Source organism: Yoonia vestfoldensis SKA53 (assembly GCF_000152785.1).
In the GTDB taxonomy this organism is placed as follows: Bacteria; Pseudomonadota; Alphaproteobacteria; order Rhodobacterales; family Rhodobacteraceae; genus Yoonia; species Yoonia vestfoldensis_A.
Window position 1 is genome coordinate 215,615 of record NZ_CH672414.1, and the last position, 53,567, is coordinate 269,181.

63 protein-coding genes and 1 riboswitch (1 of these 64 cut by a window edge) are annotated in these 53,567 nt (G+C 60.6%); of the genes, 40 read left to right on the top strand and 23 right to left on the bottom strand.

Annotated features, from left to right (window positions below; translation table 11 throughout):
• Positions 1-237 (top strand): CBS domain-containing protein (locus tag SKA53_RS01080; RefSeq protein ID WP_007204179.1); only part of this gene is annotated, 237 nt, incomplete at its 5' end.
• 177 nt (positions 238-414) lie between these two features.
• Here SKA53_RS01080 and SKA53_RS01085 read toward each other — a convergent pair.
• The 5 genes from SKA53_RS01085 to fabA all read right to left on the bottom strand — a co-directional run bounded on the left by SKA53_RS01085 (position 415) and on the right by fabA (position 4,647).
• Positions 415-1,206 carry an enoyl-ACP reductase FabI gene (locus SKA53_RS01085; protein WP_007204180.1) on the bottom strand — a complete coding sequence of 264 codons (792 nt, stop codon included), beginning with the start codon at positions 1,204-1,206 and terminating at the stop codon, positions 415-417.
• A gap of 4 nt (positions 1,207-1,210) precedes the next feature.
• Positions 1,211-2,440, bottom strand: coding sequence for a beta-ketoacyl synthase N-terminal-like domain-containing protein (locus SKA53_RS01090; RefSeq protein ID WP_007204181.1), 1,230 nt, complete (start codon positions 2,438-2,440; stop codon positions 1,211-1,213).
• 164 nt (positions 2,441-2,604) lie between these two features.
• Entirely contained in the window at positions 2,605-3,366 is a 762-nt protein-coding gene (locus SKA53_RS15630; protein WP_007204182.1) for a hypothetical protein, read from the bottom strand.
• The gene (locus SKA53_RS01100; protein WP_007204183.1) at positions 3,363-3,944 is read right to left on the bottom strand and encodes a hypothetical protein; all 582 of its coding nucleotides are present in this window, start codon (positions 3,942-3,944) and stop codon (positions 3,363-3,365) included. The genes SKA53_RS15630 and SKA53_RS01100 overlap by 4 nt, the downstream gene beginning before the upstream one ends.
• Positions 3,945-4,137: 193 nt before the next feature.
• Positions 4,138-4,647 carry a bifunctional 3-hydroxydecanoyl-ACP dehydratase/trans-2-decenoyl-ACP isomerase gene (gene fabA, locus SKA53_RS01105; protein WP_007204184.1) on the bottom strand — a complete coding sequence of 170 codons (510 nt, stop codon included), beginning with the start codon at positions 4,645-4,647 and terminating at the stop codon, positions 4,138-4,140.
• Between the two features lie 147 nt (positions 4,648-4,794).
• On the opposite strand from fabA, the gene irrA reads away from it, so the two are divergent.
• On the top strand, positions 4,795-5,211 hold the full coding sequence (gene irrA / locus SKA53_RS01110) for an iron response transcriptional regulator IrrA (RefSeq protein ID WP_007204185.1): 417 nt from the start codon (positions 4,795-4,797) through the stop codon (positions 5,209-5,211).
• Positions 5,212-5,324: 113 nt separating this feature from the next.
• Positions 5,325-5,483 carry a hypothetical protein gene (locus SKA53_RS15685; protein ID WP_007204186.1) on the top strand — a complete coding sequence of 53 codons (159 nt, stop codon included), beginning with the start codon at positions 5,325-5,327 and terminating at the stop codon, positions 5,481-5,483.
• Positions 5,484-5,680: 197 nt separating this feature from the next.
• Here the strand turns inward: SKA53_RS15685 and SKA53_RS01120 are convergent, their stop codons facing one another.
• Complete coding sequence (locus tag SKA53_RS01120; protein ID WP_040483047.1) at positions 5,681-6,538, bottom strand: glycosyltransferase family 2 protein; 858 nt, start codon at positions 6,536-6,538, stop codon at positions 5,681-5,683.
• Between the two features lie 111 nt (positions 6,539-6,649).
• On the opposite strand from SKA53_RS01120, the gene miaB reads away from it, so the two are divergent.
• The 17 genes from miaB to SKA53_RS01205 all read left to right on the top strand — a co-directional run bounded on the left by miaB (position 6,650) and on the right by SKA53_RS01205 (position 22,478).
• Complete coding sequence (gene miaB, locus SKA53_RS01125) at positions 6,650-7,960, top strand: tRNA (N6-isopentenyl adenosine(37)-C2)-methylthiotransferase MiaB (RefSeq protein ID WP_007204189.1); 1,311 nt, start codon at positions 6,650-6,652, stop codon at positions 7,958-7,960.
• 123 nt (positions 7,961-8,083) lie between these two features.
• Positions 8,084-9,088 carry a PhoH family protein gene (locus SKA53_RS01130; RefSeq protein ID WP_007204190.1) on the top strand — a complete coding sequence of 335 codons (1,005 nt, stop codon included), beginning with the start codon at positions 8,084-8,086 and terminating at the stop codon, positions 9,086-9,088.
• Complete coding sequence (gene ybeY / locus SKA53_RS01135; protein ID WP_007204191.1) at positions 9,085-9,579, top strand: rRNA maturation RNase YbeY; 495 nt, start codon at positions 9,085-9,087, stop codon at positions 9,577-9,579. The genes SKA53_RS01130 and ybeY overlap by 4 nt, the downstream gene beginning before the upstream one ends.
• A 32-nt stretch (positions 9,580-9,611) precedes the next feature.
• A complete protein-coding gene (locus SKA53_RS01140) occupies positions 9,612-10,499 on the top strand; it encodes a hemolysin family protein (RefSeq protein WP_040483048.1) in 888 nt (295 codons plus the stop codon).
• Positions 10,492-11,973: an apolipoprotein N-acyltransferase gene (lnt, locus tag SKA53_RS01145; protein ID WP_007204193.1), complete on the top strand. Its 1,482-nt coding sequence runs from the start codon at positions 10,492-10,494 to the stop codon at positions 11,971-11,973. The genes SKA53_RS01140 and lnt overlap by 8 nt, the downstream gene beginning before the upstream one ends.
• Before the next feature lie 33 nt (positions 11,974-12,006).
• Positions 12,007-12,055, top strand: a riboswitch (SAM-SAH riboswitch).
• Positions 12,056-12,062: 7 nt separating this feature from the next.
• Entirely contained in the window at positions 12,063-13,244 is a 1,182-nt protein-coding gene (metK, locus tag SKA53_RS01150; protein WP_007204194.1) for a methionine adenosyltransferase, read from the top strand.
• A 69-nt stretch (positions 13,245-13,313) separates the two neighbouring features.
• The gene (gene trmB / locus SKA53_RS01155; RefSeq protein WP_007204195.1) at positions 13,314-14,027 is read left to right on the top strand and encodes a tRNA (guanosine(46)-N7)-methyltransferase TrmB; all 714 of its coding nucleotides are present in this window, start codon (positions 13,314-13,316) and stop codon (positions 14,025-14,027) included.
• 109 nt (positions 14,028-14,136) lie between these two features.
• Entirely contained in the window at positions 14,137-15,489 is a 1,353-nt protein-coding gene (gene aroA, locus SKA53_RS01160; RefSeq protein ID WP_040482736.1) for a 3-phosphoshikimate 1-carboxyvinyltransferase, read from the top strand.
• Entirely contained in the window at positions 15,486-16,106 is a 621-nt protein-coding gene (locus SKA53_RS01165; RefSeq protein WP_007204197.1) for a (d)CMP kinase, read from the top strand. Before aroA ends, SKA53_RS01165 begins: the two co-directional genes overlap by 4 nt.
• A 190-nt stretch (positions 16,107-16,296) precedes the next feature.
• On the top strand, positions 16,297-17,967 hold the full coding sequence (rpsA, locus tag SKA53_RS01170) for a 30S ribosomal protein S1 (protein ID WP_278007854.1): 1,671 nt from the start codon (positions 16,297-16,299) through the stop codon (positions 17,965-17,967).
• 273 nt (positions 17,968-18,240) lie between these two features.
• Complete coding sequence (gene ihfB, locus SKA53_RS01175) at positions 18,241-18,522, top strand: integration host factor subunit beta (RefSeq protein ID WP_007204199.1); 282 nt, start codon at positions 18,241-18,243, stop codon at positions 18,520-18,522.
• Positions 18,523-18,531: 9 nt separating this feature from the next.
• Positions 18,532-18,888, top strand: a complete 357-nt coding sequence (locus tag SKA53_RS01180) for a lipopolysaccharide assembly protein LapA domain-containing protein (RefSeq protein WP_007204200.1) — start codon at positions 18,532-18,534, stop codon at positions 18,886-18,888.
• On the top strand, positions 18,888-19,529 hold the full coding sequence (locus SKA53_RS01185) for a phosphoribosylanthranilate isomerase (protein ID WP_007204201.1): 642 nt from the start codon (positions 18,888-18,890) through the stop codon (positions 19,527-19,529). The genes SKA53_RS01180 and SKA53_RS01185 overlap by 1 nt, the downstream gene beginning before the upstream one ends.
• Positions 19,530-19,589: 60 nt before the next feature.
• Complete coding sequence (gene trpB, locus SKA53_RS01190; protein WP_007204202.1) at positions 19,590-20,816, top strand: tryptophan synthase subunit beta; 1,227 nt, start codon at positions 19,590-19,592, stop codon at positions 20,814-20,816.
• A 161-nt stretch (positions 20,817-20,977) separates the two neighbouring features.
• Positions 20,978-21,430: a PepSY domain-containing protein gene (locus SKA53_RS01195; protein ID WP_007204203.1), complete on the top strand. Its 453-nt coding sequence runs from the start codon at positions 20,978-20,980 to the stop codon at positions 21,428-21,430.
• A 47-nt stretch (positions 21,431-21,477) separates the two neighbouring features.
• Entirely contained in the window at positions 21,478-21,954 is a 477-nt protein-coding gene (locus SKA53_RS15470; protein WP_007204204.1) for a hypothetical protein, read from the top strand.
• 41 nt (positions 21,955-21,995) lie between these two features.
• Entirely contained in the window at positions 21,996-22,478 is a 483-nt protein-coding gene (locus tag SKA53_RS01205; RefSeq protein WP_040482738.1) for a LuxR C-terminal-related transcriptional regulator, read from the top strand.
• A 12-nt stretch (positions 22,479-22,490) separates the two neighbouring features.
• Here the strand turns inward: SKA53_RS01205 and SKA53_RS01210 are convergent, their stop codons facing one another.
• From SKA53_RS01210 to SKA53_RS01225, 4 genes are all read right to left on the bottom strand, one after another.
• Positions 22,491-22,874: a DUF2237 family protein gene (locus SKA53_RS01210; RefSeq protein ID WP_007204206.1), complete on the bottom strand. Its 384-nt coding sequence runs from the start codon at positions 22,872-22,874 to the stop codon at positions 22,491-22,493.
• 4 nt (positions 22,875-22,878) lie between these two features.
• Positions 22,879-23,922, bottom strand: coding sequence for a DUF2332 domain-containing protein (locus SKA53_RS01215; RefSeq protein ID WP_007204207.1), 1,044 nt, complete (start codon positions 23,920-23,922; stop codon positions 22,879-22,881).
• 2 nt (positions 23,923-23,924) lie between these two features.
• Positions 23,925-24,590 (bottom strand): aminoacyl-tRNA hydrolase, encoded by a 666-nt coding sequence (gene pth / locus SKA53_RS01220; RefSeq protein WP_007204208.1) that lies wholly within the window; start codon positions 24,588-24,590, stop codon positions 23,925-23,927.
• A 95-nt stretch (positions 24,591-24,685) separates the two neighbouring features.
• Entirely contained in the window at positions 24,686-25,300 is a 615-nt protein-coding gene (locus SKA53_RS01225; RefSeq protein ID WP_007204209.1) for a 50S ribosomal protein L25/general stress protein Ctc, read from the bottom strand.
• 233 nt (positions 25,301-25,533) lie between these two features.
• On the opposite strand from SKA53_RS01225, the gene SKA53_RS01230 reads away from it, so the two are divergent.
• Positions 25,534-26,706 (top strand): MFS transporter, encoded by a 1,173-nt coding sequence (locus tag SKA53_RS01230; RefSeq protein WP_007204210.1) that lies wholly within the window; start codon positions 25,534-25,536, stop codon positions 26,704-26,706.
• A gap of 138 nt (positions 26,707-26,844) precedes the next feature.
• Here SKA53_RS01230 and SKA53_RS01235 read toward each other — a convergent pair whose 3' ends face one another.
• The 3 genes from SKA53_RS01235 to trpA form a co-directional block, all read right to left on the bottom strand.
• Positions 26,845-27,045, bottom strand: a complete 201-nt coding sequence (locus tag SKA53_RS01235) for a hypothetical protein (RefSeq protein WP_007204211.1) — start codon at positions 27,043-27,045, stop codon at positions 26,845-26,847.
• Positions 27,046-27,213: 168 nt separating this feature from the next.
• A complete protein-coding gene (locus SKA53_RS01240) occupies positions 27,214-28,377 on the bottom strand; it encodes an alpha-hydroxy acid oxidase (protein ID WP_007204212.1) in 1,164 nt (387 codons plus the stop codon).
• Positions 28,378-28,434: 57 nt separating this feature from the next.
• A complete protein-coding gene (trpA, locus tag SKA53_RS01245) occupies positions 28,435-29,226 on the bottom strand; it encodes a tryptophan synthase subunit alpha (RefSeq protein WP_007204213.1) in 792 nt (263 codons plus the stop codon).
• Positions 29,227-29,354: 128 nt separating this feature from the next.
• Between trpA and ychF the strand changes: the two genes are divergently transcribed.
• Positions 29,355-30,452 (top strand): redox-regulated ATPase YchF, encoded by a 1,098-nt coding sequence (ychF, locus tag SKA53_RS01250; protein WP_007204214.1) that lies wholly within the window; start codon positions 29,355-29,357, stop codon positions 30,450-30,452.
• A gap of 4 nt (positions 30,453-30,456) precedes the next feature.
• On the opposite strand, the gene SKA53_RS01255 is transcribed toward ychF, so the two are convergent.
• Positions 30,457-31,584: a glycosyl transferase gene (locus SKA53_RS01255; RefSeq protein WP_007204215.1), complete on the bottom strand. Its 1,128-nt coding sequence runs from the start codon at positions 31,582-31,584 to the stop codon at positions 30,457-30,459.
• Between the two features lie 160 nt (positions 31,585-31,744).
• Here SKA53_RS01255 and SKA53_RS01260 point away from each other — a divergent pair, with 160 nt between their 5' ends.
• Positions 31,745-32,719 (top strand): glycosyltransferase family 8 protein, encoded by a 975-nt coding sequence (locus SKA53_RS01260; protein WP_007204216.1) that lies wholly within the window; start codon positions 31,745-31,747, stop codon positions 32,717-32,719.
• Here the strand turns inward: SKA53_RS01260 and SKA53_RS01265 are convergent.
• Together SKA53_RS01265 and SKA53_RS01270 are read right to left on the bottom strand one after the other, a co-directional pair.
• The gene (locus SKA53_RS01265) at positions 32,716-33,486 is read right to left on the bottom strand and encodes a glycosyltransferase family 25 protein (protein WP_007204217.1); all 771 of its coding nucleotides are present in this window, start codon (positions 33,484-33,486) and stop codon (positions 32,716-32,718) included. The two genes, SKA53_RS01260 and SKA53_RS01265, sit on opposite strands and share 4 nt — an antisense overlap.
• Entirely contained in the window at positions 33,479-34,510 is a 1,032-nt protein-coding gene (locus tag SKA53_RS01270; RefSeq protein ID WP_007204218.1) for an N-acetylneuraminate synthase family protein, read from the bottom strand. Before SKA53_RS01270 ends, SKA53_RS01265 begins: the two co-directional genes overlap by 8 nt.
• Before the next feature lie 127 nt (positions 34,511-34,637).
• Here SKA53_RS01270 and SKA53_RS01275 point away from each other — a divergent pair, with 127 nt between their 5' ends.
• Complete coding sequence (locus tag SKA53_RS01275; RefSeq protein ID WP_007204219.1) at positions 34,638-35,345, top strand: tyrosine-protein phosphatase; 708 nt, start codon at positions 34,638-34,640, stop codon at positions 35,343-35,345.
• 121 nt (positions 35,346-35,466) lie between these two features.
• Here the strand turns inward: SKA53_RS01275 and SKA53_RS01280 are convergent, their stop codons facing one another.
• Entirely contained in the window at positions 35,467-36,174 is a 708-nt protein-coding gene (locus SKA53_RS01280) for an acylneuraminate cytidylyltransferase family protein (RefSeq protein ID WP_007204220.1), read from the bottom strand.
• On the opposite strand from SKA53_RS01280, the gene SKA53_RS01285 reads away from it, so the two are divergent.
• The 5 genes from SKA53_RS01285 to SKA53_RS01305 all read left to right on the top strand — a co-directional run bounded on the left by SKA53_RS01285 (position 36,173) and on the right by SKA53_RS01305 (position 40,282).
• The gene (locus SKA53_RS01285) at positions 36,173-36,364 is read left to right on the top strand and encodes a hypothetical protein (protein WP_007204221.1); all 192 of its coding nucleotides are present in this window, start codon (positions 36,173-36,175) and stop codon (positions 36,362-36,364) included. The two genes, SKA53_RS01280 and SKA53_RS01285, sit on opposite strands and share 2 nt — an antisense overlap.
• Positions 36,365-36,448: 84 nt before the next feature.
• Positions 36,449-38,005, top strand: coding sequence for a phosphate ABC transporter substrate-binding/OmpA family protein (locus tag SKA53_RS01290; protein WP_040483051.1), 1,557 nt, complete (start codon positions 36,449-36,451; stop codon positions 38,003-38,005).
• 90 nt (positions 38,006-38,095) lie between these two features.
• Positions 38,096-38,515, top strand: a complete 420-nt coding sequence (locus SKA53_RS01295; protein ID WP_040482740.1) for a hypothetical protein — start codon at positions 38,096-38,098, stop codon at positions 38,513-38,515.
• Positions 38,445-39,131 (top strand): hypothetical protein, encoded by a 687-nt coding sequence (locus tag SKA53_RS01300; protein ID WP_165474479.1) that lies wholly within the window; start codon positions 38,445-38,447, stop codon positions 39,129-39,131. The genes SKA53_RS01295 and SKA53_RS01300 overlap by 71 nt, the downstream gene beginning before the upstream one ends.
• Positions 39,128-40,282 (top strand): TRAP transporter substrate-binding protein, encoded by a 1,155-nt coding sequence (locus SKA53_RS01305; protein ID WP_007204225.1) that lies wholly within the window; start codon positions 39,128-39,130, stop codon positions 40,280-40,282. Before SKA53_RS01300 ends, SKA53_RS01305 begins: the two co-directional genes overlap by 4 nt.
• A 52-nt stretch (positions 40,283-40,334) precedes the next feature.
• On the opposite strand, the gene metG is transcribed toward SKA53_RS01305, so the two are convergent.
• The gene (metG, locus tag SKA53_RS01310; RefSeq protein ID WP_007204226.1) at positions 40,335-42,047 is read right to left on the bottom strand and encodes a methionine--tRNA ligase; all 1,713 of its coding nucleotides are present in this window, start codon (positions 42,045-42,047) and stop codon (positions 40,335-40,337) included.
• A 136-nt stretch (positions 42,048-42,183) separates the two neighbouring features.
• On the opposite strand from metG, the gene SKA53_RS01315 reads away from it, so the two are divergent.
• The 3 genes from SKA53_RS01315 (at position 42,184) to SKA53_RS01325 (ending at position 44,328) form a co-directional block, all read left to right on the top strand.
• Positions 42,184-42,648, top strand: coding sequence for an outer membrane protein (locus SKA53_RS01315; protein WP_110549052.1), 465 nt, complete (start codon positions 42,184-42,186; stop codon positions 42,646-42,648).
• Between the two features lie 14 nt (positions 42,649-42,662).
• A complete protein-coding gene (locus SKA53_RS01320; RefSeq protein ID WP_007204228.1) occupies positions 42,663-43,703 on the top strand; it encodes an aldo/keto reductase in 1,041 nt (346 codons plus the stop codon).
• A gap of 79 nt (positions 43,704-43,782) precedes the next feature.
• Complete coding sequence (locus tag SKA53_RS01325; RefSeq protein ID WP_242601228.1) at positions 43,783-44,328, top strand: lipocalin family protein; 546 nt, start codon at positions 43,783-43,785, stop codon at positions 44,326-44,328.
• Here the strand turns inward: SKA53_RS01325 and SKA53_RS01330 are convergent.
• Positions 44,285-45,184, bottom strand: a complete 900-nt coding sequence (locus SKA53_RS01330) for a helix-turn-helix domain-containing protein (RefSeq protein WP_007204230.1) — start codon at positions 45,182-45,184, stop codon at positions 44,285-44,287. The genes SKA53_RS01325 and SKA53_RS01330 overlap by 44 nt on opposite strands.
• Before the next feature lie 82 nt (positions 45,185-45,266).
• Here SKA53_RS01330 and SKA53_RS01335 point away from each other — a divergent pair, with 82 nt between their 5' ends.
• The gene (locus tag SKA53_RS01335; RefSeq protein WP_007204231.1) at positions 45,267-46,145 is read left to right on the top strand and encodes a fatty acid desaturase; all 879 of its coding nucleotides are present in this window, start codon (positions 45,267-45,269) and stop codon (positions 46,143-46,145) included.
• Here the strand turns inward: SKA53_RS01335 and SKA53_RS01340 are convergent.
• A complete protein-coding gene (locus SKA53_RS01340) occupies positions 46,142-46,813 on the bottom strand; it encodes an NUDIX hydrolase (protein WP_007204232.1) in 672 nt (223 codons plus the stop codon). The genes SKA53_RS01335 and SKA53_RS01340 overlap by 4 nt on opposite strands.
• Entirely contained in the window at positions 46,810-47,205 is a 396-nt protein-coding gene (locus SKA53_RS01345; protein WP_007204233.1) for a DUF983 domain-containing protein, read from the bottom strand. The genes SKA53_RS01340 and SKA53_RS01345 overlap by 4 nt, the downstream gene beginning before the upstream one ends.
• 184 nt (positions 47,206-47,389) lie before the next feature.
• Here SKA53_RS01345 and SKA53_RS01350 point away from each other — a divergent pair, with 184 nt between their 5' ends.
• The 4 genes from SKA53_RS01350 (at position 47,390) to SKA53_RS01365 (ending at position 49,112) form a co-directional block, all read left to right on the top strand.
• Complete coding sequence (locus SKA53_RS01350; protein WP_007204234.1) at positions 47,390-47,683, top strand: EF-hand domain-containing protein; 294 nt, start codon at positions 47,390-47,392, stop codon at positions 47,681-47,683.
• A 74-nt stretch (positions 47,684-47,757) separates the two neighbouring features.
• Entirely contained in the window at positions 47,758-48,351 is a 594-nt protein-coding gene (locus tag SKA53_RS01355; RefSeq protein ID WP_007204235.1) for an RNA polymerase sigma factor, read from the top strand.
• On the top strand, positions 48,335-48,676 hold the full coding sequence (locus tag SKA53_RS01360) for a hypothetical protein (protein WP_242601229.1): 342 nt from the start codon (positions 48,335-48,337) through the stop codon (positions 48,674-48,676). Before SKA53_RS01355 ends, SKA53_RS01360 begins: the two co-directional genes overlap by 17 nt.
• Positions 48,669-49,112 (top strand): periplasmic heavy metal sensor, encoded by a 444-nt coding sequence (locus SKA53_RS01365; protein WP_007204237.1) that lies wholly within the window; start codon positions 48,669-48,671, stop codon positions 49,110-49,112. The genes SKA53_RS01360 and SKA53_RS01365 overlap by 8 nt, the downstream gene beginning before the upstream one ends.
• A 4-nt stretch (positions 49,113-49,116) precedes the next feature.
• Here the strand turns inward: SKA53_RS01365 and SKA53_RS01370 are convergent, their stop codons facing one another.
• Entirely contained in the window at positions 49,117-50,508 is a 1,392-nt protein-coding gene (locus SKA53_RS01370; protein WP_040482741.1) for a diguanylate cyclase, read from the bottom strand.
• Between the two features lie 94 nt (positions 50,509-50,602).
• On the opposite strand from SKA53_RS01370, the gene SKA53_RS01375 reads away from it, so the two are divergent.
• From SKA53_RS01375 to SKA53_RS01385, 3 genes are all read left to right on the top strand, one after another.
• Complete coding sequence (locus tag SKA53_RS01375) at positions 50,603-50,881, top strand: DUF3572 domain-containing protein (RefSeq protein ID WP_007204239.1); 279 nt, start codon at positions 50,603-50,605, stop codon at positions 50,879-50,881.
• A complete protein-coding gene (locus tag SKA53_RS01380) occupies positions 50,872-51,648 on the top strand; it encodes an HAD family hydrolase (protein WP_007204240.1) in 777 nt (258 codons plus the stop codon). The genes SKA53_RS01375 and SKA53_RS01380 overlap by 10 nt, the downstream gene beginning before the upstream one ends.
• An 81-nt stretch (positions 51,649-51,729) precedes the next feature.
• Positions 51,730-53,289: a trimethylamine methyltransferase family protein gene (locus SKA53_RS01385; protein ID WP_007204241.1), complete on the top strand. Its 1,560-nt coding sequence runs from the start codon at positions 51,730-51,732 to the stop codon at positions 53,287-53,289.
• 6 nt (positions 53,290-53,295) lie between these two features.
• Here the strand turns inward: SKA53_RS01385 and SKA53_RS01390 are convergent, their stop codons facing one another.
• Positions 53,296-53,567: the 3' end of a zinc ABC transporter substrate-binding protein gene (locus SKA53_RS01390; RefSeq protein WP_007204242.1), read on the bottom strand. 736 nt of this gene lie beyond the right edge of the window; the window shows 272 of its 1,008 coding nt (coding positions 737-1,008); its start codon lies off the right edge, out of view — the gene reads right to left on this strand; its stop codon occupies positions 53,296-53,298.

Consider the following 53,567-nt stretch of genomic DNA (forward strand, 5'->3'; position numbering starts at 1 on the left):
GGTATCGTTACCGACGGCGACCTGCGGCGTCACATGCAGGGCCTGCTGGATCACACCGCGGGCGAGGTGATGAGCGCAAACCCCACCACCGTTTCGCCCCATGCCCTTGCCGAAGAGGCCGTCAACATCATGAACAGCCGCAAGATCACCTGCCTGTTTGCGCTGGATCCCGCCAACCCCGGCAAGGTCACAGGCATTTTGCATATCCATGACTGCCTGCGGGCTGGTATTGTCTGACCATGGTTGGCGGCGACAATCTGTATTCGCAATGGGTCGGCTGGGCCAAGATCCTGCTACCGCTTTGCGGGCTGGCTTTGCTGTCGATGCTGTTTTTGTTTGCACGCGGGCCGAACGACGGCACCAAGATCCGCCCCCATACCCCCGCGAGTATTTGGGGAAATAAGAAGGTGCAGGTCAGACCAGATGGTCGGGCTGTGGCATTCCCAACACGTGGAAACCCCCATCGACGCGGATGATCTCGCCTGTGGTGCAGGCCCCTGCGTCCGAGGCAAGATAGACGGCAGTGCCGCCCACCGCCTCTAGCGTGGCATTCGCGCGCAGGGGGGTATTTTGTTCGGTGTGCTTATAGGTCTTGCGCGCCCCGCCGATGGCCGCCCCAGCAAGGGTTTTCATCGGGCCGGGGCTGATCGCGTTGACGCGGATGCCTTGGGGGCCAAGGTCGTTGGCCAGATAGCGGGTGGCTGATTCGAGTGCTGCCTTGGCCACGCCCATCACGTTATAAAATGGCGTGACGCGGTTGGACCCCTGATAGGTCAGCGTCAACAAGGTGCCGCCGTTTGGCATCAACGCGGAGGCCCGTTTGGCCACGTCGATGAAAGAATAGCACGAAATCGTCAGCGAGTTTTTGAAATTTTCGCGGCTGGTGTCGATGATCCGGCCTGCCAATTCATTCTTGTCGGAAAAAGCGATGGCATGGACCACGAAATCGAGCGTGCCCCATGTGTCTTTGATCATCGCAAAGGCGGCGTCCATGCTGGCTTCGTCTGTCACATCGACATCGACCATCATGCTGGAACCGACCGATTGCGCCAGCGGTTCCAGCCGCTTGCCGAACGCCTCGCCCTGATAGGAAAACGCGAGCTCTGCGCCCGCATCGGCCATCGCTTTGGCGATGCCCCAAGCGATGGACCGTTCATTGGCCACGCCCATGATCAGCCCGCGTTTGCCCTGCAATGTGATCGTCATCGTCTTACCCTTGATATTTCGACAACAGCATCGACCCGTTGGTCCCGCCAAAGCCGAAGGAATTGGTCATCACCGTGTCCAGCCCCGCATTGTCAACGCGCACCATCGCAATTTCGGCCGGATCGAGCGCGGGGTCCAGCGTTTCTACGTTGATTGACGGCGCGATGAAATCGTCCTGCAACATCAGCAGGCAATAGATCGCCTCTTGGGCACCTGTGGCGCCCTGGCTGTGGCCGGTCATCGACTTGGTGGAACTGATCGGCGGGGTGGAGCCACGACCAAAGACGCGGCGCACGGCCTCGACCTCGCCCACGTCACCGACGGGGGTCGATGTGCCATGGGCGTTGATATAGCTGATCTTGCGTCCCGCTGGCAGGGTGCGCAGCGCGCCGCGCATCGCGCGTTCGCCGCCCTCGCCCGATGGGGCGACCATATCGGCCCCGTCGGAGGTTGCGGCAAAGCCAGTCACTTCAGCATAGATTTTCGCGCCGCGCGCCAAGGCACCTTCAAGGCTTTCCAGCACCACGATTGCGCCGCCGCCTGCGATCACGAACCCGTCGCGGCCTGCATCAAAGGCGCGGCTCGCGCGCTCTGGCGTGTCGTTGTATTTCGAGGACATCGCGCCCATCGCGTCGAAGAGGCAGGACAGTGTCCAGTCCAGCTCCTCGCCGCCGCCTGCGAACATGATGTCCTGCGTGCCAAGCGCCACCTGTTGCGCCGCCATGCCGATGCAATGCAGGCTGGTGGAACAGGCCGAGGTGATCGAGAAATTCATCCCCTTGATCTGATGCGCCGTCGCCAAGTTTGCGCTGATTGTCGAGGACATGCATTTGGGCACCGCAAAAGGCCCGATCCGCTTGGTCGCACCTGTTTCGGTGACGACGTTATGGGCAGCGAACATGGCCGATGTCGACGGCCCGCCCGACCCCGCGATCAGGCCAGTCATCGGATTGACGATCTGGTCCTGCGTCAGCCCCGCATCGGCAATCGCCTGACCCATCGCGATATGCGCATAGGCGGCACCGGGGCCCATGAAACGCAAAGTGCGCTTGTCCACATGATCGGCCACGTCGATCTTGAGCGTGCCGGCCACGCGGCTGCGAAAGCCGTGTTCGGCCATTTCCGCGCTTGCGACGATGCCGGACGTGCCGGCCTTCAGCGCGGCGGTGACTTCGGTGGTATTATTCCCGATGGGCGAGACGATCCCCAACCCGGTGATGACAACACGGCGCATGCGGCCTCCCTAACTGGCTTTGGGTGTGTGTAGGGGAGAGGAGGGGGCGGGGCAAGTGGGGGAGGGGGGAGTAAGCTACATCGCTAAGCACGCGAGGCGGTGCATAGGCGTCGCCAAAAGCACACAGAAAAAGTTCTTCGCTTGCTAAATCTTCGCTTAAGTCTCTAAATTACATACTTAAGCACCACGTTCTCAACAAGATCTTCGACAAAGTCGACGACCTTTGATCGCAAAATCTTCACTCCAGAAGGGTGCGCGCATGAGTTTCTTGTTCCGAGCTTCTGCTCTAAGATCTTACGAACATCATTTGAGATAATATTGGCGCTTCGACAGAATTCAATAAACTTTCCTTCAGGTATATCGTTGAAATCATCGCGCACAGTTATCGTAGATACCTTTACGCGCTTATCAGTATTTTTAGCGAGTACGGCGTTAAACTCAAATAGCTTATGAACAAGAATATAGTCAATTAGGTGGTTCACGGTTAACACCCAGGCCATGACAATTGTCGCGCGGTTTGCACCAACCTCAAAACAATCAAGTGTCTCCGCCAAAAATTCCTTTGCATTTCCCGCCGGCATTTCTTGACTTAGGGAGCGAAGCGTCGCACTGGTCTTTGAGGTAGTTGTTTCAACGCCAAGCTTTCTGGACAATTGGTCGCGCATGTGGCGTTGTAACTTGTAGCCGCTGCCGGATTTCACAAACTTCTGTGGCTTCGTCTTCAATCCTTCAGACAAACGAGACGCCGTCGCTCTGGGCGGGGTCAAATCGCAAGCTGTAAAGCACTGATCGACATCTTTTGCGCTCGCAGCATCTTGACCAAGCTCAACGGTCAGGAAGTAGACAAACAGTTCAATCAACGATGTTTGCGACTGATAGGCCGCGTTTTCAATCGAGTTGAAAAAACGATTGACCGCGTCTGTCATTCAGCTGCTTTTTTCTTGAGCGAATGTTCAAAATGGTTCTCGCCCATGATAGTAATCTTAATGTCGGTTGCTGAATTATAATCAATAAACCCTTTCTTAGAAGCAGTGTCACGGAACGCCTGCGAATATGCACTGGGGACTTTCTCCTTTATGGCACGAAAGCAGGTATAAATCTGATCGGTGCTAGGCGCAGGAATGTTTTCTATATCAATAAGGTATTTCAGGAAGATCAGGATTTTCTCAGGCGCACTATTTGGTTCAAACTGATCGTAGAACGCTTTAAGCTTCGATGTGTCGACGGTCTTATCGAGTTTGGGCGCATCCGGGTTCACGCTAGTCTCGCCAGCCTCCGAAATAGCTGCCTTCTTGCGCGATTGTCCGCGGCGCTTGCTTTTGGCGGAACCGGCTGAAGCGGTTTTTGATGAGGGCGCATCTACTAGTTCGCGTGCCTCCGGTGCGGTTCTGGAGTGCTGTGTGAGCCGATCTTTGAAGTCGTGATACACGGCTTTTACAAACTCAACATCACCTTCAACATCTACGATTCCTTGTGTTAAGTTGATATGCAACTTAGTTTGCAACGCAGGTACTCCTGATAATCATAAAACAAAAATCCTGATCAACATATAGTTGTATCAACTTGCTTGCAAGAAAAACAGAAAGAAAAAGTTCAGCCACCTAGGTGCCGACAATTGCGGCCTGATTGTTAAAAAACTAGTATGGAGACGGCAACGATGAAACGACCAAGGTTCGCGTTGAGTAGCCTCCCCCCCCTCAACTCTCGCTTAGCGCCACTTTCATATCCGTCACCTGATAGATCACCTCGCCGTCGGCCTCGACGATGCCGTTGGCCACGCCCATCGTCAGGCGGCGGGTTTGCAGGGCTTTCGTGAAATCGACCTTGTAGGTCAGCATCTTGCGGTCGGGGCGGACCATGCCGGTCAGCTTGACCTCGCCCACACCCAGCGCATAGCCGCGCCCTTGCCAGCCGCGCCAGCCAAGGTTGAAGCCCGTCAGCTGCCACAGCCCATCAAGCCCCAGACAGCCCGGCATGATCGGGTTGCCCGGGAAATGGCAGTCAAAGAACCACAAATCCGGCGTGATGTCGAATTCGGCCACAACATGGCCCTTGCCGTGCAAGCCGCCGTCGCCCGAAATCTCGGTGATGCGGTCCATCATCAGCATCGGCGGCGCGGGCAGTTGCGCGTTGCCGGGGCCGAACAATTCGCCACGGGCGCATTGCAAAAGGGCTTCTTTGTCGAAACTGGTGGGGAAATCGGCCATGGCGGGGGTCTCGTTCTTGTTTGCGGTGTGATCCGACCAGTATCACCGCGCGCTCCGTGAGGGCAAGACCAAGGGTGGGCCTGTGTCTTTTCGTTTGATTTTGGCGGGTTTCTTCCCATATTAAGGGCGAGGCAAGGGACAGACCTGATGAAAGACATGGACAACCACCGCGGAACCGACTGGCTGGCAGGCGCAGGCTTGCGCCCGACGCGGCAGCGGCTGACGCTGGCCGACCTGTTGGTGGGCGACGGGCAGAACCGCCATGTCACCGCCGAAAGCCTGTTTGACGCCGCCAGTGCCGCGGGTGAAAAGGTGTCTTTAGCGACGGTCTACAACACGCTGCGCGCCTTTTGCGAGGCCGGCCTGATGCGCGAGATCACGGTTGATGGCTCGAAAAGCTATTTTGACACCAATATGACCGATCATCCGCATTTCTATTGGGAAGACACGGCCAGCCTGACGGACGCGCCTGCCGATCAGCTGGAAATTCGCCGCCTGCCGCATGCGCCCGCAGGCGCCGAGATTGCATCGGTCGATGTCGTGATCCGGCTGCGCCGCAAGTAAGGTGGATTGCAATCCAGCCTGCATGATCAACTGACCATTCTGGTTTACGCTGACCGGATGTCACATATACTCGGCGCTATGTCCCCGGCGGGACCTATTTCTTTACCGTCCGTTTGCAGGACCAGCGGTCGGACCTGCTGACCGCACGGATCGGCCTGCTGCGCGATGCGGTGCGCCTGTGCCGCAAACAATCGCCGTTTCGCATCGATGCGGCCGTGATCCTGCCTGCGGATGATCACATCTGCCTTTCCACGGCATCTGCCTGTGCCTGACAATCTGACCGCGGTCCACAAACGCCGTGGCGAAAAAGGCATCTGGCAGCGCCGGTTCTGGGAACATGTGATCGAGGATGAGGGCGATTTTGCGCTGCATCTGCACCTGATCACCACGGCCCCCGTTCGCGCAGGGCTGGTGCGGCGCGCGACCGATTGGCCCTATGCATCATGGCCGCACGTCAAAGGCGCGACACTTAAAACCATTGCCCGGGTTCCATCATCCCCAGATCGAGCAGTTGCTGCGCCTGCCATGTAAAACGCACTGATTTCGACCAGTGAAACGTGGCTATCGCATCACGGCTGCCGGGGTTGCGCCGCAAAGCCTTGGCCGCGCGGAACGAACAGATGGCAGCGGTCACGCTATGGTGCCATGGGCAGGCATAGGTGTTGTATTCAGGATCGCTCAACCGGTGATCCGGCCCCAAGACAACGCCCTTGGCCGCGCGGAACAGGGCCGCGCGGTCCAGCCTGCGGCTTGCGGGCGGGACATGGTCCTGAAACCGCCAGCGCAGGCCGCCGCAGATATCCACCTGCCGGTCAAGCACAGCGCCCGCCGCATCACGCCGCGGTATCGCAAAATAGCCCGCACTGTCGAACCATGCTTCTTCCAGGTCTACCGCATCGGGGTGGGTGGTCAGATCGCGGGCGTACAGGTCGATCACATGGGTCATCACGCTGTGGCGCCGTTCTTCGGTCACGAAGGTCAGCATCTCGCGCAGAGTGCGATCCGCGCTGAACGGAAAGAAAAGGAATTCGGCGTTGTAGCAGTGATATATCCACGCGCCACGCGCGGCTGCACTGACCGTGTTGATGATCTGAGGCAGGGCCTCTGGCTGGGTCACGTCATGGTCGACGCGGTGCAGTGCGATATCCGCAGGCAGGGCGATGGCCGGATCGCAAAACGCGATCAGCGTGCTGAAACCAATGGCCGCATGATGCCGGATCGTTTGCTCCACCGCGACCTGATCTTCGATCAGGATCAGGCAGATCGGCCCTTTGGACAGGGCGCGCGTTTTATCGGCGGTCAGGGCGGACAGGCTGGTGTAATGCATGTGCGGCGGGTATCCGTGAAAGACACGCGCAAATTGTGACAGATCGCGCCGCATTGCAAGCAAAGCCCCAAGCCGCTAGAACGCCCGCAACCTCAGCACCGGATCGAACCTATGACTGCGCCCAAAAAGCTCTTTATCAAGACCTATGGCTGCCAGATGAACGTCTATGACAGCGAACGCATGGCCGAGGCGCTGGGCGGGCAGGGCTATGTGCAGACCGACCATGCCGAAGACGCGGATATGATCCTGCTGAACACCTGCCATATCCGCGAAAAGGCGGCGGAAAAGGTCTATTCCGAACTGGGCCGCATGAAGGTGCTCAAAGACGCGAAACCCGATCTGAAAATCGGCGTGGCAGGCTGCGTGGCACAGGCCGAGGGGGCAGAGATCATGCGCCGCCAGCCGATGGTCGATCTGGTCGTCGGCCCGCAAAGCTATCACCGTCTGCCTGCGATGGATGCGGCCGTGCAGGGGGGGGCAAAGGCGCTCGATACCGATTTTCCCGAAGATGACAAATTCAAGACGCTGAAGACACGATCAAAGGCCAAGCGCGGCCCGACCGCGTTTCTGACCGTACAGGAAGGCTGCGACAAATTCTGCGCCTTTTGCGTCGTACCCTATACCCGCGGTGCCGAGGTCTCGCGCCCTGCTGACCGGATCCTGCGCGAGGCGCGTGAACTGGTCGATGCGGGCGTGCGCGAACTGACGCTTTTGGGCCAGAACGTGAACGCCTATCACGGGCATGAGCGCGGGTTGGCGGGCCTGATATGGGCGCTGACCGAAATCGACGGGCTCGAACGCATCCGCTTTACCACCAGCCACCCCAATGACATGGATCAGGCACTGATCGACGCGCATGGCACTTGTGAAAAACTGATGCCCTATCTGCATTTGCCGGTGCAATCGGGGTCTGACCGTATTCTCAAGGCGATGAACCGCAAACATACCGCCGAAAGCTATCTGCGCCTGATCGACCGTATCCGCGCCGCGCGCCCCGATATCTTGTTGTCGGGCGATTTCATCGTGGGTTTCCCCGGCGAGACGGATCAGGATTTCGAGGACACGCTGCAATTGGTGCGCGATGTGCATTACGGGCAGGCCTATTCGTTCAAATATTCCACCCGACCCGGCACGCCGGCCGCTGAAAAACCGCAACTGCCCGATGACGTGATGAATGAGCGTTTGCAGCGCCTGCAGGCCCTGTTGCGCGACCAGCAACAACAGACCCAGGCCAGCATGATCGGCCGCGAAGTCAAGGTTTTGTTCGAAAAAGCAGGGCGCGAGGCGGGCCAGATGATCGGCAAATCCGAATATCTGCATGCCGTCTATGCCGATGCCCCCGCCACGGTGCTGGGGCAGGTGCGCCGCGTGCGGATCGTGCAGGACAGCGCCAATTCGCTCAAGGGTGAATTGATCGGGTAGGATGGGGCAAGACCCACCTTACGCGGTGTTTGCGGAACTATATTGTCGCAATCCCAACTGCCGCCTTGCGCCTTGCGGTGCGACTTGCCACGATAGCTAAATATAGACTCAAAGGAGAGCTGTTTGGCCACTGGTGCATTGACCCCGCCCGCTGACGACATCACTGAATCCGTTCTGGAATTTCCCGACAACTTTTTGTTGATCGACCTGTGCGGTGAATATGACCGCAATCTTACCACCATTGAGGACAAGCTGAGCGTGCAGATTTTGCGCCGCGGCAACCTGTTGGCGGTGATCGGCGAGCAGGGGCCGCGTCATGACGCGCTCGAAGTCCTGAAATCTTTGTACCAACGGCTCGAGCAGGGCCGCTCGCTGGAGGCTGGCGATATCGACCGCGAATTGCGCATGGGGCCTGCCGGTGCGCCCGGGCCTGTCGACCAGATCGAATTGTTCAAAGGCGAGATTGCACGGGTCGAGGTCAAGACCCGCAAAAAGCTGGTCGAACCCCGCACCGAGGCGCAAAAAGCCTATGTCAAGGCGCTGTTCGATCATGAAATGGCCTTTGGTATCGGCCCGGCGGGCACCGGCAAGACCTATCTGGCGGTCGCTGTTGGCGTGAACATGCTGATCAACGGCCATGTCGACAAGATTATCCTGTCGCGCCCCGCGGTCGAGGCGGGCGAGAAACTGGGCTATCTGCCCGGCGACATGAAGGACAAGGTCGATCCTTACATGCAGCCGCTTTATGACGCGCTGAACGATTTTCTGCCGGGCAAACAGGCCGCCAAGATGATGGAGGAAAAGGTGATCGAAATCGCGCCTTTGGCCTTCATGCGCGGGCGCACGCTGTCGAATGCCTTTGTCGTGCTGGACGAGGCGCAGAACGCCACCACCATGCAGATGAAGATGTTCCTGACCCGTCTGGGCCAAGGGTCACGCATGGTGATTACCGGCGACCGCACGCAGATCGATTTGCCGCGCGGTGTCAATTCGGGCCTGTGGGATGCCGAACGCCTGTTGAAACATATCCCCAAGATCAGCTTTAACTATTTCACCTCGAAAGACGTGGTGCGCCACCCGCTGGTCGCTGCGATCATCGAAGCCTACGAGGCGGACGACCCCAAGTGAGCGTCGATGTCGTGGTCGAAGATTTGCGTTGGGCGGCGGTTGATATCGACGCGCTGGCGCAACAGGCCAGTGATGCGGTGTTTGACCGGCTGGGGCTGGAACCGTCGGTGTTCGAGATCGCGGTTCTGGCCTGTGACGATGCCCGCATCGCCGCGCTGAACGCGGATTTCCGTGGCAAACCGGCGCCGACCAATGTCCTGAGCTGGCCCTCGGATGAACGCGCGCCCGCCGTCGCGGGCGAGATGCCGCTGCCGCCCGACCCTGTCATGGATACCGAACTGGGCGATATCGCCATCGCCTATGACACCTGCCTGCGCGAGGCAGAGGCCGCAGGGTCACAATTTATTCATCATTGTCTGCATCTTCTGGTGCATGGCACCCTGCATCTGCTGGGCTTTGATCATGAGCGTGACCTTGATGCCACCCTGATGGAGGGTTTAGAGGTTGAGATACTTGGCAAGATGGGTGTTGATAACCCATATAGAGATTGAACGGGGCAAACCGCCCCACGGATAAGGATACGATGGGCGATCAGGGCGACGGTTCTTCTAGCGCAGCGCAAAGCGCGCAACAGAACCACAAAGACGAACGGCCGGGCCTGCTGGCGCGTTTTGGGCTGGGTTTCAAGCCCAAGGTCATGAATGGCGAAACCGGCGAAATAGCACAGGGCGTTTCAACTCCCGAACCGACCGTGCTGGGCATGTTGAACCTGCGCCGCAAACGGGTCGAAGACGTGGCCGTGCCAAAGACCGACATCGTCGCCGTGCCACTGACCATCACCAAGGATGATCTGGTCAATACCTTCCGTGACAGCGGCATGACCCGCCTGCCGGTCTATGACACGACGCTGGATACACCCGTCGGCATTGCCAATCTCAAGGATTTCGCGCTGCGCTACGGGTTCAACGGTGGCACTGCCGATCTTGACCTGCGCGACATGCTGCGCCCCTTGCTGTTCGTGCCGCCCTCGATGCCGCTGGGCGTGCTGCTGCAAAAGATGCAGGCGGAACGTATCCATATGGCCTTGGTGATCGACGAATATGGCGGCACGGATGGCCTGCTGACGATCGAGGATCTGATCGAACAGGTCGTGGGCGAGATCGAGGATGAACATGACATCGCCGAGGCGAAAAGCTGGATCATGGAAAAACCCGGTGTCTATCTGGCGCAGGCCCGCACCGACCTGGAGGATTTCGAGGCCGAGATCGGGATGAACCTGACCGACCATGACGATATCGACGAGGAAGAGATCGACACTTTGGGCGGTCTGGTGACCATGCTGTCGGGCCATCTGCCCGCGCGCGGCGAGGTGATCCAGCATCCCGACGGCCCCGAATTCGAAGTTGTCGATGCCGATCCGCGCCGGATCAAACGGCTGCGCGTACGTCTGAACACCACCCGCGATGCTTGACAACCTGCCGCGCTGGGCGCGCTTTGGCGTGCTTTTTGCGCTGGGCGTGGGGGCGGCGCTGGGGCAGGCCCCGCTTGATCTGTGGCCTGCGGCCATCGCCGCACTGGCCCTGTTGCTGGTGTTGCACCGTGACGTTGCCAGCCCGCGTATCGCGGCAGGGCGGGTCTGGTTTTTTGGTCTTGGCTATTTCGCCTTTGCGCTGCGCTGGATCGTCGAGCCGTTTCTGGTCGATGCCGCCCGCCATGGTTGGATGGCCCCTTTTGCGCTCATTTTCATGGCCTGTGGCGCTGCGCTGTTCTGGGCTGTCGCAGGCTGGATCGCCAGCCGTATCGCGCCGCGCAGCCAGTTGATGCTGGCCTTGCTGCTGGTGGCGGCTGAAATGACGCGGTCACTGGTCCTGACCGGATTTCCTTGGGCGCTGTTGGGGCATATCTGGGTGCCGACATGGATGGCGCAGGCCAGCGCCATTGGCGGGCCGCATCTGCTGACGGGGGTCACGCTGGTCGCGGCGCTGGCTGTGGCGCGGATCGCGCGGCCTGCGTGGCGGTCGGGGGCGGCGGCATTGTTGGCGCTGCTTTTGGTGGCCATCCTTCTGCGCCCCGGAGCTGCGCCACAGATCGCCGTGGATGCGCCGATGGTGCGGTTGGTCCAGCCCAATGCACCGCAGCACCAAAAATGGGATGCGGTCTATCGCGACCAATTCGTTAACCGATTGCTGGAATTGTCAGGCCAAGGCGACCGGCCCGATCTGATCGTCTGGCCCGAAACGGCGGTGCCTTATCTGCTCAACGAGGTCATCGACGATCTGCGTCCGCTGGACGAGGCCGCACGCGGTGCGCCGCTGGTGTTCGGGGTGCAGCGGGTCGATGACGCGGGGCGGTTTTACAATGCGCTGGTGGTGATGGCGCAGGGCGGCCGGATTACCGCGACCTATGACAAGCAGCATCTGGTGCCTTTCGGCGAGTATATCCCCTTTGGCGATCTGCTGGGACGGTTCGGTATTCGTGGCCTTGCCGTCGCTGATGGCGGCGGATTTGCCGCAGGCACGCTGCCGGGGCCGATTGCGATCCCCGGGATCGGGTTGGCCGTGCCGTTGATCTGCTACGAAGGTATCTTTGCCGAGGAAATCGTGGCCGGCCCCGACCGGCCGCGGCTGTTGCTTTTGATCACTAATGACGGCTGGTTCGGGCAGGCGGCAGGCCCGCATCAGCACCTTGCCCAAGCGCGGCTGCGCGCCATCGAACAGGGCTTGCCGATGGTGCGTGTGGGCAATACCGGCATATCCGCGATGATCGACGCGCAGGGCAGGATCACCGCAGCGCTGCCGCTGGGCGTGGATGGCGCGCTGGATGCACCATTGCCCGCGGTGCGCGCTGCCCCGGTCTATACCGCTTTGGGCGATTGGCCGGTCGGGCTGTTGCTGCTTCTGGGGATCGCGATCTGCGCCATTAACCGCAAACGCGATAGCGATTGACGCATTCGCCGCCACACCATAGACGGGTGGTTGGTTCTGTCACAACGGCTTCCTGGCGTGACAGGTTTTTCATATCGGAGCACGTCCCCATGGCAAGACAAGACTATATTTTCACCTCGGAATCCGTTTCCGAGGGGCATCCTGATAAGGTTTGCGACCGCATTTCCGACGCGGTGCTGGATGCCTTTCTGGCCGAGGAACCGCAGGCGCGGGTCGCCTGTGAAACCTTTGCTACCACCAACCGTGTTGTCATCGGGGGCGAAGTCGGGTTGACCGACAAGTCCCGCCTGACCGAATTCATGGGCCGGATCGAAGGGATCGCACGCGATGCCATCAAGGATATCGGCTATGAGCAGGACGCATTCCATCATGCCACCTGCGAGATCACTAATCTGTTGCACGGCCAGTCCGCCCATATCGCCCAAGGTGTCGATGCCGCCGAGGGCAAGGATGAAGGTGCCGGTGATCAGGGCATCATGTTTGGTTATGCCACCACCGAAACCGATGCGCTGATGCCTGCGCCGATCCAATATGCCCATGCCATCCTGCGCCGTCTGGCCGAGGTGCGCAAATCGGGTCAGGAGCCGACCCTGCGCCCCGATGCGAAAAGTCAGGTGTCTGTGCGTTACGAAGGCGGCAAGCCTGTTGAGGTGACATCCATCGTGCTGTCCACTCAGCACCAGTTCGAAAGCCAGACCAGCGCCGATATCCGCGCCATCGTCGAACCCTATATCCGCGAGGTCCTGCCTGCGGGTTTCATCACCGAGGCGACCAAATGGTGGGTCAACCCGACCGGCACCTTCGTGATCGGCGGACCCGACGGTGATGCCGGTCTGACCGGGCGCAAGATCATCGTTGACACCTATGGCGGTGCCGCGCCGCATGGCGGCGGCGCGTTTTCCGGCAAGGACCCGACCAAGGTGGACCGCTCCGCCGCCTATGCCGCGCGCTATCTGGCCAAGAATGTGGTCGCCGCCGGCATGGCAGACCGCTGCACGATCCAGCTCAGCTATGCGATTGGCGTGGCGCAGCCTTTGTCGATCTATGCCGATACACACGGCACGGGCGAGGTTGATCCGGTTGCGATCGAACGTGCGGTGGCACAGGTCATGGATCTGACGCCCCGCGGCATCCGCGAACATCTGCAGCTGAACCGGCCGATCTATGCCCGCACGTCGGCTTACGGCCATTTCGGCCGCGCGCCTGACGCTGATGGCGGGTTCAGCTGGGAAAAGACCGATCTGGTCGAGGCCCTGCGCCGCGCGGTGTAAAGGTAAGGTGGATCATGATCCACCTTACGCCGATTGCCATGCGGCGGCGGGATTGCTACATGCCGCCGCATGACCAAGACACAACATCCTTCGGGCGCGCCCTGGCGCAATTTCTATGGCCGCTTTCGTGGCAAGACGATCCGTGCGAGCCAGCACGATTATCTTGAAAATGACCTCGACCCGCTGTCGCCCGGCCCGGTCAGCTGGGACGCCAACCCTGACCGCCTTGCGCTTGATCTGGGCGCGCTGTTTGCGGGCAAGGATGTCTGGCTGGAAATCGGCTTTGGCGGTGGTGAGCATCTGGTGCATATGGCGCAGAGCTATCCGGGCATCGGGATCATTGGGGCCGAACCTTTTATCAACGGCGTGGCGATGCTCTTGGGCAAGATCCGCAAGGCCGGGGTCGATAACCTCGCCGTGCATCCCGGTGATGTCCGCGATCTGTTCGATGTGCTGCCCGCGCAGTCGATTTCGCGTGTCTTCCTGAACTATCCCGATCCTTGGCCCAAGAAACGCCACCATCGCCGCCGGTTCGTCACCCCCGAACATCTGGCCCCCCTGCACCGCGTGATGAAACCGGGGGCCGTGCTGCGCGTGGCGACCGATATTCCCGATTACGTCCGCCAGACGCTGGAAGAAGTGCCGTGCCAGGGCTTTGACTGGCTGGCTGAAACCCCTGCCGATTGGCGCAAGCCTTGGGCTGACTGGATTTCGACGCGCTATGAACAAAAGGCTTTGCGCGAAGGCCGCGTGCCGCATTACCTGACCTTCGTCAGGGTTTAAGGACTTATCTGCCTCCGGCGGGGATATTTATGCTCGAACGATGGGGGCCCGTGATGGACCCTTTGCGCGCACTGCGGTATCAGGGGGCGCAAACACCAAGGAACCATTCATGTCTTCCCATGCGACCCCCATTCCGATGATGTCCAGCGCCTGTGGCCCCTTGCAGGGACAGGCGCATGTGCCGGGCGACAAGTCGATCTCGCACAGGTCGTTGATACTGGGCGCGATGTGTATTGGCGAGACCCGCATCACCGGCCTGCTGGAAGGCGATGACGTGCTGGACACCGCCAAAGCCATGCGCGCCTTTGGTGCCGAAGTCACCGATCATGGCGGTGGGCAATGGTCGGTGCGCGGGGTCGGGGTGGGCGGATTTGCCGAACCTGACCACGTGATCGATTGCGGCAATTCCGGTACTGGTGTCCGCCTGATCATGGGAGCCATGGCCACCACGCCGATCACGGTGACATTCACCGGTGATGCATCCTTGAACGGCCGTCCGATGGGGCGGGTGACCGATCCTTTGGCATTGTTTGGCACGCGCGCGGTAGGCCGTGCCGGTGGGCGCTTGCCGATGACCTTGGTGGGCGCTGCGGGTCCGGTGCCTGTCCGCTATGTTGTGCCGGTGCCATCGGCGCAGGTGAAATCGGCAGTACTGCTGGCGGGGTTGAACGCGCCCGGCCAGACCGTCGTGATCGAGAAGGAAGCGACGCGCGATCATACCGAGCGCATGTTGCAAGGTTTCGGTGCGACGCTGACGGTCGAGGATACTGATGAAGGCCGCGTGATCACCCTGACCGGCCAGCCCGAATTGCAGCCGCAGGATATTGTCGTGCCGCGCGATCCGTCATCCGCCGCCTTTCCGGTCTGTGCGGCCTTGATCGTGCCTGGGTCGGATGTTCTGGTCCCCAATATCGGGCTGAACCCGACGCGCGCGGGTCTGTTCACCACTTTGCAGGAAATGGGTGCCGATCTGACCTTTGAGAACCTGCGCAGCGAGGGGGGCGAGCCTGTGGCCGATCTGCGCGCGCGGTTTTCGCCTGACCTGCGCGGGATCACCGTGCCGGCGGACCGTGCGGCCAGCATGATCGACGAATATCCGGTCTTGTCCGTGGTCGCGGCCTTTGCGCAGGGTGTGACCGACATGCCCGGCGTCAAGGAATTGCGGGTCAAGGAAAGCGACCGGATCGATGCGATGGCGCAGGGGCTGCGGGCCGCCGGTGTCACTGTGGACGAAGGCCCTGATTGGTGGCGCGTCACCGGGGTGGGCCACGGCCATGTGCCGGGCGGTGTGACGGTGCAAAGCCGTCTGGACCACCGGATCGCCATGGCGTTTCTGGTCATGGGGATGGCGGCGCAGAACCCTGTCATCGTTGATGATGCAGCACCGATCACCACATCTTTTCCGATTTTCGAGCCTTTGATGAATGATCTGGGTGCGCAGATCGCACGGATCAGCGCATGAGCTTTACCGTCGCCATCGACGGGCCTGCGGCGGCGGGCAAGGGGACGATTTCCAAGGCGGTGGCAGTGCATTTCGGTTTTGCGCATCTGGATACCGGGCTTTTGTATCGCGCGGTCGGCGCCAAGGTGTTGGCGGGCGCTGATCCGGTGGCAGCAGCGCGCGCGCTGGACCCCGCGGATCTGGACGGTGACGCCCTGCGCACAGCCGAAGTCGCGCAGGCCGCAAGCCGCGTGGCGACTGACCCCGCCGTGCGCGATGCGCTGACCGCCTTCCAGCGTGGGTTTGCCGCGCGCCCCGGTGGGGCGGTGCTGGATGGCCGCGACATCGGCACGGTGATCTGTCCGGGCGCACAGGTCAAACTGTTCGTCACCGCATCTGCCGCGTGCCGCGCGGAACGGCGCTGGAAGGAATTGCAGGCTCAGGGCAGCGACATGACTTTGGAAACTGTGCTGGCCGACGTGCAGGCGCGTGATGCGCGCGATGCAGGCCGCGCGACAGCACCTTTGGCAGCCGCGGCGGATGCGGTGCTGATCGACACCTCGGATATGAGCATCGCGGATGCTGTGGCGCGCACCATTGCCGTCATTGCGGCTGCGCAAAAATCCTTGCAAGGCTAGGGCAGGCGGCCTATACGCCCCCCTGTCGAAGTGCCGATGACAGGCGCGGACGTGAGACTTGGGCAGGGTCGGTATGCACCGGCCCTGTTGTTTTACATTCGCATCGGCCCGCGACCAAATCGAAACACAAAGACCGGCGGAGACAACCGCTCGGCCCGTATAAAACCAAACGTTAGGAAAACGACGCCACATGGCAAATACAATGGACGAGTTTGAAGCACTCTTGAACGAAAGCTTCGAAATGGACACACCCGCTGAAGGGTCTGTCGTCAAAGGCAAGGTGATCGCGATCGAAGCGGGCCAGGCCATCATCGATGTCGGCTACAAGATGGAAGGCCGTATCGATCTCAAAGAATTCGCAAATCCCGGCGAAGCCCCTGATATCAAAGTTGGTGACACGGTCGAAGTGTTCCTGCGTCAGGTCGAAAACGCCCGTGGCGAAGCCGTCATTTCGCGTGAAATGGCCCGCCGCGAAGAAGCCTGGGATCGTCTGGAAAAAGCCTATGCTGACGAAGAACGCGTTGATGGCGCAATCTTTGGCCGCGTCAAAGGCGGGTTCACCGTGGACCTTGGCGGCGCTGTTGCGTTCCTGCCAGGCAGCCAGGTTGACGTCCGCCCCGTGCGCGATGCTGGCCCGTTGATGAACATGAAGCAGCCGTTCCAGATTTTGAAAATGGACCGTCGTCGGGGCAACATCGTTGTGTCGCGCCGTGCGATCTTGGAAGAATCGCGTGCTGAGCAGCGTGCCGAAGTCATCGGCAACCTGACCGAAGGTCAGGAAGTTGACGGCGTGGTCAAGAACATCACCGAATACGGTGCGTTCGTTGATCTGGGCGGCGTTGACGGCCTGCTGCACGTCACCGACATGGCATGGCGCCGTGTGAACCACCCGTCCGAGATTCTTGCCATCGGCGAGACGATCAAGGTGCAGGTGATCAAGATCAACAAAGAAACCCACCGTATTTCCTTGGGCATGAAGCAGCTGCAAGAAGATCCGTGGGATGCTGTCGAAGCCAAGTTCTCCTTGGGTTCGGTCCATCAGGGCCGCGTGACCAACATCACCGATTACGGCGCATTTGTTGAGCTGGAAGCAGGCGTTGAAGGTCTGGTTCACGTGTCCGAGATGTCCTGGACCAAGAAAAACGTACATCCCGGCAAGATCGTTTCGACCTCTCAGGAAGTCGAAGTCATGGTGCTGGAAATCGACAGCGCGAAACGCCGCGTGTCGCTTGGCCTGAAACAGACACAGCGTAACCCATGGGAAGTGTTTGCAGAAACCCATCCTGAGGGCACCGAGGTTGAAGGCGAAGTCAAGAACATCACCGAATTCGGTCTGTTCATTGGCCTTGAAGGCGACATCGACGGTATGGTCCACCTGTCTGATCTGACATGGGATGGCCGTGGCGAAGATGTAATCGGCGATTTCCGCAAGGGTGACATGGTCAAGGCCAAGGTCGCAGAAGTTGACGTCGAAAAAGAACGCATCAGCCTGTCGATCAAGGCACTGGACAGCGATCCGTTCGCGGATGCGATTGGCGGCGTCAAGCGCGGCTCGATCATCACTGTCGAAGTCACCAAGATCGAAGACGGCGGCATCGAGGTCGAATATGAAGGCATGAAATCCTTCATCCGTCGGTCCGACCTGTCGCGTGACCGTGCCGAACAGCGCCCAGAGCGTTTTGGCGCCGGTGACAAGGTCGACGTGCGCGTCACCAACATCGACAGCAAGACCCGCAAGCTGGGCCTGTCGATCAAGGCACGCGAGATCGCGGAAGAAAAAGAAGCTGTCGAACAGTTTGGCTCGTCGGATTCCGGCGCGTCGCTGGGTGACATTCTGGGGGCCGCGCTCAAGCGCGACTAACCCGGTTTCGACCGTTCAAATCAGCCCCGCCACACGCGATTGTGGCGGGGTTTTTCTTTTTGCGGGTTGCGAATCGGTGTGCTGCTGCGGCGCTGCAGCACGCAGGGTCGGTGCCGATCTGACGAAAAAGCATCAAACTTCCCTGTAAATTCAGGCGCTTTGCGGCAAAAAACAGCAAAAGCGACGAAAGCGATGCTTTCCGTATCGGGTCTTTGTTTCTATAGTTTGCCGGATCGCGTCTGCCCGCGTATTGCCAAACCAAAGGATGCTGCCATGATCCGTTCGGAACTGATCCAGAAAATTGCCGACGAAAATCCGCACCTGTACCAGCGGGATGTCGAAAAGATCGTGAACACCATCTTCGACAGGATCACCGATGCGATGGCGCAGGGCAACCGTGTCGAATTGCGCGGCTTTGGCGCATTCTCGGTGAAAAAGCGCGACCCGCGTCTGGGCCGCAACCCCCGCACCGGCGAGGCGGTCGAGGTTGATGAAAAACATGTGCCGTTCTTCAAGACGGGCAAATTGTTGCGCGACCGGCTGAACGGGCTGTAAGAGGGTCTTATGAAGACTATTCGCTATGCCTTTTGGGCGATTGTCGCGCTTTGCCTGATCCTGATCGGATTGGCCAATCGTGACCCTGTGACCGTTCGCGCCATGCCCGTCTGGCTGAGCGATCTGTTGGGCCTGTCGCCCGATGTGACGCTGCCTTTGTTTGTGGTGATCTTTATCGGTGTCGGGGCGGGTCTGGCCATCGGGTTCTTGTGGGAATGGCTGCGCGAATACCGCATCCGCGCCGATGGCCGCGCCAAATCGCGCGAAGTTGCGGCGTTGCGGCAGGAATTGCAGCAGATGCGTATCGCCTCTGTCGGGGCCAAATCCGAGGATGATGTTCTGGCGTTGTTGGAAAAGACGCGCTGATGTCACTGCCGACACGGGTCAAGATTTGCGGGCTGCGCGATGCGGCGATGCTGGATGCTGCGGTGCAGGCGGGGGCTGCCTATGTCGGGCTGGTGTTTTTTGAAAAATCCCCGCGCAACGTGACATTGGCGCAGGCCGCCGCGCTTGCCGCCATGGTGCCGGCCGGTGTGGCCAAGGTGGCATTGGTGGTGAATGCCGATGATGCCGAGCTGGATGCGCTGCTGGCGCAGGTGCCGGTCGATATCTTGCAATTGCATGGCTCCGAATCTCTGGCGCGTGTGACTGCGCTCAAGGCGCGCTACGGCCTGCCGGTGATGAAGGCCGTAGGCGTGGCGGGGCCGGATGATCTGGCCGCGCTTGACGCTTATGCGCAGGTGGCTGATCTGTTGCTTGTCGATGCCAAACCGCCGAAAGGTGCCGATCTGCCGGGGGGCAATGGGCTGTCCTTTGACTGGCGGTTGATCGCGGGGCGGCGCTGGCCGGTGCCGTGGATGCTGGCGGGTGGCCTGACGCCTGCGAATGTGGCGCAGGCGGTGGCGCTGACCGGCGCGGGGCAGGTCGATGTGTCGTCTGGCGTTGAATCGGCCCCCGGCGTCAAAGATGCGGCACTGATTGCGGCGTTTTGTGCTGCCTTGCGTTAGGCGTTTACGATTCCGTTAAGGGACGTTAGGTCTGTCCCAACAAAATACAGCAGGTGCGCAATGGCAAACGATCTTTTCAACAGCTTCATGACCGGCCCCGATGAAAACGGCCGTTTTGGCCAATTCGGCGGGCGTTTCGTGTCCGAGACACTGATGCCGCTGATTTTGGAGCTGGAAGAACAATACGAACATGCCAAGACCGACCCGACCTTTTGGGCGGAAATGCATGATCTGTGGACCCATTATGTGGGCCGCCCCAGCCCTCTGTATCATGCCGAACGGCTGACAGCCCATTTGGGCGGGGCCAAGATCTATATGAAACGCGACGAGCTGAACCACACCGGCGCGCATAAGATCAACAATGTGCTGGGCCAGATCATCCTTGCCCGCCGCATGGGCAAAAGCCGGATTATCGCCGAAACCGGCGCAGGTCAGCACGGCGTCGCGACGGCGACAGTCTGTGCGAAATTCGGCCTGAAATGCGTGGTCTACATGGGCGCGCATGATGTCGAACGTCAGGCGCCCAATGTGTTCCGTATGAAATTGCTGGGGGCAGAGGTTGTGCCTGTGACCTCGGGCCGTGGCACGCTCAAGGATGCGATGAACGACGCCCTGCGCGATTGGGTGACCAATGTGCGCGACACGTTCTATTGCATCGGCACGGTCGCAGGCCCGCACCCTTACCCCGCGATGGTGCGCGATTTCCAAGCCATCATCGGGCAGGAAACCAAGGCCCAGATGCAAGAGGCCGAAGGCCGTCTGCCTGATACGCTGATCGCTGCCATCGGTGGCGGATCGAACGCCATGGGGCTGTTCTATCCGTTTCTGGATGACAAGGACGTCAATATCATCGGGGTCGAGGCTGGTGGCAAAGGCGTCAATGACAAGATGGAACATTGCGCGTCATTGACCGGCGGCCGCCCCGGCGTGCTGCATGGCAACCGCACCTATCTGTTGCAAGATGATGTGGGGCAGATCCTCGAAGGATTCTCGATCTCGGCGGGGCTGGATTATCCTGGCATCGGGCCGGAGCATGCGTGGTTGCATGATATTGGCCGCGCCAAATATGTATCCATCACCGATGTCGAAGCGTTAGAGGCGTTCCAGCTGAGCTGTGCGCTGGAAGGGATCATTCCTGCGTTGGAACCATCCCATGCGCTGGCCCATGTGATGAAGATCGCCCCCGACCTGCCAAAGGATCACCTGCTGGTGATGAACATGTGCGGGCGCGGCGACAAGGACATCTTTACCGTGGCCAAGCACCTTGGCTTTGACATGAAAGCCTGACGACGATGGCAGAGCGGCGTAAACTTTTGTTTAGGCCGCTCTTCATCCGGTTTACCGGCCCCGATCTAAACCCCAAAGCAATGGTCGTGCTCGACAACTGATGTGTTTGTGTACCCAACGGTCGACATGATGTTGGTCGGGTTTACATGGGAAAGCACGTCATGAAAAAGTTTCTTCTGTCCACCACGGCCGCCATCGCGCTGGCCAGCAACGCTCTTTATGCCCAGTCGATCACCGACCAGATCGTCAGTCAGTTGCAGGCGCAGGGCTATGAAAGCATCGAAATCGAAAACGGCCAGACCCAGATCAAGGTCGAGGCGATCCTGAATGGCCGCAAGCTGGAAGTGGTTTATGATGCGCTGACAGGGGTCATCCTGAAGGAAGAAGCCAGCACCGCGGACGACGATGACACTCTGCGCCGCGGCGTGCGCATCTCGTCAAGCGACGACGACGATTTCCTTGATGACGACGAGGATGACAACGACGACGATGACAACGACGACGATGAAGACGAGGATGACAACGACGATGACGACGACGACACAGATAGTGACCGCGACGACGACGATGATAATGATGAAGATGACAACGACGATGACGACAACGACGACTAAGGCTGATGCCGTCTTGACGTGACGGGGCAGGTTTGCCCAAGGGAGCAATGATGATCAAGCAACTGATGATCTGTTTCTTGCTGATAGGGTCGCCACAGATTGTGGCGGCCCAATCCGTTCAGGATCAGATAATCGCCCAGCTGCAACAGCAGGGGTTTACGCAGATCGAGGTGAGCCGGACATGGCTGGGCCGCGTCCGGATCGTGTCGCTGCGCGATGATCTTCAGCGGGAATTGGTTTTCAATCCGCAAACCGGCGAGATTTTGCGCGACTTCTGGCAAACCATCAACGGCGATGGTTTGGCTAGCCCGCGCATCGTTGACCCTTTTCGTGACAGCGGGTCAGGTGGCGGACAAAGTTCGGGTGGTGGCTCCTCTGAAGGCGGCGGGTCGTCCGGCGGCGACAGTGGGTCCGGCGGTGACGACGATGACGACGATGACGGCGACGATGATGACGGCGATGATGACGGCGACGACGATGACGGCGACGACGATGACGGCGACGAAAGCGACGACGATGATTGAGAAACGGACCGCGTGATGCCGCAGCGCGAAAGGATCATCGTTTGAACAGGAAAATACCGATCGCGGCAATCGTCGTCATCCAAGTCGTTTGCGCGGTGTTCTTTGTCATGCAGATCGCAGGGTCGGTCCTTGGCTTTTCGCCCGTCGGCTGGCGGCTCTATGAACTGATCGAAATTGGCGCTGCGGTCGGGCTTTTGCTGGGGATCGTGTCGGGCATTCTGGTTCTGCGGACCACGATGGCGCGCAACCTGCGGGTCGAGGACCAGCTCCGTATCGCCTCTGGTGCCTTCATGGAGGTCATGAACGAAAGGTTCAACGGCTGGGGCCTGACCCCTGCGGAACGCGATGTCGCCCTGTTTGCGATCAAGGGCATGTCAACGCAGGAAATCGCCGGACTGCGCGGTGTCAGCGAAGGCACGATCAAGGCGCAGACCAATGCGATCTACCGCAAGGCGGGGATCAGCGGGCGCGCGCAACTGCTCAGCCTGTTCATCGAGGATATGGTCGCCGATCTGCCGGAATGACGTGGTCCGCTGTCAGCCAAGGTCCCCGGGCAAGGCATATTGCCGCAACACATCGATCGGCACGATATCAAGCGCGCGCACATGGGTGGCATGCAGGTTGACCTGCGGCGCGCAGCCTTCCTCGTGCGCTTGCAGGAAACGCCCCGCGCACAGGCACCAGCCATCGCCCGCCTTCAGCCCCGGAAAGCCGAATTCGGGGCGCGGCGTGGACAGGTCGTTGCCGACATATTTTGAAAACGCCAGAAATTCTGCTGTCATGACAGCGCAGACCGTGTGGCTGCCATTGTCGGCGGCACAGGTGTCGCAGGTCCCGTTGCGGAAAAAGCCGGTCATGGGGGCTGTCGAACAGGTGGCAAGCGTGCTGCCGAGGACGTTGAAGGACGGGTCTTTTTCCATAGGGTCAGTCTTTCTTGTCAATTTGGACGGGGGTCCATTGTACCCAGCGTCCGTGAAAATCTGCGCGCCCCAGCGCAAAGGTCAAGTCTCCGGGCCAAAGCCGCAGCGTCAGTGCTGCACCCGGCCCTGTGCCATCCGGTTCCATTCCGAACCATGCCAATGGCGCATCATCACGCGCGCTCTGCCCTGCTGCGCGGATCATGGCAGCGCCCCGGTCTTGTACCGCTGTGGGGAAATATTGCCAGGCGATGGTCGTATAGATCAGATGGGTCTGACCTGCATGATGGTCAAGCTGGCCTGGCAGCCAGTCGATTGCATCGCCTTTGGCAACGATGGTGCGCGCCGTGGTGATCGCGGCCTGTGTCAGCATCTGCCTGTCGGGTTGATCCGGCCAGAGATAGGCGCGCAAGCGCAGTGCGTCATTCGGTGCATGCGGATCAAGCGGCGTCAGGTCGACGCCTGAGCGCGCCGTCACCTGTGGCCGCGTGTTGGGCGGCAATGCCCCGGTCCAGTCGGGGCTGAGCGTCAGGGCAGGGGTGGCGGGGCCGAAGACCTGCCTGCCCAGTGCCAGCGCGTAATCGTCCCATTGCAGGTTCAGCCCCGCGCTGGCCCCCAATTCGCTGCACCGCAGCGGTAGGGCGAAACGATCCGCTAGCCAATGGCCGAGCGCGATCAGCACGGCAGAGCGCCGCACCTCGTTGGTTTGTGGCGGGCTGTCGAGCCAGCGCAGGATCGCAGCCTGTTCGCTGACCAGCACATCCGCCACCGCCGCCCAGAGGGTCGCGTCATCGCTGGCCTGTGGCGGATAGACCGGTGCCAGCCTTGCATGGCCTTGCAGGTGCAGCGCATGCAAGGCACCGGCCAGCCGCAAAGGGACGGATTGTCCGCTTGGCCCCAGATCGCCGGTCCAGTCATGGATGCGGGTGCTCACAGCACCTGCGGGCCAGTCCTGCGTTGCGCAAAGCCGCATCAGTTGCGCCATGAAGGGCGATCCGAGACTGGCGCAGGCCGCCGCTTGCGCGGTGAAGGCCGCGCGGATCGCGGTCATTGTCACCGGAATTTATCCATCAGCCGCGCCATGGCGGTGCGATTGTCGGGTTCTGCTGCGGGGGGTTTTTCTGGCTTGGGCGTGCTGGTCGAGGATCGCGGTGGGGCGGTGCGCAGCGCGATGGCGTTCAGAAAACGCGCGCCATCGCCTGTGACCAGATGGGCAATTCCATCGCTGATGCCGCGCATTTCATCGTCGAGCCAGTCAAGATCTGCCTTGGCGAAATCATGCAGCACATAGCCCGGCACCGCATCTTTATGCCCCGGATGCCCGACGCCCAGCCGCACGCGGTCATAGTCCGGCCCGATATGCGCATGGATCGAGCGTAGCCCGTTATGCCCCGCATGCCCACCGCCGGTTTTCAGGCGGACCTTGCCGGGCGCAAGGTCGATTTCATCGTGGAACACGATCAGATCGGCGGGGGTGAGCTTGAGATAGCGCATCGCCTCGCCCACGGATTGGCCAGACAGGTTCATGAAGGTTTCGGGTTTTAGCAATGCCACCTTGTCAGGCCCGATCCGGCCTTCGGAGATCTGGCCCTGAAACTTGGCACGCCACGGCGAAAACCCGTGATCGCCCGCGATCCGGTCCATCGCCATAAAGCCGATGTTGTGTCGGTTCTGCGCGTATTTCGCGCCCGGATTGCCAAGGCCGATCAACAGTTTCATGGGAACTACCTAGCGGGTGGCGGGGCGGCGCACCAGACCCCCGCATGAAAAAGGGCACCCCGAAGGATGCCCTTTTCGTCGTCTATCCGTGCCGATTACGCGGCGTCGGTTGCTTCGTCTTCATCGGCGCTGGCCAGCAGTCCGCGTGGCGCAGAAATGTTGGCGATGACAAAGTTTCGGTCGATGACCGGCTTTGCGCCTTCGGGCAGGGTAACGTCGCTGATATGGATGACGTCGCCCATCTGTGCATTGGCCAGATCGACGGTCAGGTGGTCGGGGATATCACCCGCCAGCACGTCCATTTCGACTTCGTTGCGCACGACGGTCAGAACGCCGCCTTTCTTGATGCCGGGGCAGGTGTCGCCGTTGATGAATTCAACGGGGATGAACAGGTTCACCCGGCTGGTCCGCTTGAGGCGCATCAGGTCGATGTGGATCGGCAGATCCTTGACCACATCGCGCTGCACGCCGCGGCAAACCACGCGCACGTCATCCTGGCCTTCGACCTTGAGGTTGAACAGCGTTGACATGAAACGGCCCTTGCGCAGGGTCGTCAGCAGGTAGTTGAAAGGGATGTTGATGGATTGCGGGTCAATGCCGCCACCATAAACAATGCCAGGTACTTCGCCATCACGACGAGCTTGGCGGGCGGCCCCCTTGCCTGTCCCCGCGCGTACCTTGGCGTTCAGATCAGGAATCTGTCCAGCCATAGTAATAGTCCTTTGATAATGGGGCCCGCCTCCAAGGGTGTCCGAGCCCGATGAAGCCTGCCCTATAAGGGGATTTTGCCGGGTTGAAAAGGTGTTTTTGCCTGCCGTGGTATGGGCGTGGTGTGGGCGTGGCATGGGCGTGGCATGGGTCATGACCCAAGCGACGGGTGGGGCCGCGACGGGTGGCGATTTGAAACTTGCTTTGGACGGATTTGCGCGCCACCCATTGCGTCATGTCTATTCGCAGCGCCTTGATTCTGTCCCGCCGTCCTGCCGTCGCCTTTGTTGTCGTCGGTATTTTCTGGGGCTGTTTTGCCGCCCATGTGCCTGTGATCAAGGCGCAGTTGGGGGCGTCGGATGCGCTGTTCGGTACCTTGCTTTTGGGGTCGGCGACGGGGCTGGTGTCCGCGATGTGGCTGGCGCCGAAACTTGACCGCTGGCTGGGCGCGCAGTCGATGCAGGCGGCAATCGCGGCGCTGGCTTTTGCCTGGCTTTTGCCATCGCTGATCACGCATCCGCTGATCTTTGCGGCATCCATGGCGTTGGTGGGGTTGGCCTCTGGCTTGCTGGACGTGGTGATGAACGCGCGTGTCAGCGAATTGGAAGCCACCCATAAACGCCCGCTGATGAACGCCAATCACGCGATGTTTTCGGTCGCCTATGCCTGTTCCGCCCTGATCGCGGGTGTCACGCGCGAAGCCGGCATGCCGCCCGCGCCGGTTTTTGCGGGTTTCGCAGTTTTTGCACTGTGCCTGATCCCCTTTGTGCGGATGGATGTCACCTATGTCAGCGCCGAGGAGGGCTATGCAGGCCGCTATCCTTTGTGGCCGATCCTTTTGTGCGGCGGGATTGTGCTGATCGCCTTCATGTCCGAGGCCACGGTCGAGGCGTGGTCGGCGCTGCATGTGGAACGTACGCTGGGCGGCGGGGCCGCCGAAGGCGCGCTGGGGCCTGCGATGCTGGGTCTGACGATGGCCTTTGGCCGGTTTTCGGGACAGGCTGTCGCGGAACGGCTGCGCGAGGTGCATGTCTTGATCGGTGCGTCGATCCTGTCGGCCAGCGGGGCGGTGATTGCCGCGCTCGCGCCCACGCCGGTCTGGGCCTATGTGGGCTTTGGTATTCTGGGCTTGGGCGTCTCGGTGATCGGGCCGATGGGGCTGGCGCTGGTGGGCAAGCTGGTGCCGCCGCATCTGCGCACCGAGGCGATCAGCCGGGCTGCCGTGATCGGCTTTTCGGGGTTCTTTTTCGCGCCCACCTTGATGGGTTTGATGAGCCAGGCTTTCGGGCTGCGGGTCGCGTTTCTGGTCGTTGCATTGCTGTTGCTTGCGACCCTGCCGCTGGCCTTGCTGGTCGCACGGCAAAAGGCGCATGTGCCACAAGAGGCCATTGCGCCAAACCAAGGATAAGCTGGTCCGTGGCGTTAGCCGGACACGGTAGCGGCGGTTTTGCACATCTGCCGTCAGCAACCGCGCAGCGGAAACGAAAAGGGCCACGCCAGAGTGATCTGGCGTGGCCCAATTGGACTTGGTGAAGTCCGAAACGGCTTAGTCGGCAGCAGCAGCGATCAGCAGTGCGGCAAGAACGCCAACAATGATGAGTGTCGAGTTTGCGGACGAACCAGCAGGCGCTGCTTCTACAACAGCGACGGGTGCTTCCATCACTTCTGGGGACATGCCACCAGCGAAAGCTGTGGTGGAGAGGGCGGCGACAGCAGCGGCTGTTGCAAGAACATTGGTCATACGCATCTGAATTTTCCTAATTTCTGGTTTGCGATCTGACGACCGGCACCAAAAGGTCAGCGCCAGCGATCACCGATAGCCATAATCGACTTTAAACGTTGGTCAATCAAATCATCATTGGCCCGCTCAGAAAAGCGCAGAGCGATGCAAAATCCCCACGGTCTGTGGCACTGGTTACTGCCAGCTGCCTTCGAAATCCTTCGGCACCAGTAAAATATCGCGGTCCACGGTGCGGATGTCGCGCCGCCCGCACAGCGCCATAGTGGTGTCCAGTTCCTTGTGGATCACCTCTAGCGCGCGGGTCACGCCGGCCTCGCCCATCGCACCCAGCCCGTTGATATAGGCCCGCCCGATATAGGTACCCTTTGCACCAAGCGCGAGCGCCTTGAGCACATCCTGCCCCGACCGGATGCCGCTGTCGAAATGCACCTCGACTTTATCACCTACGGCATCAAGGATCGCAGGCAGCGCACGGATCGACGACACTGCGCCATCCAGCTGGCGCCCGCCATGGTTGGACACGATGATTGCATCCGCGCCCAGTGCCGCCGCCTTGCGCGCATCATCGGCGTCAAGGATGCCCTTCAGGATCACTTTGCCACCCCACATTTTCATCAGCTGCGCGACGCGGTCCCAATCCAGCGCATGATCAAACGCCTCGGCTGTCCATGACGATAAGGACGACGGGTCCGACACACCCTTGGCATGGCCCACGATATTGCCGAAAAACCGCCGCTTGGTTTGCAGCATCTCGATTCCCCAGCCCCATTTGGTGGCAAGATCGGCCATGCTGGCGAGTGTGAATTTCGGCGGCGCGGATAGCCCGTTTTTGAGATCCTTGTGCCGCTGGCCAAGGATTTGCAGATCGAGTGTGATGACGATCGCCGAACAGCCCGCTGCGCGCGCACGGTCGAACAGGCGCTGCATGAAATCATCGTCTTTCAGGGTATAGACCTGAAACCAGAACGGTTTGGTGGTGTTTTCGGCGACGTCTTCGATCGAACAGATCGACATCGTGGACAGGGTAAACGGTACGCCGAATTTCTCGGCTGCTTTTGCGGCCTTGATCTCGCCATCGGCGGATTGCATGCCTGTCAGCCCGACAGGGGCCAGCGCCACGGGCATTGCCACATCCTGGCCGATCATCTGGCTTTGCGTGGTGCGGTTGGTCATGTCCACCGCGATTCGCTGGCGCAGGCGGATCAGGTCGAAATCGGATGTGTTTTCGCGGAATGTCTGTTCTGTCCATGACCCGCTTTCGGCGTAGTCATAAAACATCTTGGGCGTGCGCCGTTTGTGCAGACGTTTCAGGTCGGCGATGGTGGTGATCACTGGCATGGCATTCCCTCGAATTGGTAAAGATACATTACCGATGCGGGGCGGGCATGCAATGGGTCAGGCGGCATGCGTGCCTTGCGCCAGTTCCGCCACAAAGGCCAGCACCTCGGCCACGCTGTCACCGCGCGCGATCCGGTCCACGATGGCAGACCCGACCACGGCACCATCGGCAACAGCGGCCACGGCGCGCGCAGCCTGGGGCGTCTTGATCCCGAAACCCACGATCACGGGCAGATCGGTTTTCGCCTTGATGCGCGCGACTTCGGGGGCGACTTCGGTTGTTTGCACGGCGGCGGTGCCGGTGATGCCCGTCATCGAAACATAGTAGACAAAACCGGACGTGTTTTCCAAAACCTTGGGCAGACGTTTGTCATCGGTCGTGGGGGTGGCCAGCCGGATGAAATTGATGCCCGCCTTTTGCGCGGGGATGCACAATTCGTCATCTTCCTCGGGGGGCAGATCGACGATGATCAGCCCGTCAATGCCAGCGGCGACGGCATCGGCCAGAAACGCATCTACGCCGCGCGAATAGATCGGGTTGTAATAGCCCATCATCACGATCGGTGTGGTATTGTCGGTTTCGCGCAGCGCACGCGCGTAATCGAGCGTCTTTTCCAGCGTCTGGCCCGCGGCCAAGGCCCGCTGGCCTGCCAGCTGGATCGTGTTGCCATCGGCCATCGGGTCGGTAAAGGGCATCCCCAGTTCGATGATATCGACACCGGCGGCGGGCAGACCTTTGACGATTTCCAGCCCGGTGGCGTAATCGGGATCGCCCGCCATCACATAAGCGACAAAGGCTTTGCGCCCTTCTGTGCGCAATTGCGCGAATTTTGCGTCGATTCTGCTCATCTTCGTCCCCGTTTGCAATCGCCCCTTCCTGCGCGATAGGGCGCGGGAAATCAATGCCCGCTGGGCACGGGCTTGCGTCAGGCACCTGCGCCCCCTAGAAGCGCGCAAAGATCAAAGGAGAGACGGGCATGGGTTTCAAGATGGGGATTGTTGGTCTGCCGAATGTCGGCAAATCGACGCTGTTCAACGCGCTGACGAAAACCGCCGCCGCACAGGCCGCGAATTTCCCGTTCTGCACGATTGAACCCAATGTCGGTGATGTCGCCGTACCGGATGCGCGGCTGGATAAACTGGCCGCGATTGCCGGATCAAAGCAGATCATCCCCACGCGCATGACCTTTGTTGATATCGCCGGTCTGGTCAAAGGGGCCAGCAAGGGCGAGGGGCTTGGCAACCAGTTTCTGGCCAATATCCGCGAATGTGACGCGATCGCCCATGTGCTGCGCTGTTTCGAGGATGACGATATCACCCATGTCGAAGGCCGTGTTGATCCGGTCGAAGACGCTGCCACGATTGAAACCGAACTGATGCTGGCGGATCTGGAAAGCATCGAAAAACGGCTGGCCAACCTGATGCGCAAGGTCAAGGGTGGCGACAAGGATGCCGTCCAACAGGTCCGCCTGCTGGAAGCCGCGCAAGCCGCCCTTGAACAAGGCAAGCCCGCCCGCACCGTCGCGGTGGATGCCGATGACGCCAAGGCATGGCGCCTGCTACAATTGCTGACGATCAAACCCGTGCTTTATGTCTGCAATGTCGAAGAAAACAGCGCCGGTTCCGGTAATAGCCAGTCGGCCCGCGTGGCCGAAATGGCGGCTGCCGAGGGCAATTCATCAGTGGTGATTTCTGCCCGGATTGAAGAGGAAATCAGCCAGCTCGACGCCGAAGAAGCCACGATGTTTCTTGACGAAATGGGGCTGGAGGAACCGGGGCTGGACCGTCTGATCCGTGCGGGTTATGCGCTTTTGCACCTGCAAACCTATTTCACCGTCGGCCCAAAAGAGGCGCGCGCCTGGACGATCAAGGCCGGCACATCCGCCCCGCAGGCCGCAGGCGTGATCCATGGTGATTTCGAGCGCGGCTTTATCCGCGCAGAAACGATTGCCTATGATGATTTTGTCGGGCTCGGCGGCGAACAGCCCGCGAAAGAGGCGGGCAAGATGCGCGCCGAAGGCAAGACTTATACCGTCAAGGACGGCGATGTTCTGCATTTCCTGTTCAATACGTAGGCGTTCAGTCACGGCGCAGGCTGGCGGCGATTTCAGCAGCAATATCCGGTGACAGCGCGATTGCGCCGTCTTGATGGGCCGCCAAGAAAGCCTTGCGCATCTGTTCGGGCAAGGCATCTTTGTTCTTTTTGATCACAGTGATGCCGAACATATCGCAAGCGGCAACCCAGAATGATCCGTTCAGGGGTTCTTGGATCAAAGTCTGGCGGATATGCGCCTGTGCCGCCTTCTGCCAGGTATTTGACGGGTCGTGCCATGCCATCAGCGCATCGCGTTCCGCGGCCAGGTGTGGATTGGTATAGACTGCATATCGCAATACAAAGCCGAGATACTTGCTATTCTTGGTTTTGATCTGATCCAGAAACTGCATCTTGGAAATCAGCGCCTGATGCGGAATATCATTGGCGACCAAATGCCTGGTAAAGCCGAGTTCACCAGCCGTGATCGTGCGCTTTTTACTGCTGACCATCATGTAATCCTGCCAGAACCGCCAGAATTGCGGGTCTTGCCAAAATCCCTTTTGGATAAAGTAAAAATACGATTGCAGATTTTGTAAATCAACCGTCAGGTTGTTCTTGTGATCGGTCCGTAGCTTGCTTTCCTGAACAAGCCCAACAACTGCGGTTGGGGCGCTTTGCAGCATTGCAATCAGGGCCTGATCCATATTCAGCCAGATACTGTCATTCATGATGATTGCGGCATTGGCGTCGGGAACCAAATTGCGCAGCGTCAGTAATGCATCTTGATAGCCGCCAAAATCATAGCCGAAATTCGGCCTTTGCATGATTTTCCATGTATGGGCTTGCAATGCGCTAAGGTCTGCATCTGACAGCGGCGCATTCAGCACCACAAATGGTGCAAAGCCATTGTCAACCAGATCACGACAAAGCGCGAGGCTACTTGGGGCAAGGCCCTGTGGCTGATAGACCAGATAGATCGCAATCTGTTTGCCCGCAGGGCAGGCGCCGTCATGCATTTGCACACGGCTGGCAAAGTTGGCTTGATGCTGACGACGGCGTGCTGGCGCAAACAACAGATCAAGATATCCAATCAGTGTCTGGGGCAGGGTCACCAACTGTCTGCGCAGTCGCAACAATTCGCGCCCGACCTTCCATCCTTCGATCTGCTTCATGAATGGTGCTTTTCCCGGCCTTACTATTGCATCTCAAGCCGCGGCAGCGATCGTGGCACTGCTTGGGCCAGTGAAAAAAGTAACGCCACAAGAAAAGACTATTTGCATCCCTTGGGGTGTGTTGGTACTTGTTACTCGTCTTCAGGTTTAGTGGTGTTGTGTGACGATTGAAATCAAGGCGGAAAACCGCCCGCAAAAATTCAGGCAAAGCGTGATTTTTTGCGCCGACCAAAGTTATTTGCCTTTCGCGTCCTTGGCAATACATACCTTGCTGCGAAACAACCCTGTGCGCGACTATGATATCTGCATCGCATCGGTTGATGCGCTTGTTCCGCCGACGGAGCTGAAAGATCACGATATCAGGTTTTGCCAGATTGACGTTGGTAATGCCTTTGACGGGATGCCGGTCAGCAAGCGGTTTAGCCTTGCAGCATATCTGCGGATCGCTCTGCCAGAGGCGTTTGCGGGGCAATATGATCGGATTTTTTATCTCGATGCTGATGTCTTTGTCGTGGGTGATGCAATCGATGCGGTCTTTCGTCTTGATATGCTGAGCTGCCCTGTGGGAGCTGTGACCGATATCACGAAGCTGAAACATCCAAATAAGCCAACCTTTGATCAGAAGGCTCTGGGCGTTGATGGACCCTACTTCAATTCGGGTGTTATGCTGTTCGACGTTGAAAGGTTCATTACAATGCGCGTGCGCGAGCGTTGTGCGGAGGCTGCCAAATTTTATCAGGGAGAACCAATATACTTTGACCAGACGCTACTGAACATTGTTCTTCAAAAAGAATGGGCGCAGCTGAATCTGGGTTGGAACTGGCAATGGCCGTTTTCGCGGTCACTGTTCGAATGTTTTATCGACGTTCAGATTGTCCATTTCATTGGTGACGACAAACCATGGTCTGACCACAAACGCAGATTGCCTTTGAAATACCGCGAAACCGCACGCCGGTTCTTTCAAAAATTTTATCCTGAGCTTGCACAAAAAATCCCCGCTGCTGATGCTGCTCTCAGGAATGGTGCATTGTACCACTACTTCTTTCGCCACATCACGAAAATACACTTGTTTACTAAGTGTTTTAACCGCCATTGCGGCGATTTGAGCAAAGTCCTGCCGCCCGACCTACGCTAAGCCCGCCGCCACAAACACCCGTTCCGCGCCAACCACCACGCCCGTCGCAGATAATTTCCCGCCTTCAGCCGGTAATGCGGCAGCCGCCGGTACCACGCAAACTTGCGCACCTGGTCGAACCCTGTGCCGGTGATCGTGCTGACCCCGCCATCATCGACATGGGATGAAAACGGCTCTAGCCCGAACTGGCGGAAATCATGGTGGAAAAACCGGTTCATTTCGTGGTCATGCGCGCGGGTCTGTGGCCAAAACGCCGGTGCCAGCCGCCCCGCCACATCGCGTTTGACCAGATAGGTGGCATTGCCGGTAAACGGCCCGATATAGGCATTCAGCCGATACCGCCCCAGATACCCCTGACAGACAGGCCATTTCGCGCGGATGCAATTGAACCGCAGCGTATCCCAGGCGGCAGCCCCTGCCAGCGCGGCATCCAGGCTGTCCAGAAAATCATCGTGAAACACCACGTCATCTTCCAAGATCAGCGCCACGGGCTGCGTGGCCTGCGCCACCTGGTCCCAGACCGCGACATGGCTGGCATAACAGCCGATATGGCCGGGTGACACAGCCTGCCCCATGTTGCGCGCGTAAGCTGCGGCATTGACGCGCGGCGCCAATTCATCCGCACGCGCACGCCCGTCAATCGCGCCAAAGCGGGTATAGTCCAACCCCATCGCATCCAGCTGCTGCTGCATCCGCGCCAGCCTACTGGTATCGCGGTCAAGGTTGATCAACCAAATTCCCAGATCGGCGCGGGTCAGTTCAGCCATCCAGATCGGACCATTTCAACTGCGTGTTGCGGGGCAGGGCGCGGGTGGTGGTGCGGCCTAGCACCTTGTCGAAATCATAGCCCGCAATCTCGCCCGAACCGGGGCGGCGCGCCCAGATATCGGCCTCTGTAATGACATGGCCCGCGGGCAGGTCACGGTCGGCCACGACCGATGCGCGCGCGAAACGGTAAACTGGTTCTTCCGCCGCGGTGCGCTGTTTGGGATTGCGCAGCGCGGTGTGAATTTCGCGCGACCGGTCGATCAGGTACCGCAATTCGGCCGGGTCCATCGAATTGATGATATCCGGCCCCTTACGATAGCGGCTATCGGTGTAATGCCGTTCCAGAATGCAGGCCCCCAGCGCCACCGAAGCGAGCGCCATATTCGGCCCGATCGAATGGTCCGAAAACCCGATCACCGCGCGGGGAAAGGCGTTTTTCAGGTCGGTCACCCCTTGCAGAGATACGATCTCGGGCGGGGACGGATACAGATTGGTGCATTCCAGCAGCGCATAATCAACGCCTGCGCCGTCCAGAATGGCCACGGATGCGCGGATGCTCTCGATGCTCTGCATGCCCGTGGACATGATGACAGGTTTGCCCATCCGCGCGATATGGCGGATCAGCGGCAGGTTATCCGCCTCGCCTGATCCGATCTTGAAGGCCGGCACGTCCAGATCCTGCAGAAAATCCGCCGCCGCGCGCGAAAACGGCGTCGAAATCCAGATCATGCCCAGACTTTCGGTATAGCGTTTCAGCTCGGCCTCCTCGTCCAGCGACAAAGCACAGGCCTCCATCACCTCCCAGATCGACACATCGGCATTGGGCGGAAAGATCTGGCGGGCTTCCTCGGTCATCTCGTCGGCGATGATATGGGTCTGGTGCTTGACCATTTCGCAGCCTGACAGGGCGGCAAGGCGCACCATCTCCTTGGCGACGGCCAGATCGCCCCCATGGTTGATGCCAATCTCGGCGATCACAAGTGGCGGGTGCTCGGGTCCGATCTTGCGGCCTGCGATGTCCATAGCTGTCTCCGGTTCAGGTGTCTGGGGCTTTCTAGGCGGTTTCAAACGGCAGGGCAATTCGTGCGTGGGATTGCATTGCGCGTGCACATGGTCCAAGTCACAGCCCAAGCAATGACCAAGGGCCCGGATGTTTCGCAAATTGCAGCAAATGCTCGAACAAAAGGAACAGGCGTTCCGCAATTCCTTTGGTCATGACATCACCGATCCGGCAGAACGGCGGCGGTCGCAATGGCATCTTGACTGGCTCGATCACGGCATCCTGCGGCGGCGCTGGCACAATTTCGATCTGGTGGCACCCGGTGTCTACCGGTCCAATCACCCCAACCACAGCCGGTTTGCCGCCTATGCGCAGATGGGGATCAAGACCGTGCTGAACCTGCGTGGTGCTGCGTTGCAACCCCATCACCTGTTCGAGGTCGAAAGCTGCGCCACCCTCGGGCTGACGCTGGTCAATGTGCAGATGGCCGCGCGCCGCGCGCCGGATCGCGACGAATTGCTGGCCCTGCTCGATGCTTTCGCGACGATGGAACGGCCCTTCCTGATGCATTGCAAATCTGGCGCCGACCGCACCGGGCTTGCCGCCGCGATCTACCTGCTGCACTACCAAGATGCGCCCATTGCACAGGCAAAGCGGCAATTGTCTTTCCGCTATGTGCATATCCGGCGGACCAGCACTGGCATCCTTGATCATTTCCTCGACGTCTATGCCGCGCGCACGGCGCAATCGCCGATCGGGATCGCGGATTGGATCAAGACCGAATATGACCGCGCGGCACTGACGCGCAGTTTCGCGGTGAAACAGGCAGCACTCTGGCCTTGGCAGGGCTGGCGCTAACCCCGCTCGCCTGACTTCTTATTTCCAAAAATACTCCCGGGGTCAGGGGCGGCGCCCCTGTCGCGGCAAAGCCGCGGCCTCCGGCGGCGATATTTAAGCTCGGAAGATGCAAAAAGGCGGTTTATCCGCGCAGGCCCTGCGCGATCTGTTGGCCCATCAGGAAATCGATGATGTCCCAATCGAACGGGCTGTCCACATCAAGCCCCCGTTCTACCGGCAGGACCAGCGGGATCACGCGGCCTTCGAACAGGCTCTGCGCCGCGCGCAGGTAATCGGGGCGCAGCACATAGACCAATCCGACATGGTCATAGACCTGCGGTGCTTGCTGGCGCGCCACCACCCCACCAGGCAGCGGTTTTGACACATGCAGTGCACCGCTAGCGTCGGTTTCAAGGATGTTGAAATAGGGGTTCTTGCGGCTTTCCACGCAGGACATCACCATATCGGGGTGTTCCGCCGCGAACAGGTCCAGCCCCGCTTCGATATCCTTCGGCAGGCGCAGGGGTGACGTGCAATCCAGATCCAGAAACGTGGTCGCAGGGCCGGTCTGCTTTTCCACCGCGGCCAGCGCATGCTGCCAGACATGCCATTTCGCGGCGGTGTCAGTGGCCAGTTCCGCCGGACGCAGCCCGATATCCAGACAGCCGCGTTTGATCGCATGGGCATAGATGTCGGGACAGTCTGTGGACACCACCACCTGATCGATGCGGTCGCAGGCGAAAAGCTGGTCCAGCGACCAGTCGATCAGGGGTTTGCCGTGCAGCAGGCGGAAATTCTTGCCCGGAACACCTTTGCTGCCCGCGCGCGCGCCGATATGGCCGATGATCATGCTGGTCTTCCTTGTTGTCATCGCGGCAAAGGGACCTTGTTGGCGCCGCGTGGCCATCCTGCCAGCTTCGGCTCTGGCCTACAATCCTGCCTGCACGCTGCAGGCTTTGCGCGCCGCTATCCCTGCGGGACTGGAAGGCGTTTGGAAACAATCAATCGGCCTGACGCATTTTAATCATCTTTTTGCCTAATTGAGACGTTACCGCTGTCGGTCATCCGTGTGGCTGGGCATCACGTCGGGCTTTGAAAAGACACAGACGCGAAGAGGCATGACGATGAGAGATTTTCGAAACACGCTGGCATTGGCCGTCTGTCTGTTCGCAGCTTCCGGTGCCGCCATGGCACAGGATGTCACGATCTCCAGCAAGGACAAAGCCGTCACGATTACAGGAACCCTCGTTTCCTTTGACGATGAAACCTATCTTCTGGACACCGAAATCGGCCAGTTGCGGTTATCGCGCCTGGCAACGGATTGTCTGGGCGCGGCCTGCCCGCAGACCATCGTCACCCTTGATCTTGATGTTGCCGTGACCGAAGCGCAGACTGCGTCGCTGCTGCAGGCACTGGTCAACGGTTTTGCTGGGCTACGCGGCCTGTCGGGCCTGTCCATGCCTGACAACACGGGTGTGGTGGCACGGATCGACATGCTGAACATTCAGACCAATAGTGCTGCGGGTGTGGTCAATGTCGCCGTGCAAGGCGCCGACGCTACCTTTGTGCAGCTCGTGCAGAACGATATCGACTTGGCGCTGACCAAAGTGCCGGTGCCAGCCGCCATCGCCCAAAGCGTGGTTGTCGCCGGTGGCACCGACCTGCGTGACCTGAGCCGTGAACGGGTCGTGGCGCTGGATGCGCTCGTGCCGATCGTCCACCCAGCCAACACATTGCGGTCGGTATCGCTTGCCGAACTTGCGTTGGTCGCCTCTGGCCGCATCACCAATTGGGCCGAGCTTGGCGGTGACAATGCGCCGATCCGGATGCTGTTGCCTGCGCAAGGGGGGTCTGTCGATACCGCCTTTGGCGAACTTGTGCTGGACCCCAACCGTGCGCGCCTGCGCGCCAACGCCGAGCGGGTCAGCGATGATAGCGCGGTCGCGGCTGCCGTTATGGCCGATCCCAATGCGATCGCGATCGCCACGCTGGCCAATGCCGGTGATGCAGAAATCCTGCCGATCCGGCAGACCTGCGGACCACTGGCCTATGCGACCGATTTCGCGATCAAGGCCGAAGAATATCCGCTCAGCCGCCGCGTGTTCGCCTATGCCGGTGACGCGGTGATGTCGGGGACGCAGGCGGCGTTCATTGATTTCATGACATCACCCGCAGCCCAGCCGATGATCCAGGCTGTGGGCTATGTCGATCAAAGTGTTGTCGCCCAGCCGATCAGCCTGCAAGGCACGCGCATGACGGCGGCAATCTTGTCGGCCAGCACGGGGGCGACGCTGGCCGCCGTGCAGAACCTGTCACGGGACCTTGCCACGGCGGACCGTTTGTCCACGACGTTCCGTTTTGCCTCTGGCTCGGCCAATCTGGACAACAAGGCGCTCGAAGACGTGCAGCGGATGGTCGATTTCCTCAACAGCCCCGCGGCGCGCAACCGCGAGATCCTGATCATCGGCTTTACCGATGACGTGGGCCGGTTTGACCTGAACGAACGTCTGGCGCTGCTGCGTGCGGGTTCGGTGCGCAACGCGCTGGTGACTGCTTTGGGCGGTGACGTGCTGGCGGGGCGGACCTCTGTTGCGTCTTACGGGCCGCTTGCCCCTGTGGGCTGCAACGATACCGCCGACGGGCGCGAAAGTAACCGGCGTGTCGAGATCTGGCTGCGCTAGGCCGCTGGACCGTTTGGTACCCTATTTTGGCATAATCCTGCGGGCCAAGGACAGGGTCCAGCCCGGCAAGCGACCAAAGGAAGAACAACGATGAAACGCAGAACTCTATTCGGCGCTGGTTTGGGTGCGATGGTGGTCGCGGGGCAGCCAGCGCGGGCGCAGGCCGGCCTGTCCTTGTCGCTTGTCACTGACCGGCCGGACGCGGCGCGCGGGCTTGTGGCGCGCCTTGCGGCGGTATCAGGTGGCACGATTGCGCTCAATGTCACACAAAGGCCATCCACCGATGCTGCCGCGTTCCTGCAGCTTGTGTCGTCGGGCGCGGCGGATATCTACCTGTCCGCCACAGAGGCCTTTGTTGGCAGCAACCCTGCTTTTGGCATCTTTTCTGCCATGCCCGGCGGTATGAGCCCAAGTGAGCTTGAAGGCTGGATGTCCGCCGGTGATGGCAGGTTTCCTGCTGGACCTGCTGGGTATGGAACACGGCATAAAGGCCTTTATGATCGGCGATGACGGCCCCTTGCCGCTGTGGTCCAAGGCCCCGTTGACCGGCCTCGACGATCTGACCGGCGCGGCTGTGGGGTCGGTCGGGCTGGGGGTCCATGCGATGCGTGCGTTGGGTGTCGGCACTGTCGTGGACATCCGCGCCGAAGCCGTCGATCTGGCCAGTCTTGATGTGTTCGAAGGGCTGAGCGTGGCGCAGATGGAAAGCGCCGGCTTGCTTGCGAGCTTTGCGCATATGACCACACCGAATGCGGGCCGGCGCACTGCAGCCTTGTCGGTCGGGATCAACCTGAGGACCTGGAACGCGCTGTCGGACGCCCAAAAAGCCATCGTGGAACGTTGCATTATGGCTGAACATGGCCTGAACCGGACGATTTCGATGCATCAAAGCGCCCTGACCCTGCAGGCTGCAGGCGCGGCGATCAACCGCCATGCCATGCCCACCGATATCTGGGATGCGCAGATCGCGGCAGCCAATCAGGTAATGTCGGATATTTTTGCTGCCAGCACGCTCGATGCCGATGTGGCCGGTGGGTATCTTTTCTTTATCAGCGATGTCGCTGGCTGGAGCGAGATTGGCGAGGCCGCTTTTGTTGCGGCCCGCAAAGGGGCGCTGGGACAATGACAGATGCAGCGAAAGACAAGACCATGCTGAACGCGCCATCAACCGCCAAGGCCATGTCGCGCAGGCGTGCCTTGCTTGGCTGTGGTGCGGCGCTGACAGGGGCTGCGGCCTTGGCCGCCCCCGCGATCGCGCAGGGTGCGCCACGCATCTTGCGCCTAGCCTCGTCCTGGCCTGCCGGGCTGGGCGGTCTGGCCGACAGCGCCACGCGTCTGGCCGAGCAGATCAACATCGTCTCTGACGGGCGCTATCATATCGAATTGTACTGGCCGGGCGAATTGGTGCCGGCTTTTGGCGTGCATGACGCAGTCGGCGCGGGCGAGGTCGATCTTTACCATTCCGCCGAATATTATTTCCAGAACAAGCACCGCGGCTTTAACTTTTTCACCACCGTGCCTTTGGGGCTGACAACGCCGGAACAGACTGCTTGGACAAAGTTTGGCGGTGGGCAGGCGTTATGGGACGAATTGAACGCGCGCTATAACGTCAAGGCGATTGCCTGCGGTGGCACGGGTATCCAGATGGGCGGCTGGTTTAACAAAGAGATCCTGACCACCGATGATTTTGAAGGCCTGATCATGCGTCTGCCCGGCCTTGGGGCGCAGGTGCTGGCCGCGATGGGCGCGACCGCTGTCAGCCTGCCCGCCGACGGGATCGTCTCTGCCTTGTTCGAAGGCTCGATCGACGCGACCGAATGGGTCGGCCCTTACAATGACCTGCAATTCGGGTTCCAGAAATTGCTGACGACCTATATTTACCCCGGCTTTCACGAGCCTGGCACAATGGCATCTTTTGGCATGAACCTCGATCTGTGGAACAGCCTTGACGCACGGGACCGGGCCTTGTTCGAAACCATCTGTGATGCGGAACTGACGTCGCATACGGCGGATTTCTATGGCAACAACGGGATCGCGCTGGTCCAGTTGCTGGCAGAATCCGGGGTCCAGCCGACACGTCTGCCAGATGATGTCTGGAACGAATTGTCGCGCGTGTCCTTTGATGTCACCGCAAGCGTGGCCAATGACGATGATTTGGGCCGCCGCATCGTGGAAAGCTATGAGGCCTATCGCGCGCTGGTCAACGGCGCAGGCGCGATCAGCCAGACCGAATATTTCGCGCGCCGCGGTGCGGTCGATTTGTTCGCTGATCTGTGATGAAAAAGCCTTGGCGCGGTGGTGCGCCAAGGCCTGACCTTTTAGCGGATCATCAGGTCCGCACGCCTGCAAACCGTTCCGCCCAATCGGCGCGTTCGTCATCCGTGATCTTGCGGAACAGGTTGTCCGGCACGCTAAACGCATGACCAGCGGGCAGGGCGGTTAGGGCCGCGCCGATATCGTCCGGCCAATCGGCATCATCGGTCTGCATCGCCTCTAGCAAGAGCTTGCTGGCATCGGGGATAAAGGGCGCGGACAGCACGGCATAAAGACGGATCAGGTTCAGCCCCAGCCGGACCTGCATCGCCGCCATGTCGGGGTCGGTCTTGATTGTGGTCCAAGGTGCGTTGGCTTGCAGGTATTCATTGCCCAGCACCCAGATCGCACGCAGCTCTGCCGCGGCCTTGCGGACTTCAATGGCGTCCATATGGCCTTGATAAGCGGTCAGGCGTTGGGTCAGGGCGGCGATCAGCGCGTGTTCCGGTGCGCCGTGCTCGCCCCCTGCGGGGATGGTCTCGCTGAACTTTGACCGGCAGAATTTGGTGATTCGGCTGACGAAATTGCCCAGCACATCGGCCAGATCCTTGTTCACATCCTGCTGGAACGCGTCCCATGTGAATTCGGCATCCGATGTTTCGGGCGCATGCGACAGCAACCACCAGCGCCAGTAATCGGACGGCAGGATGTCCAGCGCCTGATCCATGAACACACCGCGTCCGCGCGAGGTGCTGAACTGGCCGCCGTCATAGTTGAGGTAATTAAAGGATTTGATGTAATCCACCAGCTTCCAAGGTTGCTGCGTACCCATGATCGTGGCCGGGAACGACAGGGTGTGGAACGGCACGTTATCCTTGCCCATGAACTGGGTGTAACGCACGTCACCCGCGCCTTTGTCGGTGCGCCACCAGCGTTCCCAATCATTGCCTTTGCCCGCATCCTGCCATTCCTGCGCGCAGGCGATATATTCGATGGGGGCATCGAACCAGACATAGAACACCTTGCCTTCCATGCCGGGCCAGTCCTGATCGCCCTTGCGCACGGGGATACCCCAATCAAGGTCGCGCGTGATGCCACGATCTTGCAATCCGTCACCATCGTTAAGCCATTTTTTTGCAATGGATGTCGTCAGGATTGGCCAGTCTTTCTTGCTGTCGATCCAGTCGGCCAGCGCAGCTTTCAGTTCCGATTGGCGCAGATACAGATGCTTGGTCGTGCGGACCTCCAGATCAGTGGCCCCCGAAATGGTAGAGCGCGGATTGATCAGGTCGGTCGGGTCAAGCTGCTTGGTGCAATTGTCGCATTGATCGCCGCGCGCGCTGTCGAACCCGCAATTGGGGCAGGTGCCTTCGATATAGCGGTCGGGCAGGAACCGGCCATCGGTGACGGAATAAACCTGATCTTCGGTCACTTCGCGGATCAGGCCCATCTCGGCCAGACGGCCTGCCATGGCTTGCGTCAATTTGTGGTTCTGCGGGCTGGAGGACCGGCCGAAATGATCGAACGACAGACCGAACCCGTCCGCGATGCGCGCCTGCACGGCGTGCATTTCGGCGCAATAGGCCGCGACGGGCTTGCCCGCCTTGGCAGCAGCCAGTTCGGCGGGGGTGCCATGCTCGTCGGTGGCACATAAAAACAACACTTCATGCCCGCGCTTGCGCAGGTAGCGGGCATAAAGATCGGCGGGCAACTGGCTGCCGACAAGATTGCCCAGGTGCTTGATCCCGTTGATATAGGGAATGGCGGAAGTGATCAGATGGCGGGCCATGCGACGTCCTTGCAAAGTTTCGCCCCTGCATAACCATGTCACGCAGCAGACGCCAGATGCGCGACATCTGTTGCGCCGCAGCATCTTGGGGTTTACACAGTCCTCACAGACCATTTTCAACAAAAGGTTGCCATCGATGAGACTACTTGCCGCCGTTGTCACTGCCCTGACCCTTGCCAACCCTTTGCACGCGCTTGAAGGCTATGGCGCCATTGGTGGCGATTACGCGCTGCCGCATGCGGGGTCTTCTGATATGCTGATCAGCGTTCTTGGCGGTGTTACCACGGCTGATGCGCCGCTTGCCTTTGGCGCGGAGGCTGAATTCGGGCTGGCGCTGGGCGCGAGCAGCGATTTCAACACCCGCCGCCTGCGCGGTGTGGCACGGTATGATTTCGGCACTGTCACGGCATTTGGTGCCGCTGGTGTGGATCAATTCGTCTATGATAATGTGACCGATACGGGGCTGAGCCTTGGTCTTGGCGGTGAATTCGAGCTGCAGGGCAACATGGCGCTGCGCGGCGAATTTATTCGGTCCTTTATCCGGGACGGCGATACCGAGAATACGACGACCACCCGTCTGGGTCTGGTCTACCGTTTCTGATCGCGGATAAAATCATGCAAAAGATCGCGCTTGGCGGCAGTGACATCATGGTCACTGACTGCTGTCTTGGCACCATGACCTTTGGCAATCAGACCGACCGCGCCGATGCTTATGCCCAGATCGACATGGCGCTGGATGCGGGGATCAATTTCCTCGACACTGCGGAAATGTATCCGGTCAACCCGATCCGCGCCGAAACCGTGGGCCTGTCGGAAACCATCGTCGGCGAATGGATCGCCAAGACCGGCCGCCGCTCTGAGGTGGTGATTGCCACCAAGGTGTCGGGGAACAACCCTGGCTGGGTGCGCGAGGGGTATGGCTATGACGGGGCGGTGATCCGGCAGACGGTGGATGCATCCCTGCGCCGGTTGCAGACCGATGTGATCGACCTTTACCAGATGCATTGGCCTGAACGGGGGTCTTATGCGTTTCGCCAGAACTGGACCTATGATCCGTCGGGGCAGGACCGCCAGCAGACGATGGATCATATGCTCGACGTTCTGTCCGCACTGGACGATTGCGTCAAGGCCGGCAAGATCCGCGCGATCGGCATGAGCAACGAAAGCGCCTGGGGCATGACCAAGTGGATCGACCAGGCGACAGCTGCCGGTTTGCCACGTATGGTATCGGTGCAGAATGAATATTCGCTGCTGTTCCGGCTTTATGACACCGATATGGCCGAAATGGCGGTGAACGAGGATGTGACGCTATTGGCCTATTCGCCCTTGGCCTGCGGATTGCTGACTGGCAAGTATCAACACGATGTGCCTGCAGGCAGCCGTTTGTCGATCAACGGCAATCTGGGCGGGCGGATGACGCCGCGCACCTTGCCGGTGACGCAGGTCTATCTGGATCTGGCCCGCGACCATGGCGTTGATCCGGTGCATATGGCGATGGCCTGGCAGGCGACGCGGCCGTTCCCGGTTTCTGCGATTTTTGGCGCCACCAACACGGGCCAGTTGGCGCATATTCTTGCCGGGCGCGATACGATGCTGACGGATGAGCTTTTGGCCGCGATTGGGGCGGCGCATAGAGCGCACCCGCTGCCCTATTGAAGCGGTGATCCGGTCCCCCAAGCGGGACCGGAGCGCGCCGCGCGGGAGTATTTTTGGAAATAAGAAGTCAGGGGCCATTTTGCGCAACTTCGTGATGATGGCGGTCCTGTTGGCGGGCTGTGCGGGACACCCCGGAGAGCCGCGCGGCGCGCTGTTCGAGGTGTACCGCGATACATCCGTGCCTTTGTCGTCCAAGGCCGTCTTTGAGCCCGCGCGCTTTTTGGGAACATGGTACGAGGTTGCGCGCTATCCGGTGCCGTTCGAGGCGGGTTGCGTCGGGGTCACGGCGGAATATGGCGCGCTGCCGGACGGGCGGATTTCGGTGCGCAACACCTGCCGTAAGCCTGATGGCACGGTCCGGTCGGTGATTGAAGGTGCTGCTGATATCGTCGGGCCGGGGCGGTTGAAGGTCAGGTTTGCATCGGTGCCGTTTGTTGGCGCTGATCTTTGGGTGCTGTGGGCAGATGAAACCTATCGCACGGTGGTATTGGGCGCGCCGGATGGCCGGTCAGGCTGGATCCTGAACCGCGATCCGGTGATCCCTGCCGACAGGCTGGCCGCAGCGCGCGCGATGCTGGCGTTCAACGGCTATGATCTGGGCCGTCTGATGCTGGTTCAGCCGTAGCGGCAAGGCGGATCAGCGCGTCGAAATGCGCGGCCATATCGCCTTGGCCGATCTTGCTGCCGCGCACCAGCATGTCGAAATGCCGCGTGATCGCCGTGACCCGTTCGGTGTCGCGAAAGGCGATGTAATTGCGCCCCAGATAGATCACCGCCAGAAGCGGCCCAAAGACCGTGACTGGTGCGGAGTAGACCGCGCGCTTGTCAAACAGATGCAGCCGCAGGGCAGGGTAAAGCTGGTCATGCAGATCGCGGAAGCGGCGCAGCTGGTCCTGCCGGACGTCGACAGGCAGGCCCGCGTAATAGCCTTGGCCGCGCGCGAAACTGTCCAGTTCTGACAGCGGCAGTGCGATTTCGTAATCTGATTTCGACTGCTGCATCCAGCCCAGCCGGTCTGCACTGGCCCCGATCGCCTGCTCGATCGTCTTGCCCACCGCAGGCGCATATTCCCAGCGCAGCATATCGGTGGTTTTGAGCATATCGGGCAGACCCGATGGCACATGGCGGATCTTGTAGCCTGCGGCCTCTTGGTGCCAGGCGAAGATCTGGTCGTCGCCCATGGCGCGTGATGCCTCTGGCATGGAAATCGCGGCCGCGACCAGAGCGGCGGCCTGTTCGGGGAAATCGGACAGGCCCAAAAGCCAATCCGCGCTGACACCAAGGGCTGCTGAACATTCCGCGACAAGTTGCGCATTGGGCAGCCGCGCGCCCTGATCCTTGAGCAGTTGCGACAGGGTCGAGCGGTCAACGCCGGTCCAGCGCGCGAGCGCTGCCTGCTTGATGCCGGTCCGGTCCATCGCTGCGACCAGCCGGTCACGGAACAGCCGTGCCCGGTCACGTTTGTCGATTTTTCGCATCATTGGTGATCTATATCACACATACTGATTTTTGTGAACCAGTCACGACATTCACCCGTCCTTTGGCCCGGCGTAGCGTCGCGGTATGAAAACACGCGCTTTTTCCCGCATTGCATGGCCCACCCTTTGCCTGATCCTTGGCTGCTATACCGTCTGGGGGGCGGCACTCTGGCTGTTGCCGCTGCCGTTGGGTGTGATCGTGGCGGGGTTGGCCATCGCGTTGCATTCCTCGCTGCAGCATGAGGCAATCCATGGCCATCCGTTCGGGGTGCAATGGATCAACGATCTGCTGGTCTGGCCGCCGCTGACGCTGGTCATTCCCTATGCCCGTTTTGCTGCGACGCACCGCGCGCATCATCATGACGCTGTCATCACCGACCCTTATGATGATCCTGAAAGCAATTATCTGGACCCTGCGGTCTGGGACCGGTTGCCGCGCATCCTGCAGGTCGTGCTGGGGTGGAACAACACGCTGGCGGGGCGGCTTTTGTTGGGGCCGCTGCTGGGGACGGTCGGATTCGGGATCTGCGAATGGCGGCAGGGGACGGCCGCGCTTGGCCGCGCATGGCTGCTGCATCTGCTGGTCATGGTGGCGATGCTGGCGCTGGTGGCGGCGTCACCGATGCCGGTCTGGGCCTATCTGCTGGCGGCTTATCTGGGGCTGTCGCTGCTCAAGCTGCGGACCTTTCTGGAACATCAGGCCCATGCCCGCGCCAGTGGCCGCAGCGTCATTATCGAGGATCGCGGGCCGCTGGCATTTTTGTTTCTGAACAACAACCTGCATGTCGTGCATCATATGCATCCCGATGTGCCATGGTATGCGCTGCCCGGCGTTTACCGCGCGCGCAAGGACCATTACCTGCGCCGCAACGGCGGCTATCTTTTCCGGTCATATGGCCAGATTTTCCGGCTGTATCTGTGGCGTGCCAAGGATCCAGTGCCGCATCCACTCTGGCCGCGTTAAAGCGGGGATCGCCCGCCAAGGCGGCTGACCAGATGCGCCTCGTCATCGTTGCGAAAGAACGGCACATCGGCAAGATCGCCGCCGCGCCTGATATGGCCCATCAGTTCCGCCAGCACGACCTGTGTGATGAAGGGCAGGTCAAAGCTGCGCGCCTGATCAAGGGCCACCCATTGCAGATTGGCCAGTTCATCCTCGGCGCGGGTGAAGTCGTCGGGGTCGGTGACCAGATCGGCGGCATTCGCCAGAAAGAACCGTGCATCGAACCGCCGCGGCGCACCGACAGGCGTGACCGCGCGAAAGAAGAATTGCAGCGCGGCACCATTGGGCCTGTGACCAGTGGCAGCGAAACCGCGCCAGCCTTGCGGCGGGTCGGGCCATTGGGCGGGCGCGCCCAGTATCTGGCCGGTTTCTTCCCATAATTCGCGGATCGCGGCGGCGGCAAGGCTATCGGGGGCAAGCGCGCTATCGGCCTGCAACCTTGCGTGATCGCGCGGTGACAGGTCGGGCAGTGGGATGCGACTGTCGTTGGGGTCGACCGCACCGCCCGGAAATACGAATTTGCCCGGCATGAAGGCCATTGAGGCGCCGCGCTGCCCCATCAGGACAGCAGGGCGTGTGGCTGCGTCGCGCAGCACGATGATCGTGGCTGCATCGCGCAGCACTGTCATGAATTCAGGCCGAATCCATGCATCCGGCGCGCCCATTGGATGCCGACGATCATCCCCTTCATCGGCGGCAGCAGCGCCAGCGATAAGCCGACGGCACCCAAGGACAGGACCGTCGCCATTACCCAAGGATCGGGCCGCCATGCGACCCACATGAAATGGATCGCGAAACCGATGATATGCGCGACCAGCAGGATCACCAGATAGGCCGGACCGTCATCGGCGCGGTGATGGGACAAGTCCTCGCCGCATTGTGAGCAGGTATCGGCGACATGCAGATAGTGGTCGAACAGCTTGCCCTGCCCACAATTCGGGCAGCGGCAGCGCAGGCCGTTCATGATCGCCGGTTTGGTTGGGCGTTCGGCGGCGTAGCTGGTGGTGGATGTGTCGGTCATCGGACCCTCCTGTGGGTGATGCTTACATGGCCTTTCGCGCGCCAAAAGGAAAGGCCAAGGCCCTGCGTGCGAGTGTCACGGCCCTGTGAAAAGAAAAACTGCAGCATCTGCGACGGAAAGTCCGCGCCATCCCGTTCAATCTGGGTCAGCGGCACAAGGCCGCCGGATACTGAAAGGACACAAGATGAAAAACGGATGGATCGCCGCAGGGCTGGTTGCAACGCTTGCATTGACCGCAGGGGGCGCTTTTGCGCAGGGGCATCGGGCTGGACCAGATTTTGCCGCAATGGACGGCGATGGTGACGGGGCCGTGACGCTTGCCGAATTCACGGCCTTCACGCAAGACCGCGCCGCCACCCGCGCGGAACGGATGTTCACCCGCCTCGATGCCGATGGCGACGGCATGGTGACGCAGGCCGAGATCGAGGCCGCGCGCGAGGCGCATGGCGGGCGTCATGGCAAGTCTGGGCGTGACTGAACCAGACCAGCGCGGCAGGCCACCCGCCTGCTGCCGATTGTCACGGGGGGCGGATGCCGCTAGCACGATCACAAATGATGGCGGTATCCGACCCTTTCGCCCATGCCTCGGACGAGGATCTGTTGCTGGCCCATGCCAGCGGCGATCCGCGTGCGGCCGGCGCTTTGACGCAGCGTGTGTTGCCGCGCGTACTGGCGCAGGCGCTGCGGATGCTGGCCAATCGCGCCGAGGCCGAGGATGTGGCTCAGGACGCCATGCTGCGGCTTTGGCGGATCGCCCCCGACTGGCGCCGGGGCGAGGCGCAGGTCACGACTTGGCTTTACCGTGTTGTGGCGAACCTTTGCACCGACAGGCTGCGCAAAAGGCGGCATGTGGCGATGGACGAGATTGCCGAACCTTTGGACAGCGCCCCATCGGTCGCGGCACAGATGCAGACCCGCGCAAGGCTGCGGGCTTTGTCGGATGCCTTGGCGCAATTGCCCGAACGGCAGGCCCAAGCAGTCGCCTTGCGCCATCTGGAAGGATTGTCCAACCCGCAGATCGCGGAGATCATGGACATCAGCGTGGCGTCGGTGGAAAGTCTGACAGCGCGCGGCAAACGGGCGCTGTCTGCGATCATGGCGGGGCGCAGGGCAGAACTGGGGTATGACGATGACGAACCCACCTGACGACATGCTGAGCGATTTGTTCGCGCAGGCGCGCAAGCTGACGCCCATGCCGGACGATGCCTTGATCGCGCGGGTGCTGGCGGATGCGGCGCGCCCCTTACCGGTGCGGCACCCGCAGCCATCGGTCTGGGCGCAGTTGCGCGCGATGATTGGCGGCTGGCCTGCCTTGGGCGGGCTTGCCACGGCGACCGTGGCGGGCATCTGGATCGGGATCGCGCCGCCGCCCTTGGTTGCAGATTATGCCGCGGCGCTGTTGGATGAGCCGGTTAGCCTGGGTCTGTCACCAGAAGAATTCATGATCGCAGGAGAGTTTTCCGATGGCTGATCTTGTGCAAACCCGTCCGTCGCGGATCTGGCGTATCGTGCTGGTGGTATCGCTGGCGCTGAACCTTGCGGTCGCGGGGATGATCGGGGGGGCGGTCGTTTCAGGGCGGTTCGGGGAGCATCCGTCGCCGCGAATCGATTTCGGCGTCGGGCCTGTTGCGCGTGCCTTTTCCGATGATGAACGGCGCGCCATCGCGCGTGCTTTGCGGGCCGACCGCAGCCTGCGCGGCGATGATTTTCGCGGTCAGATGGCGGCGGCCCTGCGCGCTGATCCTTATGATCCGGCAGTGACACAGGCCCTGATCGAGGATCAGGCAGCACGGCTGTCACAGGTGCAGGCGCGGGCGCGGATGGTGGTGCTTGACCGGATCGCCGCGATGTCGCCTGACCGCAGGCGGGCCTTTGCAGACAGGCTGGACCGCGACCAGCGTCGCTAGCGGGTCAGGCGGCGCTCAGGTGCATCGCCACGCAGTCGCGCCCGGCAGATTTTGCCCGATAAAGCGCGGCATCTGCCAGATCGCACATCAAATGCGTGTCGGGCTGAGTCTGCCCCGCCTCATCGCTGAGCGCCACCCCGACCGAGACCGTCACCGGGATCGGGGCATATGCCTCGCCCAGATCGAACGGGGTTTGGCTGACCAGCCGGCGCAGCCGGTCGGCAGCCCCTTGCGCCTGTCTGGCACTGGTGCGCGGCATGGCGATCAGGAATTCTTCGCCGCCGATACGGGCGACCAGATCGACCGCGCGCAGATTGTCGCGCAGACGCGCGGCCAGCGCGACCAGCACCCTGTCGCCAGCGGCATGGCCATAGGTGTCATTGATCGCCTTGAAATGGTCGATATCGATCATCATCACGGCCAGCGCGCTGCCTGCCACCGCCGATTGTTCCGACATGCGCGCAAGATGGTGATCGGCATAGCGGCGGTTGAACAGGCCGGTCAGCGGATCAGTCACTGCCGCCTGCAACCCGTCAAGCAGGTTGCGGCGCAGCGCGTCATGCAATTGCTTGCGGCGCACCAGCGCCTTTGCGCGCAGGATTATCTCTTGTGGCAGGGCATTTTGCATCACCACGTCATCCGCGCCCAGATCCAGAAACATCGCCGCTGCCTCTGGGTTGCCATTGGGGACCATGACCAACAACGATGCAAGCCGCGTATCGACCCGCGAGCGCAGGTCAGACACCAGGCTGAACAGGGCAACGGCCTCGTCACGGGGGTTGGCTGCGGGAATGATCAAGAGATCTGCGCAATGCACCTCGTCATTGTGGCGCAGCACCGCCGACGCCGTCTGGACCACCACGCAATGGCCCAGCCCCGCATTGAGCGTGGCAATCAATTCTGGCATCGGTGCCGCCTCTGGCGTGATGACCGTGATGCGCCCCGTATTGGCCAAACTGTCGCGATTTTCGCAAAAGCCCAAGGCGCGGCTGGTGCTGTCGCGCAACAGCAATTCCTCGGTCACCGAGCGTGCGCGCAGCAGGCTGCGGATGCGCGCCAGTAACAGCGCATCATTGATCGGACGCGCCAGCACGTCATCGGCCCCCGCATCCAGCGCCGCAAAGCGCGCGCGCGATGTATCTGCGGTACCCACCGCGATGATCGCGATCGTGCTGGTGTCGGGGTCCGCCTTGAGCGCGGTGCAGAACCCATGCCGGTCCTCGGTGGGATCTGACAGGTTGACAAGGATCAGGTCAGGACATTGTTTGGCGATTATAGCCCTTGCCTCGGCGCTAGACGCGCAGGCTTCCACCGCGAATTGCGCGGCCAGCATCTTGACTCGCAGCACGATCCTGTTGGTCGGTACTGCATCGACGATTAATATCCGCCCCGACATTTCTGCATCCTTATGATGGAAACAACAGCATTTCTCGCAGACACTTTCTGCTTTAATAGTTAAAAAAAGCTTTCTAAACAATTAAGGACTGAACATGGGACCGGATCAGGCGCAGGTGATCGCACTTCAGGCTTTGGGGTGGATGGCCGGACAGGACGAGATCTGCACGACCTTTCTGGGGGCAAGCGGGGCTTCGGTCGATGATCTGCGCGACCGCGCGGCGGAACCGGCCTTTCAGGCTGCTGTGCTGGATTTCCTGACGATGGATGACAATTGGGTGATGGCCTTTTGCGATGCGCAGGGCCTGGCCTATGACATGCCGCTGCGCGCGCGTTATGCCTTGCCGGGGGCTGAACAGGTGCATTGGACCTGACGCTTGACAGCCGTCGCGCGGTCAGGTCCGGTGCGGGCCAGACCGGAAAGGAAAACACCGTGATTGCAGGTATTCTTTTTGACAAGGACGGCACCTTGTTCGATTTCAACGCCACATGGGGGGCCTGGACCCGCGCCATGCTGGTGGCAGAGGCGGGCGACGACCCGATCCTGTGCGAAAGGCTAGCGGCTGCGCTGGGCTATGATATGGAAAACGCACGGTTTCATCAGGGCAGTATCGTCATCGCCTCGACCGTGGATGTGGTGGCCGATGCGATCATCGGCGTGTTGCCGGGTGACGTGGACAAGGCCGCGCTGATCGGGCGGATGAACGCCGGATCAGCACAGGTCGCCCAAGTCGAAGCCGTGCCGTTGCGCCCCTTTACATCCGGGTTGCGCCAGCTGGGCCTGACCCTTGGGCTGGTGACGAATGACGCCGAAGCCCCCGCGCTGCGCCATCTGGACAAGGCGGGGATAAGGTCCGATTTCGCCTTTGTCGCGGGCTATGACAGCGGTTTTGGGGCCAAGCCCGGGCCGGGGCAATTGATCGGCTTTTGCCGCGCGACGGGGCTGGCCCCCGATGTCTGCGTGATGGTCGGCGACAGCACGCATGATCTGCATGCAGGGCGTGCTGCCGGGATGCTGACCGTGGGCGTGCTGACAGGACCCGCCCCGCGCGCCGAACTGGCGGGGCTGGCCGATATCGTACTGGACAGCATCGCTGATATTCCGGCCTGGCTGCGGCGGGAAAAGCTGATCGCCGACTGAATCCGACTCAACCTGTCGGTTTCCCGTCATCATCGCGCTGCGGGTTTTGCCATCCTGCCCTGACACGGGGCAGGGTTTACCATGCAGGCAGAGGCCAAGACAAAGCGGCGCGGCGGCGGACGGGCGGGCAACGCCATACGGCGCGGGACTGCGTCGATTGACCAGATGCTGTGGCATTTACCCGTCAATACCGACCGCCCGACCGAACCGCTGACACCCGAAGGCGTGCAGGCGGTGCATGACGGCGCGATGCGCATCCTCGAAGATATCGGGATCGAGTTTCTGAACCAAGAGGCGCTGGCGCTGTTCCGTCAGGCCGGTTGTATCGTCAACGGCACCAATGTGCGTATGGGCCGCGACTGGGTGATGGAAATGCTGGCCCATGCGCCCGCGCGTTTCGACATCACCCCGCGCAACCCCGAACGCAAGATCACCATCGGCGGCAATCATATCCTGTTCGGCGCTGTCGCGTCGCCGCCCAATTACCACGATCTGGAAATCGGGCGCAAAGTGTCCGGCACCCGCGCGCAATGCGCTAACCTGCTGCGGCTGACGCAATATTTCAACTGCATCCATTTTTCCGGCGGCTATCCGGTGGAACCTGTCGATGTGCATGCCTCTGTTCGGCATCTGGATGTGATCTATGACAAGATGATCCTGACCGACAAGGTGGCGCATGCCTATTCTTTGGGCCGCGAACGCATCGAAGACGCGATGGAAATGGTGCGTATCGCAGGCGGTCTGACCGAGGATCAGTTCGCGGCCAAACCGCATATGTACACCAACATCAATTCCACATCGCCTTTGAAACACGACGTGCCGATGATCGACGGCTGTTTGCGTTGCATCCGGCGCGGGCAGGCCGTCATTGTCACCCCTTTCACGCTGGCGGGCGCGATGGCACCTGTGACCATGGCCGGGGCTGTGACCCTGTCAATTGCCGAGGCTTTGTCGACCATTGCCCTGTTCCAATATGTCCGGCCCGGTGCGCCCTGCGTGATCGGAACCTTTACCAGCAATGTCGATATGAAATCTGGCGCACCCGCGTTCGGCACACCGGAATATATGCGCGCCACGCAGATGACCGGCCAGATGGCGCGGTTCTACGATCTGCCGATGCGTGCCTCTGGCGTCTGTGCCGCCAATCTGGCGGACGGGCAGGCGATGTGGGAAACGTCGAATTCGCTGTGGTCCGCCGTGCAATCGGGGACCAACCTTGTTTATCACGCCGCTGGCTGGCTCGAAGGCGGGCTGATCGCCAGCCCCGAAAAATTCATCATGGATTGCGAAGTGGTCCAGATGATCCAGCGCTATATGGACCCGATGCTGACCGCGACCGGCCCGGATGACATCGCGCTTGACGCGATCAAGGATGTTGGGCCGGGCGGGCATTTCTTTGGCACGCAGCACACGCAGGACCGGTTCGAACAGGCGTTTTACCAGCCTTTCGTGTCGGACTGGCGCAATCACGAAGCATGGGAGGCGGCGGGGGCAATCGGCACCGCCGAACGCGCGCATCATCTGTACAAGGACATCCTTGCCACCTTTGAAGCCCCACCGCTGGATGTGGCCATCAAGGAAGAACTGGGTGATTTCGTGGCGCGCCGCAAGGCGGAAGGTGGCGCGCCCACTGATTTCTAGGGCCGTTTACGCACCGCCAAGGCAGGCGGCAAAATCATCGGCCAGTCGGCGCAGCAGGGCTTCGTAAAGCGCTTGGCCACCGTCCAGACCCGCACCGACACCGTCGATCTGTGCTGTGCGCGCACCCGTGCCTTCGGTCACGACGGTGGCCCAACGATCGCCGATTTCGGCGTCGCTTAACACGCAGACAATATTGCTGTCGGCCATCTGGTCACGCAGGCTGGCAACCTGTGCGGGGCCGGGCGTGCGTGCGTCGATGCCCGCAATCGCCCCGGCGG

What these genes read in the sequence shown, in the direction of transcription:
- SKA53_RS01085 (WP_007204180.1), bottom strand. Translation starts at nt 1,206, where the DNA reads ATGACGATCACATTGCAGGGCAAACGCGGGCTGATCATGGGCGTGGCC.
- SKA53_RS01090 (WP_007204181.1), bottom strand. Translation starts at nt 2,440, where the DNA reads ATGCGCCGTGTTGTCATCACCGGGTTGGGGATCGTCTCGCCCATCGGG.
- SKA53_RS15630 (WP_007204182.1), bottom strand. Translation starts at nt 3,366, where the DNA reads ATGACAGACGCGGTCAATCGTTTTTTCAACTCGATTGAAAACGCGGCC.
- fabA (WP_007204184.1), bottom strand. Translation starts at nt 4,647, where the DNA reads ATGGCCGATTTCCCCACCAGTTTCGACAAAGAAGCCCTTTTGCAATGC.
- irrA (WP_007204185.1), top strand. Translation starts at nt 4,795, where the DNA reads ATGAAAGACATGGACAACCACCGCGGAACCGACTGGCTGGCAGGCGCA.
- SKA53_RS01120 (WP_040483047.1), bottom strand. Translation starts at nt 6,538, where the DNA reads ATGCATTACACCAGCCTGTCCGCCCTGACCGCCGATAAAACGCGCGCC.
- miaB (WP_007204189.1), top strand. Translation starts at nt 6,650, where the DNA reads ATGACTGCGCCCAAAAAGCTCTTTATCAAGACCTATGGCTGCCAGATG.
- SKA53_RS01140 (WP_040483048.1), top strand. Translation starts at nt 9,612, where the DNA reads ATGGGCGATCAGGGCGACGGTTCTTCTAGCGCAGCGCAAAGCGCGCAA.
- lnt (WP_007204193.1), top strand. Translation starts at nt 10,492, where the DNA reads ATGCTTGACAACCTGCCGCGCTGGGCGCGCTTTGGCGTGCTTTTTGCG.
- metK (WP_007204194.1), top strand. Translation starts at nt 12,063, where the DNA reads ATGGCAAGACAAGACTATATTTTCACCTCGGAATCCGTTTCCGAGGGG.
- trmB (WP_007204195.1), top strand. Translation starts at nt 13,314, where the DNA reads ATGACCAAGACACAACATCCTTCGGGCGCGCCCTGGCGCAATTTCTAT.
- aroA (WP_040482736.1), top strand. Translation starts at nt 14,137, where the DNA reads ATGTCTTCCCATGCGACCCCCATTCCGATGATGTCCAGCGCCTGTGGC.
- SKA53_RS01165 (WP_007204197.1), top strand. Translation starts at nt 15,486, where the DNA reads ATGAGCTTTACCGTCGCCATCGACGGGCCTGCGGCGGCGGGCAAGGGG.
- rpsA (WP_278007854.1), top strand. Translation starts at nt 16,297, where the DNA reads ATGGCAAATACAATGGACGAGTTTGAAGCACTCTTGAACGAAAGCTTC.
- ihfB (WP_007204199.1), top strand. Translation starts at nt 18,241, where the DNA reads ATGATCCGTTCGGAACTGATCCAGAAAATTGCCGACGAAAATCCGCAC.
- SKA53_RS01180 (WP_007204200.1), top strand. Translation starts at nt 18,532, where the DNA reads ATGAAGACTATTCGCTATGCCTTTTGGGCGATTGTCGCGCTTTGCCTG.
- SKA53_RS01185 (WP_007204201.1), top strand. Translation starts at nt 18,888, where the DNA reads ATGTCACTGCCGACACGGGTCAAGATTTGCGGGCTGCGCGATGCGGCG.
- trpB (WP_007204202.1), top strand. Translation starts at nt 19,590, where the DNA reads ATGGCAAACGATCTTTTCAACAGCTTCATGACCGGCCCCGATGAAAAC.
- SKA53_RS01195 (WP_007204203.1), top strand. Translation starts at nt 20,978, where the DNA reads ATGAAAAAGTTTCTTCTGTCCACCACGGCCGCCATCGCGCTGGCCAGC.
- SKA53_RS15470 (WP_007204204.1), top strand. Translation starts at nt 21,478, where the DNA reads ATGATGATCAAGCAACTGATGATCTGTTTCTTGCTGATAGGGTCGCCA.
- SKA53_RS01210 (WP_007204206.1), bottom strand. Translation starts at nt 22,874, where the DNA reads ATGGAAAAAGACCCGTCCTTCAACGTCCTCGGCAGCACGCTTGCCACC.
- SKA53_RS01215 (WP_007204207.1), bottom strand. Translation starts at nt 23,922, where the DNA reads ATGACCGCGATCCGCGCGGCCTTCACCGCGCAAGCGGCGGCCTGCGCC.
- pth (WP_007204208.1), bottom strand. Translation starts at nt 24,590, where the DNA reads ATGAAACTGTTGATCGGCCTTGGCAATCCGGGCGCGAAATACGCGCAG.
- SKA53_RS01225 (WP_007204209.1), bottom strand. Translation starts at nt 25,300, where the DNA reads ATGGCTGGACAGATTCCTGATCTGAACGCCAAGGTACGCGCGGGGACA.
- SKA53_RS01230 (WP_007204210.1), top strand. Translation starts at nt 25,534, where the DNA reads ATGTCTATTCGCAGCGCCTTGATTCTGTCCCGCCGTCCTGCCGTCGCC.
- SKA53_RS01235 (WP_007204211.1), bottom strand. Translation starts at nt 27,045, where the DNA reads ATGCGTATGACCAATGTTCTTGCAACAGCCGCTGCTGTCGCCGCCCTC.
- SKA53_RS01240 (WP_007204212.1), bottom strand. Translation starts at nt 28,377, where the DNA reads ATGCCAGTGATCACCACCATCGCCGACCTGAAACGTCTGCACAAACGG.
- trpA (WP_007204213.1), bottom strand. Translation starts at nt 29,226, where the DNA reads ATGAGCAGAATCGACGCAAAATTCGCGCAATTGCGCACAGAAGGGCGC.
- ychF (WP_007204214.1), top strand. Translation starts at nt 29,355, where the DNA reads ATGGGTTTCAAGATGGGGATTGTTGGTCTGCCGAATGTCGGCAAATCG.
- SKA53_RS01255 (WP_007204215.1), bottom strand. Translation starts at nt 31,584, where the DNA reads ATGAAGCAGATCGAAGGATGGAAGGTCGGGCGCGAATTGTTGCGACTG.
- SKA53_RS01265 (WP_007204217.1), bottom strand. Translation starts at nt 33,486, where the DNA reads ATGGCTGAACTGACCCGCGCCGATCTGGGAATTTGGTTGATCAACCTT.
- SKA53_RS01270 (WP_007204218.1), bottom strand. Translation starts at nt 34,510, where the DNA reads ATGGACATCGCAGGCCGCAAGATCGGACCCGAGCACCCGCCACTTGTG.
- SKA53_RS01275 (WP_007204219.1), top strand. Translation starts at nt 34,638, where the DNA reads ATGTTTCGCAAATTGCAGCAAATGCTCGAACAAAAGGAACAGGCGTTC.
- SKA53_RS01285 (WP_007204221.1), top strand. Translation starts at nt 36,173, where the DNA reads ATGCTGGTCTTCCTTGTTGTCATCGCGGCAAAGGGACCTTGTTGGCGC.
- SKA53_RS01280 (WP_007204220.1), bottom strand. Translation starts at nt 36,174, where the DNA reads ATGATCATCGGCCATATCGGCGCGCGCGCGGGCAGCAAAGGTGTTCCG.
- SKA53_RS01290 (WP_040483051.1), top strand. Translation starts at nt 36,449, where the DNA reads ATGAGAGATTTTCGAAACACGCTGGCATTGGCCGTCTGTCTGTTCGCA.
- SKA53_RS01295 (WP_040482740.1), top strand. Translation starts at nt 38,096, where the DNA reads ATGAAACGCAGAACTCTATTCGGCGCTGGTTTGGGTGCGATGGTGGTC.
- SKA53_RS01305 (WP_007204225.1), top strand. Translation starts at nt 39,128, where the DNA reads ATGACAGATGCAGCGAAAGACAAGACCATGCTGAACGCGCCATCAACC.
- metG (WP_007204226.1), bottom strand. Translation starts at nt 42,047, where the DNA reads ATGGCCCGCCATCTGATCACTTCCGCCATTCCCTATATCAACGGGATC.
- SKA53_RS01315 (WP_110549052.1), top strand. Translation starts at nt 42,184, where the DNA reads ATGAGACTACTTGCCGCCGTTGTCACTGCCCTGACCCTTGCCAACCCT.
- SKA53_RS01320 (WP_007204228.1), top strand. Translation starts at nt 42,663, where the DNA reads ATGCAAAAGATCGCGCTTGGCGGCAGTGACATCATGGTCACTGACTGC.
- SKA53_RS01330 (WP_007204230.1), bottom strand. Translation starts at nt 45,184, where the DNA reads ATGATGCGAAAAATCGACAAACGTGACCGGGCACGGCTGTTCCGTGAC.
- SKA53_RS01335 (WP_007204231.1), top strand. Translation starts at nt 45,267, where the DNA reads ATGAAAACACGCGCTTTTTCCCGCATTGCATGGCCCACCCTTTGCCTG.
- SKA53_RS01340 (WP_007204232.1), bottom strand. Translation starts at nt 46,813, where the DNA reads ATGACAGTGCTGCGCGATGCAGCCACGATCATCGTGCTGCGCGACGCA.
- SKA53_RS01345 (WP_007204233.1), bottom strand. Translation starts at nt 47,205, where the DNA reads ATGACCGACACATCCACCACCAGCTACGCCGCCGAACGCCCAACCAAA.
- SKA53_RS01350 (WP_007204234.1), top strand. Translation starts at nt 47,390, where the DNA reads ATGAAAAACGGATGGATCGCCGCAGGGCTGGTTGCAACGCTTGCATTG.
- SKA53_RS01355 (WP_007204235.1), top strand. Translation starts at nt 47,758, where the DNA reads ATGATGGCGGTATCCGACCCTTTCGCCCATGCCTCGGACGAGGATCTG.
- SKA53_RS01360 (WP_242601229.1), top strand. Translation starts at nt 48,335, where the DNA reads ATGACGAACCCACCTGACGACATGCTGAGCGATTTGTTCGCGCAGGCG.
- SKA53_RS01365 (WP_007204237.1), top strand. Translation starts at nt 48,669, where the DNA reads ATGGCTGATCTTGTGCAAACCCGTCCGTCGCGGATCTGGCGTATCGTG.
- SKA53_RS01370 (WP_040482741.1), bottom strand. Translation starts at nt 50,508, where the DNA reads ATGTCGGGGCGGATATTAATCGTCGATGCAGTACCGACCAACAGGATC.
- SKA53_RS01375 (WP_007204239.1), top strand. Translation starts at nt 50,603, where the DNA reads ATGGGACCGGATCAGGCGCAGGTGATCGCACTTCAGGCTTTGGGGTGG.
- SKA53_RS01385 (WP_007204241.1), top strand. Translation starts at nt 51,730, where the DNA reads ATGCAGGCAGAGGCCAAGACAAAGCGGCGCGGCGGCGGACGGGCGGGC.